The 57,671-nt window shown below is 59.4% G+C and carries 42 protein-coding genes and 2 tRNA genes (2 of these 44 running past the window's edge); 33 read left to right on the top strand and 11 right to left on the bottom strand.

The genetic code is table 11. From position 1 onward, the window contains the following. The 7 genes from HMPREF2528_RS08120 to HMPREF2528_RS08090 form a co-directional block, all read left to right on the top strand. Positions 1-2,646, top strand: the 3' portion of a protein-coding gene (locus tag HMPREF2528_RS08120) for a hypothetical protein (RefSeq protein WP_070543701.1). 180 nt of this gene lie to the left of the window's left edge; only the last 2,646 of its 2,826 coding nucleotides appear in the window; its start codon lies beyond the left edge, outside the window; its stop codon occupies positions 2,644-2,646. A 12-nt stretch (positions 2,647-2,658) separates the two neighbouring features. Further along, positions 2,659-3,144, top strand: a complete 486-nt coding sequence (locus tag HMPREF2528_RS08115; RefSeq protein ID WP_049342093.1) for an NUDIX domain-containing protein — start codon at positions 2,659-2,661, stop codon at positions 3,142-3,144. Between the two features lie 243 nt (positions 3,145-3,387). Beyond that, complete coding sequence (gene rpsP / locus HMPREF2528_RS08110) at positions 3,388-3,810, top strand: 30S ribosomal protein S16 (protein WP_005505689.1); 423 nt, start codon at positions 3,388-3,390, stop codon at positions 3,808-3,810. A 2-nt stretch (positions 3,811-3,812) separates the two neighbouring features. Further along, positions 3,813-4,058, top strand: coding sequence for an RNA-binding protein (locus HMPREF2528_RS08105; protein WP_005505691.1), 246 nt, complete (start codon positions 3,813-3,815; stop codon positions 4,056-4,058). Between the two features lie 193 nt (positions 4,059-4,251). Further along, the gene (gene rimM, locus HMPREF2528_RS08100) at positions 4,252-4,914 is read left to right on the top strand and encodes a ribosome maturation factor RimM (protein WP_005505693.1); all 663 of its coding nucleotides are present in this window, start codon (positions 4,252-4,254) and stop codon (positions 4,912-4,914) included. Between the two features lie 3 nt (positions 4,915-4,917). After that, positions 4,918-5,868 (top strand): tRNA (guanosine(37)-N1)-methyltransferase TrmD, encoded by a 951-nt coding sequence (gene trmD / locus HMPREF2528_RS08095; RefSeq protein ID WP_070543700.1) that lies wholly within the window; start codon positions 4,918-4,920, stop codon positions 5,866-5,868. Between the two features lie 209 nt (positions 5,869-6,077). Beyond that, complete coding sequence (locus HMPREF2528_RS08090; RefSeq protein WP_049349078.1) at positions 6,078-6,365, top strand: antibiotic biosynthesis monooxygenase family protein; 288 nt, start codon at positions 6,078-6,080, stop codon at positions 6,363-6,365. 699 nt (positions 6,366-7,064) lie between these two features. On the opposite strand, the gene HMPREF2528_RS08085 is transcribed toward HMPREF2528_RS08090, so the two are convergent. Continuing rightward, complete coding sequence (locus HMPREF2528_RS08085; protein ID WP_049358458.1) at positions 7,065-7,481, bottom strand: MmcQ/YjbR family DNA-binding protein; 417 nt, start codon at positions 7,479-7,481, stop codon at positions 7,065-7,067. 93 nt (positions 7,482-7,574) lie between these two features. Between HMPREF2528_RS08085 and ettA the strand changes: the two genes are divergently transcribed. Beyond that, complete coding sequence (ettA, locus tag HMPREF2528_RS08080; RefSeq protein WP_005508129.1) at positions 7,575-9,254, top strand: energy-dependent translational throttle protein EttA; 1,680 nt, start codon at positions 7,575-7,577, stop codon at positions 9,252-9,254. Positions 9,255-9,501: 247 nt separating this feature from the next. After that, complete coding sequence (locus HMPREF2528_RS08075) at positions 9,502-10,077, top strand: HdeD family acid-resistance protein (protein WP_246823919.1); 576 nt, start codon at positions 9,502-9,504, stop codon at positions 10,075-10,077. A 135-nt stretch (positions 10,078-10,212) separates the two neighbouring features. Here the strand turns inward: HMPREF2528_RS08075 and HMPREF2528_RS08070 are convergent, their stop codons facing one another. Beyond that, entirely contained in the window at positions 10,213-11,121 is a 909-nt protein-coding gene (locus HMPREF2528_RS08070) for an acyl-CoA thioesterase (protein ID WP_070543698.1), read from the bottom strand. Between the two features lie 206 nt (positions 11,122-11,327). Between HMPREF2528_RS08070 and HMPREF2528_RS08065 the strand changes: the two genes are divergently transcribed. Together HMPREF2528_RS08065 and HMPREF2528_RS08060 are read left to right on the top strand one after the other, a co-directional pair. Further along, on the top strand, positions 11,328-12,176 hold the full coding sequence (locus HMPREF2528_RS08065) for a DUF8185 domain-containing protein (protein WP_049356725.1): 849 nt from the start codon (positions 11,328-11,330) through the stop codon (positions 12,174-12,176). A 276-nt stretch (positions 12,177-12,452) separates the two neighbouring features. Beyond that, on the top strand, positions 12,453-13,058 hold the full coding sequence (locus HMPREF2528_RS08060; RefSeq protein ID WP_005508133.1) for a phosphatase domain-containing protein: 606 nt from the start codon (positions 12,453-12,455) through the stop codon (positions 13,056-13,058). A 143-nt stretch (positions 13,059-13,201) separates the two neighbouring features. Here the strand turns inward: HMPREF2528_RS08060 and HMPREF2528_RS08055 are convergent, their stop codons facing one another. Together HMPREF2528_RS08055 and pepN are read right to left on the bottom strand one after the other, a co-directional pair. Then, positions 13,202-14,359 carry an SGNH/GDSL hydrolase family protein gene (locus tag HMPREF2528_RS08055; protein WP_246823918.1) on the bottom strand — a complete coding sequence of 386 codons (1,158 nt, stop codon included), beginning with the start codon at positions 14,357-14,359 and terminating at the stop codon, positions 13,202-13,204. A 261-nt stretch (positions 14,360-14,620) separates the two neighbouring features. Continuing rightward, positions 14,621-17,170, bottom strand: a complete 2,550-nt coding sequence (gene pepN / locus HMPREF2528_RS08050) for an aminopeptidase N (RefSeq protein WP_070543697.1) — start codon at positions 17,168-17,170, stop codon at positions 14,621-14,623. Positions 17,171-17,543: 373 nt separating this feature from the next. Here pepN and HMPREF2528_RS08045 point away from each other — a divergent pair, with 373 nt between their 5' ends. From HMPREF2528_RS08045 to HMPREF2528_RS08005, 9 genes are all read left to right on the top strand, one after another. Then, positions 17,544-18,035 (top strand): ribose-5-phosphate isomerase, encoded by a 492-nt coding sequence (locus HMPREF2528_RS08045; protein WP_049342085.1) that lies wholly within the window; start codon positions 17,544-17,546, stop codon positions 18,033-18,035. A gap of 118 nt (positions 18,036-18,153) precedes the next feature. After that, a complete protein-coding gene (locus tag HMPREF2528_RS08040) occupies positions 18,154-19,038 on the top strand; it encodes an Fpg/Nei family DNA glycosylase (protein WP_070543696.1) in 885 nt (294 codons plus the stop codon). A gap of 73 nt (positions 19,039-19,111) precedes the next feature. Beyond that, positions 19,112-19,182: transfer RNA gene (locus tag HMPREF2528_RS08035), tRNA-Gly, on the top strand. A gap of 304 nt (positions 19,183-19,486) precedes the next feature. After that, positions 19,487-19,561 (top strand) — tRNA-Pro (locus HMPREF2528_RS08030). A 107-nt stretch (positions 19,562-19,668) separates the two neighbouring features. Further along, positions 19,669-20,970 carry a trigger factor gene (gene tig / locus HMPREF2528_RS08025; RefSeq protein ID WP_049342083.1) on the top strand — a complete coding sequence of 434 codons (1,302 nt, stop codon included), beginning with the start codon at positions 19,669-19,671 and terminating at the stop codon, positions 20,968-20,970. Positions 20,971-21,337: 367 nt separating this feature from the next. Further along, positions 21,338-21,991, top strand: a complete 654-nt coding sequence (locus HMPREF2528_RS08020) for an ATP-dependent Clp protease proteolytic subunit (RefSeq protein ID WP_005505718.1) — start codon at positions 21,338-21,340, stop codon at positions 21,989-21,991. 5 nt (positions 21,992-21,996) lie between these two features. Continuing rightward, positions 21,997-22,686, top strand: coding sequence for an ATP-dependent Clp protease proteolytic subunit (locus HMPREF2528_RS08015; protein WP_012903382.1), 690 nt, complete (start codon positions 21,997-21,999; stop codon positions 22,684-22,686). Positions 22,687-23,192: 506 nt separating this feature from the next. Continuing rightward, positions 23,193-24,515, top strand: a complete 1,323-nt coding sequence (gene clpX / locus HMPREF2528_RS08010) for an ATP-dependent Clp protease ATP-binding subunit ClpX (RefSeq protein ID WP_049363121.1) — start codon at positions 23,193-23,195, stop codon at positions 24,513-24,515. Positions 24,516-24,689: 174 nt separating this feature from the next. After that, positions 24,690-25,331 (top strand): DsbA family oxidoreductase, encoded by a 642-nt coding sequence (locus tag HMPREF2528_RS08005; protein WP_049363076.1) that lies wholly within the window; start codon positions 24,690-24,692, stop codon positions 25,329-25,331. Positions 25,332-25,471: 140 nt separating this feature from the next. Here the strand turns inward: HMPREF2528_RS08005 and HMPREF2528_RS08000 are convergent, their stop codons facing one another. The 4 genes from HMPREF2528_RS08000 to HMPREF2528_RS07985 form a co-directional block, all read right to left on the bottom strand. Continuing rightward, positions 25,472-27,055, bottom strand: coding sequence for an LssY C-terminal domain-containing protein (locus tag HMPREF2528_RS08000; RefSeq protein ID WP_070506107.1), 1,584 nt, complete (start codon positions 27,053-27,055; stop codon positions 25,472-25,474). 181 nt (positions 27,056-27,236) lie between these two features. Continuing rightward, positions 27,237-27,638 carry a hypothetical protein gene (locus tag HMPREF2528_RS09165; RefSeq protein ID WP_141744434.1) on the bottom strand — a complete coding sequence of 134 codons (402 nt, stop codon included), beginning with the start codon at positions 27,636-27,638 and terminating at the stop codon, positions 27,237-27,239. A 557-nt stretch (positions 27,639-28,195) separates the two neighbouring features. Continuing rightward, on the bottom strand, positions 28,196-30,928 hold the full coding sequence (gene valS / locus HMPREF2528_RS07990; protein WP_070506108.1) for a valine--tRNA ligase: 2,733 nt from the start codon (positions 30,926-30,928) through the stop codon (positions 28,196-28,198). A gap of 19 nt (positions 30,929-30,947) precedes the next feature. Beyond that, complete coding sequence (locus tag HMPREF2528_RS07985; protein ID WP_070506110.1) at positions 30,948-31,262, bottom strand: hypothetical protein; 315 nt, start codon at positions 31,260-31,262, stop codon at positions 30,948-30,950. A 205-nt stretch (positions 31,263-31,467) separates the two neighbouring features. Here HMPREF2528_RS07985 and HMPREF2528_RS07980 point away from each other — a divergent pair, with 205 nt between their 5' ends. The 10 genes from HMPREF2528_RS07980 (at position 31,468) to HMPREF2528_RS07930 (ending at position 48,899) form a co-directional block, all read left to right on the top strand. Then, positions 31,468-31,782: a hypothetical protein gene (locus HMPREF2528_RS07980; protein WP_005508144.1), complete on the top strand. Its 315-nt coding sequence runs from the start codon at positions 31,468-31,470 to the stop codon at positions 31,780-31,782. A gap of 135 nt (positions 31,783-31,917) precedes the next feature. Then, positions 31,918-32,718, top strand: a complete 801-nt coding sequence (locus tag HMPREF2528_RS07975; protein WP_049345606.1) for an SDR family oxidoreductase — start codon at positions 31,918-31,920, stop codon at positions 32,716-32,718. Positions 32,719-33,260: 542 nt separating this feature from the next. Further along, entirely contained in the window at positions 33,261-34,964 is a 1,704-nt protein-coding gene (locus HMPREF2528_RS07965) for an LPXTG cell wall anchor domain-containing protein (protein WP_070506111.1), read from the top strand. A 213-nt stretch (positions 34,965-35,177) separates the two neighbouring features. Beyond that, positions 35,178-36,185, top strand: a complete 1,008-nt coding sequence (locus tag HMPREF2528_RS07960) for an NADP-dependent oxidoreductase (RefSeq protein ID WP_070506113.1) — start codon at positions 35,178-35,180, stop codon at positions 36,183-36,185. Positions 36,186-36,734: 549 nt separating this feature from the next. Continuing rightward, on the top strand, positions 36,735-38,720 hold the full coding sequence (locus HMPREF2528_RS07955) for an adhesin (protein ID WP_070506115.1): 1,986 nt from the start codon (positions 36,735-36,737) through the stop codon (positions 38,718-38,720). Between the two features lie 297 nt (positions 38,721-39,017). Beyond that, the gene (locus tag HMPREF2528_RS07950; protein WP_070543694.1) at positions 39,018-40,832 is read left to right on the top strand and encodes a propanediol dehydratase; all 1,815 of its coding nucleotides are present in this window, start codon (positions 39,018-39,020) and stop codon (positions 40,830-40,832) included. 448 nt (positions 40,833-41,280) lie between these two features. Further along, the gene (locus HMPREF2528_RS07945; protein WP_246823917.1) at positions 41,281-43,119 is read left to right on the top strand and encodes a hypothetical protein; all 1,839 of its coding nucleotides are present in this window, start codon (positions 41,281-41,283) and stop codon (positions 43,117-43,119) included. Positions 43,120-43,457: 338 nt separating this feature from the next. Continuing rightward, complete coding sequence (locus HMPREF2528_RS07940; protein ID WP_070543693.1) at positions 43,458-45,089, top strand: enoyl-CoA hydratase; 1,632 nt, start codon at positions 43,458-43,460, stop codon at positions 45,087-45,089. Positions 45,090-45,267: 178 nt separating this feature from the next. Beyond that, positions 45,268-48,075 (top strand): HtaA domain-containing protein, encoded by a 2,808-nt coding sequence (locus HMPREF2528_RS07935; protein WP_070543692.1) that lies wholly within the window; start codon positions 45,268-45,270, stop codon positions 48,073-48,075. Between the two features lie 83 nt (positions 48,076-48,158). Next, positions 48,159-48,899, top strand: a complete 741-nt coding sequence (locus tag HMPREF2528_RS07930) for a sirohydrochlorin chelatase (protein ID WP_246822926.1) — start codon at positions 48,159-48,161, stop codon at positions 48,897-48,899. 102 nt (positions 48,900-49,001) lie between these two features. On the opposite strand, the gene nirD is transcribed toward HMPREF2528_RS07930, so the two are convergent. After that, on the bottom strand, positions 49,002-49,328 hold the full coding sequence (gene nirD, locus HMPREF2528_RS07925; RefSeq protein ID WP_049350096.1) for a nitrite reductase small subunit NirD: 327 nt from the start codon (positions 49,326-49,328) through the stop codon (positions 49,002-49,004). Between the two features lie 545 nt (positions 49,329-49,873). Between nirD and nirB the strand changes: the two genes are divergently transcribed. Together nirB and cobA are read left to right on the top strand one after the other, a co-directional pair. Then, on the top strand, positions 49,874-52,543 hold the full coding sequence (nirB, locus tag HMPREF2528_RS07920; protein WP_070543690.1) for a nitrite reductase large subunit NirB: 2,670 nt from the start codon (positions 49,874-49,876) through the stop codon (positions 52,541-52,543). Between the two features lies 1 nt (position 52,544). Then, positions 52,545-53,456 carry a uroporphyrinogen-III C-methyltransferase gene (gene cobA, locus HMPREF2528_RS07915; protein ID WP_049352392.1) on the top strand — a complete coding sequence of 304 codons (912 nt, stop codon included), beginning with the start codon at positions 52,545-52,547 and terminating at the stop codon, positions 53,454-53,456. Between the two features lie 236 nt (positions 53,457-53,692). Here cobA and HMPREF2528_RS07910 read toward each other — a convergent pair whose 3' ends face one another. Together HMPREF2528_RS07910 and HMPREF2528_RS07905 are read right to left on the bottom strand one after the other, a co-directional pair. Then, positions 53,693-54,652: a DUF6318 family protein gene (locus HMPREF2528_RS07910; protein ID WP_070543689.1), complete on the bottom strand. Its 960-nt coding sequence runs from the start codon at positions 54,650-54,652 to the stop codon at positions 53,693-53,695. 335 nt (positions 54,653-54,987) lie between these two features. Next, positions 54,988-55,944, bottom strand: a complete 957-nt coding sequence (locus tag HMPREF2528_RS07905; protein WP_070543688.1) for a DUF6318 family protein — start codon at positions 55,942-55,944, stop codon at positions 54,988-54,990. Positions 55,945-57,400: 1,456 nt separating this feature from the next. Between HMPREF2528_RS07905 and ileS the strand changes: the two genes are divergently transcribed. Then, positions 57,401-57,671: the 5' portion of an isoleucine--tRNA ligase gene (gene ileS, locus HMPREF2528_RS07900; protein WP_070543687.1), read on the top strand. Its footprint extends 3,071 nt past the window's final position; the window shows 271 of its 3,342 coding nt (coding positions 1-271); its start codon is at positions 57,401-57,403; its stop codon lies off the right edge, out of view.

Genomic DNA, 57,671 nt, shown 5'->3' with positions numbered 1-57,671 from the left:
CTTGAAGACGGCATCGCACATGACTTTGCGGACGGCTTCGACAATGATTCGAGCATCCTTCCCGGGTACACCCCCGTCTGGGCGCGTATCGCCCTCGAGTACGGGGAGCACTCCGCCGAACTGGCGGGCGACCTCGTCTACTCCAGCGAGAGCGACGACCCCGCGGTCGACGATGTTGCCGCAACTATCCTGAACCTCATTCGTGAAGCCCGCAGCATGCACGATGAGGTGAAGGCAGAAGACCCCGATAAGCAGCGCGCCTGGAACGACCGCACGAAGGTTGACCGCCTTGCCGCCGCCCTGGAGAGCGAAGAGTGGACCGTCGATAAGCTCACCGGCATGTGGGACGGTGCCCCCGCGCCCGCCGGAACCGGCGAATCGGATAGCCCCGAATACCTGCGCGCTCAGGATGCGGAGCGCACCGCCGAGAAGCAGCGCAATGAGCGCATCGAGCAGACCATGGAGCTGGAGGAGAAGATTCAGCGCCGCCGCATCATGGCTCGTTCCACCACCGATGAGGAGCTGATTGCCGCCCTCATTGAGGCGACTGCCGCCTCCCCGGAGCTGATTGCTTACGAGATGGGTGAGCATCAGGTACAGCTCTACGTGCTGTGCGCTGTGGATGATGAGGGCTACATGAACGTGCTGGAGGTCGCTGACGGCCACCTGCACGTGGGTACCCCCGTTGAGGATTACGTGGCGCAGCTGGTGGATCAGCTGCCGGTCACCGGTGCCGCCCTGGAGGGCGAGGCGACCGTGTGGGAGGAGCTGCCCGGTGGGCAGGGTGAGCTGGAGTTCCTGGTGGACGGCGACGCCGCCATGCTCGTCGACCTGCCCATTGACATGATTACCGGGCTTCTTTTGGCGTACCTTCCTGCCGGTACTCGGCAGGTTGTTGCCGCGCCGGCGGGGGAGTGGACTCTCATTTCTGCCGACCCGGTGGACCTGATGGCGCTGCTGGGCCTGCTGAACTGCAACGCCCTGATTGCTGAGGGCAACTCGAACCAGCAGCACCTGGTGGTCTATGAAGAGCCCGCCCGCGACCCCTACTCGGATGAGGAGTGGTACCTGGAGGCGTTCGGCGAACCCTACGAGAACATCGTGGAGGAGTTCACCTGGCAGCGTGTGCCTAAGCGCCTGAACCGTGCCCTCAGCCGTGAGGAAGTCGCACGTTTTGGCGGCGTGTTGGAGGATCTGCTGTCGGAGCTTCCCGGTAGCGCCCCGGAGCTTTCGGGTTCGAAGATTTTCGGTTCCGATGAGGAAGAAATCGAGCAGGGCATCGCTAATGTCATGGCGATGTTTGGTGTGGAGGCTGATTCCATTACCGGACGCCGCCTGAACGCGTACCTGCGCGATACGAGCAATATCCTGGCGCTGGAGTCGGTGCTACAGCTACTGGACGTTCCCACCGAGCTGGCGCTGGTTCCGACCACCGGTTTTGATGTGGCTTCGATTAGCACGGCTCGCGTCTTCGGCAACGAGGATGAGGAGCTCGCGCAGCCTGCGGCTGACTCTGCTGAGACTAACTCTGCCGACGCAGCTGATTCGGCTGATGAGGCACAGACTTCTGAAGCCCTGGACGTTACCTTCCCGCTGGAAGACTCGGTCGCCGAGGCTACTTTCTCCGAGAGCACCCCCGTAGAGGATGATTCTTTCGAGGATGACGAGGAGATTGAACCCTACCCGGGTAACTTCCCCTCGCCCATGGAGCGTAGCTACCGACTGGTGGCGACCGGCCGCCGCGTGACCCTCGCCGAGTGGATGGACGCCATCAGCGAAGGCCATATTCCCTTCGAGTACACGCACATGTCTTTCCCGAAAGACGCTCTTGATGAGGAAGAAGACTTCCTGGACTCTGAGCCGTTTGATGACTTCGAGGGTCCCTACGAGCAGGACCGTGATTTCGATAGGGACGACGCGCAGCCTACGGGTGGCAGGAAGTTCACCCCGGAGGAAGAAGAAGCTGTTCTTGCCCATTTGAGGGCTGCCCTCGCACCGTACTCCAGCCAGTCTTCCGCATCGCAGTCCGAGGCGAACCATGCTGAGGACGCGCCTTCTGATGCCGCGGGATCTGATGATGCACCGTCTGAGAACGCATCTGCTGAAGATGTTCCGTCTCAGGCAACGCAGGCATCCCCCTCCGCGTGGTCTGTCTCGAAGAAGCCTGCCTCGAAAAAGCGCCTGACTCCGGAGCAGATTCGTGCGAAGACCCGCCGCGTGGGTCTTGTCCTGGGCGCGGATGTGACGGCTCAGAGCGCTATTGCCCTGACCCTGGCGAATGTGGCGCGCCGCCGCCGCGCGCAGGGTAAGGCGAGCCGTAAGTTCTCGGTGGCTGCCGCGCTCTTTGCGCTGAACGCTACGGTCGAGTCGGCTCTGATTCCGACGGTTCTGCGTTCTTTCGAACAGACTCAGCTGAAGAAGCATGCCCGCCCGGTAGCGGATGCTGAGCTGGTGCATCCTGGCGATGCTACCTCGGAACAACCCTCGACCAAGCGCACTCTGATTGATGATTTGCGTGAGGGCCACTACCGCACGGTGGAGGATGCCGCCCCGTCCACGGAGCAGGCACCCTCTGGACTGCGTGAGCGTGCCCTGGGTATAGTGCGTAGCATCAGGCAGCGCGCTGCGAAGAAAACCGACCGCTAAAGGAAAGAAGCCATGAAGGATTCCTATCTGAGCGATGAAGAGCTGAAGGCTTTTATCGCGACCCTCCCCACGCGCCGTTTGGCGGCGGGCGCGCTGATTCGTAATGAGCGCGGCGAGATGCTGCTGGTGAAGCCGAACTATAAGGACGGCTGGATTCTTCCCGGCGGCACCGTGGAGGCTGGCGAGGCGCCCAAGCCCGGTTGTGAGCGTGAGATTGTGGAGGAGCTGGGCCTGGATGTGAAGCTGGGCCGCATGCTGCTGATTTTCCACGGCTTGTCGCTGGGCGTGTGGGGCGATTCGACCTACTACATGTATGACGGCGGCGTGATTGCGGCGGATACGAAGATTACCCTGCAGGATGCTGAGCTGGTGACCTATGAGTGGGTTGCTCCGGAGAACCTGGAGGGCTATGTGCGTCCGTCGATGGTGGAGCGTCTGCGTGAGTGCTACCGCGCCCTGGAGACGGGGGAGACTCTGGAAATGAGCAACCTCGACTAGCGGCCGGGCTCATCACGGGGCGCAGAACGCTGTTTATAAAGTGATGTTCGGTGCCTTGGGCAATTATTTTTCCGTGTCGCTAGCTTAAAATCTTGGGCTCTGATACCCTAGCTGAGTACCCGGCGACGCGCGACCCCTCTCTTCGCGCGCCGTTGTGTCCATAGAGGCGCCGTGAATGGCCCGCCCCACGGGTGCTGAACCGTGTGCCTCGCACCAAATTATGAAACAGGAGTAACCACTAAAGTGGCTGTTAAGATTCGTCTCAAGCGTATGGGTAAGATCCGCGATCCTCGTTACCGCGTCGTGATCGCTGATTCGCGCGTCAAGCGCGACGGTAAGACCATCGAAGAGATCGGTATTTACCACCCGACCGAGCACCCCTCGCGTATCGAGATCAACTCTGAGCGTGCTCAGTACTGGCTCTCCGTCGGCGCACAGCCGACCGAGCAGGTTCTGGCTCTGCTGAAGCTCTCGGGTGACTGGGCTGCATTCAAGGGCGAGAAGGCAGAGTCCAAGGTTCTGCCCGTCGAGGCTAAGGCTGAGTTCGTTGTTCCCGAAAAGGGTTCCGTGATCCTGCCCGAGGCTATCACCCCCAAGGCTGAGAAGGCTGAAGAGGCTGCTGAGGAAGCAGCACCCGAGGCTGAGGCTGAGGAAGCAGCTGAGTAATTATGTTGGCTGACGCACTCGAACACCTGGTTCGAGGGATTGTCGATCGTCCGGAGGACGTGAAGGTGCGCCTGCGCACTCAGCGTCACCGTGAAACCCTTGAGGTTCGCGTGCATCCGGATGACCTGGGCCGAGTTATCGGCAGGTCTGGTCGTACCGCCAAGAGCATCCGTCTGGTGATGGACGCTATTTCTGATGGCGAGCCGATGCGTATCGACATTATCGACACCGACAAAAAGCGACGCTAGCTCGTAAACGCTTGAAGCCCCCGCTCCCGGAGTTTTTCCGGAAGGCGGGGGCTTTCGCGTACCCCGGTCCCGGTAGCGGTCCCGGTTGTAGCGCGGGCGGCAGAATGCGCCCGTCCTAAGTGCCCGGTAGAATAGTGGGAGCCGTGCACGTGCACGGCGTAGGTTTTTAGCTTGTATCCAGCGGAGGAAAATTATGCAGGTTGTGGTGGCTCGTATCGGTAAGCCTCACGGTATTCGTGGTGAGGTGACGGTTCAGCTCTTTACTGATGCCCCGCAGGAGCGTTTTGCCCGCGGTGAGGTGCTCGGTATCGAGAATTTCAAGCCCGGCTCTGCTGCCGCTTCTGTGGCGCCTACCGGTGAGCTGACGGTTGCCGGTGCCCGCTGGAACAAGAAGATTCTGGTGGTCCGTTTTGATGAGGTGACTACCCGCAACCAGGCTGAGGAGCTGCGCGGTAGCCGCCTGGTTTACGAGGTTCCCGAGGACGAGGGCGATGAAGAGGGCTTCTACGAGCAGGAGCTGGTGAACCTGCCCGTGTACCTGCTGGCGGACGTTCCCGAGGGTGAGAGCCCCGTGGATAACCCGGCTGTGGGCAAGCCGCTGGGTAAGGTGACCGGTCTGCAGACCATGCCGGTTCAGGATTTGCTGCTGATTAAGCTGGCTCGTTCGCCGCGTCTTGCCTCCGGTGCGGGTGAAGAGATCATGATTCCTTTTGTTGAGGAGATTGTGCCCGAGGTGGTTCCCTCGACCGAGGATGAGCCCGGCTTTGTGTTGCTGACCCCTCCGGCGGGTTTGATTGACCTGGTCGAGGACGCTGAGCAGGATTCTGCGCAGGCGACCGAGCAGGCGGGGGAGTAGTCCGTGCGCTACGATGTGGTCACGATTTTCCCCGAGTACCTGGAGCCGCTGAAGCTGTCCCTGCTGGGTAAGGCGCGCGAGAAGGGCCTGGTGGACCTGCACCTGCACGACCTGCGCGATTACACGTTTGACCGTCACCGCACGGTGGATGACACCCCGTACGGTGGTGGCGCTGGCATGGTGATGAAGGCGGAGCCGTGGGGTCTGGCGCTGGACGAGGTGCTTGCCGCCTCCCCGCTGAACGCTTCCGAAGACTCTACTGAGGGTGCCGAGCCTGTCGAACCCGCCGCTGATACCCGCCCGCTGCTGATTGTCCCGTCCCCGGCGGGTGCCGTTTTCGATCAGGCGATGGCGTATGAGCTGGCGGAGGAGAAGCATATTGTCTTCGCTCCGGCGCGCTACGAGGGCATTGACGAGCGTGTGCTGGACTGGGCGCAGGAGAGCTTCCGCGTGATGCCCGTGTCCCTGGGCGATTACGTGCTCTACGGTGGCGAGGTCGCGGTCATGGCGATGATTGAGGCTATCACCCGCCTGATTCCGGGCGCGATGGGTAACCCCGCCTCCCTGGAGGAGGAGTCGCACACGGGCGGTCTGCTGGAGTACCCGGTGTACACGAAGCCCGCCGTGTGGCGTGACCGTGAGGTGCCGGAGGTGCTGCTGTCGGGTAATCACGGTGCGATTGCGCGTTGGCGTCGTGACCGTCAGATTGAGCGCACCCTGGAGCGCCGCCCGGACCTGTTGGAGGCGTACCCGGTGGAGCAGTGGGATAAGAAGGATCGCCGCTTCTTGGCTGAGCGTGGGGTGCATTTTGCGAACCCGGCGAAGGCGGCTCAGAAGAAGGCGAAGAAGAACCCCGCACCGCAGGCTGATAGCGCGGCTCAGGCGGCACAGCCTGATACTGCACAGTCTAATACCGTGCAGCCTAATACCGTGCAGACCCAGCCGGAATCCTAAGCTTCGAACGGGTGCCTGTGGGTGCCTCATAATTCTCTGAATGGGGGTTAGCGTCATATAACTGTTAGTTGGCGCTAACCCCTATTTTTTGTGCCCGCGAACCGTTATTCTGAGGTTAACCTCGCTAAGAACATAGCTCATCTATAGCTGATGCGAGGTTGTAACCCGCTTTCATCGTTGAAAGCATGTACTCAACAGAAGGAGGACACATGTCCGTTGTTAAGGTTCACCGTTTGGCTGTCGTTGGCGACAACCGTGATGAGCTGGAGAAGCGCTTTGCCGCTGCTCGCCACATCGCTGACTCTTTCCCCGGCTTTGAGGGTTTTGAGCTGTGGCGCCCCCTGGATGAGGGCGGCGACTACTTTGTGGTGACCCGCTGGGTTGATGAGGCAAGCCACGATGCGTATGCGGCGGCTCGTCGTGAGCGTGACCCGAATACTGTTGTCTCTCACGCTGATGGCACCATGAGCTTCGAGAAGGTGGAGTTCAGCGAGTAACGGGTCGCGGCGAGTAACCGGTCACTCTGGGGAATTAATAGATAAACCCCGCCGGTAATCGCTCTGAGCAGGGGTTTACCTCATTTTTATCTCAAATAGTGAGGGGCTGCACTAACTTTTCTGAATATTGCTTTAAGTGGGTATTAGCCCATGTGGAGGCGATATAAGGAGGGTTTAGGGCGGCCCCTCCTTGATTTTTCGGGGCTTAAAATCCGCAGGTATTTCGCTGTGATTGGATATGTGGGTTCGGCGCTATAAAACACCTGAAATACGCTCAATGGGAACCGGTGGAATACCTCAACCTAAAAGTGACACCGTGATGCAAAAAGGCTATTATTATTCCCGAGAGCACACATTCGTCCGTGCCGGTAGTTCGGGCGAAGACAGCGATCCCCTCTCAGCTACATCGCATGACGTAGCTGAGTCACTCAAGGGAAATATTCAGTGCACCCAGGTCAGCGCCTCCTCTGCATAGGAAGGTCTGGCAAGGGCGCCGACTCAACTATCACGTATTCACACAAGTGGTGCATGGTGCGGAACCCCGCAATATATGGGATGGGAGCTTGGTGGTTCGAGCGTTCATCGTGGTTGATGACCCTCCCAGCCGCGGATAGGAATGTGCTTTGCAAAGCGGGTGAGCAAGCCGGTGGTCCGGACCGGTGCTCGCCCGCTCCGCTGTTTAAAAGATTCCTTCAGGCCCTAATGCTTTTCGGGCACTGGGCGCTCGCGGAACTCGATGGGTCGCTTCGCCTTGGGTAGCGAGTACATGACGCGCAGATACGCATCCTCCACCAGCTCTTCTAGCACCCGCTCGGTCACGCCCTCGCCGGCTCCCACAGAGATCCAGTGCCGCTTATTCATGTGCCATGCCGGAATAATGCTCGGGTAGATGCGCCGCAGCACCTCCGACTCTTCCGGGTCGGTCTTCAGGTTCACAATGGGGTAGCCGATGCCCTCCGTGTACATGGCGAAGATCTTGCCGCCCACCCGGTACACCGTGTGCTCGGGCCCGAACGGCTGGTCAGAGGTTGCCAGCGGCATGGCGAGCGCGATGCGGTACAGGGTCTGCTCCAGGTCCTCGGGCCGCAGAACTTTGGGGGAGGGGTTTGTGCTCATAGCTTTGAGTCTAGTGCCCCGCACGGTACCCCGCCTAGCACGCAACCAAAAACTCTCGTACTGCCCGGCAAATCCACGCTAAAATAGGTAACTATGGCTGAATTTATTTATCAGATGATCAAGGCCCGCAAGACTGTGGGCGACAAGGTCATCCTTAACGACGTGACGATGTCGTTCTTCCCCGGCGCCAAGATCGGTATGGTTGGCCCGAACGGTGCGGGTAAGTCGACCATCCTGAAGATCATGGCTGGCCTCGACCAGCCCTCCAACGGTGAAGCACGCCTGACCGCAGGCTACACCGTGGGTATCCTCATGCAGGAGCCGCCGCTGAACGAAGAGAAGACCGTTCTGGGCAACGTTGAAGAAGGCGTGGGCGAAATCAAGTCCAAGCTGGACCGCTTCAACGAAATCTCCGCTCTCATGGCTGAGCCCGACGCTGACTTCGACGCCCTCATGGAAGAAATGGGTCAGCTGCAGGAAGCTATCGACGCCGCTAACGCATGGGACCTCGACTCCCAGCTGGAGCAGGCAATGGAGGCGCTGCGCTGCCCGCCCGCTGACATGCCCGTCACCCACCTCTCCGGTGGTGAGCGCCGCCGCGTGGCACTGTGCAAGCTGCTGCTGCAGAAGCCCGACCTGCTGCTGCTCGACGAGCCCACCAACCACCTGGACGCAGAGTCCGTGCTCTGGCTGGAGCAGCACCTGCAGTCCTACGAGGGTGCCGTCATCGCGATTACCCACGACCGTTACTTCCTCGACCACGTTGCCGAGTGGATCGCTGAGGTTGACCGCGGTAACCTGTACCCCTACGAGGGTAACTACTCCACCTACCTGGAGAAGAAGCGCTCCCGCCTCGAAGTTCAGGGCAAGAAGGACGCTAAGCTCGCTAAGCGCCTGAGCGAGGAACTGGACTGGGTCCGCTCCAACGCTAAGGGCCGCCAGGCTAAGTCGAAGGCTCGTCTGGCACGCTACGAGGAGATGGCTGCGGAGGCTGAGAAGACCCGCAAGCTTGACTTCGAAGAGATTCAGATTCCTCCGGGACCCCGCCTGGGTAACGTCGTTATTGAGGCTGAGAACCTGCAGAAGGGCTTCGACGGCCGCTCCCTGATTAACGGCCTGTCCTTCTCCCTGCCCCGTAACGGCATTGTGGGTGTGATTGGTCCTAACGGTGTGGGTAAGTCCACCCTGTTCAAGACCATCGTTGGCCTGGAGCCCCTCGACGGCGGCGAGCTGAAGGTCGGCGAGACCGTGAAGATCTCGTACGTTGACCAGAACCGCGCGAACATCGACCCGGAGAAGAGCCTCTGGGAGGTCGTCTCTGACGGTCTGGACTACATCCAGGTCGGCAACGTTGAAATGCCTTCGCGTGCGTACGTTTCCGCGTTCGGCTTCAAGGGTCCGGACCAGCAGAAGAAGGCGGGTGTGCTCTCCGGTGGTGAGCGTAACCGTCTGAACCTGGCGCTGACCCTCAAGCAGGGCGGTAACCTGCTGCTGCTCGATGAGCCCACTAACGACCTGGACGTTGAGACCCTCGCATCCCTGGAAAATGCGCTGCTGGAATTCCCCGGCTGTGCAGTGGTCGTCTCTCACGACCGTTGGTTCCTGGACCGCGTGGCAACCCACATCCTGGCGTGGGAGGGCACCGATGAGAACCCGGATCAGTGGTACTGGTTCGAGGGTAACTTCGAGTCCTACGAGAAGAACAAGATTGAGCGCCTCGGCCCTGAGGCTGCTAAGCCGCACCGCGTGGTGCACCGCAAGCTGACCCGATAGGGTTTGGTGGTAAGCCCCGCCTCCTGATGCTGTTATGACGCAGGAGGCGGGGCTTCGCTGTGTCTGCTGGGGAAGGGGTATAGTCCTGCTATCTCACGTGTTGTTCCGCTACGTGGTGGGTTATTCGTCGGTAGAAATAGTTCGCTCAGTGGCGACCGATATATCGTGGCGGATTTCATATTCACGGTTTATAATGGGTATGCACGTAAGTGCAACTGACACATGTGATTACGAAGAGAAGAGCATTATGCTTTCAAAATATAACTGGATGTCCTTGGTCACCGGTCTGTTGCTGATTGCAGCGGCAATCTACATGTTCGCCGATCCCGCTACTCCGCTGGTAGTTCTGGGTTATGTGTTCTCCTTTGCGGTGCTGCTCGGTGGCGTGTTTGAAGTGGTGCGTTACTTCGGCACGCCAAAGCAGGCACGTACCGGCTGGGACCTGGTTGACGGCATCTTGACCGTGGTGGCTGGTCTGATTCTGCTGAGCGCTTCGGCTGGTGCGCAGGCGACGTACATTCCGACTATTGTGGGCGTGTGGCTGATTGCGTGGGCACTGATTCGTCTGATGACTGCCCAGGCCATGAAATACCTGAGCTACGCCGCCGGACGCCACCTGCAGTTCTCTGCTATCGGTACCCTGATCCTGGGTTTGCTCGTGCTGCTGTTCCCGATGATCTTCGGCGTGGCGGCAGTATGGATGGCAGCCCTGGGGCTTCTGGTGACCGGTCTGGTGTTCGTGGGTGACTTCTTCGTTTCCCGCCGCACCAAGAGCACCGTGCATATTTCCCCGGACGGTGCGATTGACATCGAAGCTAGATAAGAGCTTCCTAACGGCTTCTAGACCGTACACTAGAACATAGGAGAGACCGTGTGAGACAACCACCTCACACGGTCTTTCTGTATGCTTTGACGCTCCGAGCTGTCGCTGTACCGGAGCCCTAACGGCGCCCGAGCTTTAGCGATATTCGGGCAGGCGGAACATCATTTCCTGCGCCACGGTCGCCACCAGCTCGCCAGAACGATTGAAAATCGAACCCTGCGCGAGCATCCTGCCGCCCTGCGCGCTCGGGGAATCCAGCACGTACAGCAGCCACTCGTCGGCACGCGCCGAACGGTGGAACCACATCGCGTGATCCAGCGAGGCGCTCTTGAGGCCCGGCTCCAGCCAGAACTTGCCGTGATGGCGCAGAGCCGGCTCCAGCGGCAGATAATCCGAAGCATAGGCGATAGCGGCGCGGTGCTCCGCCTCCGAAGCCTCAGAACCATCAGCATGCACCAGGCGGTCAAAGGTCTTGAACCACACACAGGCACGCGGCTCCGTCGAGGAAGAATCCGGCTGAGTGTACAGGGGCGCGTCCACGTGTCGCATATCAATGGGGCGTTCCCACGCGACCGCCTGTGCAATGGGGTGGGGGAGCTGGCCCAGATAATCGCTGACCATCGGCAGTGACTCGGGGTCCGGAACCTCCGGCATGGTCACTGCGGTGTGCTCCGGGCCGCGGCTATCAGACTGGAAAGACATAATCGCCGAGAACATGGGCGCCTCATCCTGGAACACCTGCACGCGGCGGGTCGAGAAGGAGCGGCTATCGTTCAGGCGCTGAGTGGCGAAGAACAGCTCACGCTCAATATCGCCGGGGCGCAGAAAGTAGGCGTGAATCGAGTGGATGTCCTTGCCCTCCACCGTGCGGTCGGCGGCAATAATCGACTGGGCAAGAACCTGACCACCGAAAGTACGCGGCTGTTCGCGGGTGAGCGTCACACCGGTGGACACTTCATCACTACCGAAGGAGGCGGGCGCCGCCTCCACGGGGGAGAGGTCCAGCATCCGCATGAGGTTTTGAGTCACAGTGGGCTTGGTCATGGTTTTATTCTCGCACGTTTTCAATGAGCCGGTTTCTGGCGTAGAGTGGGAGAGCATACTCTGAGACAACCACGACAGGTTGATTCGGAACATTGACTAGGAAATATTGACCCGGATTATCGATCCGGAACATCTATTTCACACACCATCGCATATATCACCCACCAACTTGCCACCGGGCAGGCTAACGCCGAAAAGGAGCAGAAATGACTACGCCGTCTGAAACTACCCCTGATACCGCACAGGACAACGCTCCCGACCAGAACAACGCGCCCGCACCTATCGAGCTCAGGTACAACCCCCACGAAGGCGTGGAGGAACCCTTCCTGATTCTGCCCGGCGGCGCCCAGGGTGCCGCAGTAGTCAAGGATCTTGCCACCTACATTTCTCGCGCCCTGGCGGTGAACCCGGACGCCGCTATCCGCCTGACCGCGCGCGGCCGCGTGGTGGCGGTATTCGCCTGCTCCCTGGAGCCGGAGGACGCCTCCTCGGAAACCCCGGTCATCATGGGTCTGCGTGCCCTGCACCTGCTGGCTGACTCCACCCTGGACATGACCGTACAGGCGCAGGCGCTGCTGGACCGTCTGGCGCGTCTGCAGAAGCAGGCAGAAGAGCAGGTTAACGAAGAGAACCCGCAGCTGGTGCTGTTCATGCCGCCGGTGACCGTCAACGCCAGCTGGGCGGGTAAGTCCGCCCCGCTCAGCGGCTGGTACGAGGTCGGTACCGTCCCGGTTGAAGAGTTCCACCGCGCCACCGCAGAGGGCCTGGAGGCGGTAGAACGCGCCCTGCCCGAGAACCCCGGCGCCGCGGTGCTGTCCACGGTGCGCTCGCGTATTTGGTCCTCCGATATGGTGCTGGAATACCTACCTGAGTTCGATACTGTGCTAGTACCGACCGGCGCGGCATTCGCCCTGCGCGTGTTTGGTTTCATCCCGGAAGGCTTCACGGGCGATCTGCCGTTGTTCGCGGCGCACGTAGGTTCGGAGGAGTGGCTGCGCATTGTGGCGCCCGCCGGTATGGTGCTGGTGCGCCGCGGTTCCGGTTCGCTGCTCTAACTTTCCTCGAGACATTTCTAGACTTTTTACGCTGGTGGTGTGGGCTCTTTGCCTACGCCACCAGCGGTTTTTCTATGCCGTATGACATCAACGGGGTAGTTGTAATAATGACATTCGATAGGGCATTACTTTACGAAAATAGGGTATTCTAGAGAGACTACGCCCTTTCACCGGGGCGTCTTTGACACACCGATTACCAGCCACACCGCACGGGAACTCTTCCGCCGCGCCCTCACCAGGCGCATTCTTCCCGTACGGATCGAAAGTGAGACCTATATGGATCTGATTGCAGTCGACATTGACGGTACCCTTGCCAGCAACCGAGATCAGATGGACAAGTACCTGACCGGTTTCTTCGCAAGCAACCGCCGATTCTTCAAGGCCATCCGCAACGCCACGGTCAATGTTGAAATTGCCGACCGTGTTCGCGAAATCGCGGCAGACACCGGCGCAGAGGTCGTAGTAATTACCGGCCGCGATGGCACCTACATGAAGGAATTGAACCAGTTCATCGCCCGCGCAGGTCTGGAACCCAAGCACGTGTTCGCTAAGCCCGGCAACGACGGCTCCAACAGCCCCGCATGGAAGGACTCCGTCATTGAGTCCCTGATTGCTGACGGCAACCGCATTATCCACGCTTTTGAAGACACCGACCACGAGGTGTACCTGCGCCGCGGCATTCCCGTCACCTGGGTCGCCCCGATTCGCGACTACATTGGCGAATGGCACTACGAGTCGATCGACATTGACCCGGTCGCCTGGGCTGCCGAGCAGCGTGAGAAGGAAGCCGCTCGTGAGCGTCAGAAGCGTCGCCTTGCGGAGGGCGTGCTCGCACACCAGAAGGCCGAGGCGAAGGAACGCCAGGCAAACGTCGCGGCATAAAACCCGCACACCAACTTGAGAGCTGCGGTGGGTAACCCACTCAAACGAATGAGGCGCCGGAAGGATTCAATCCTCCCGGCGCCTCATTCTAATGCTATATGCGTTGATCGAAGCTGATGTACTCGGCTGATTACACAGTTAGTTTACGCGGTGCCGAGCAGTTCACGCAGACGAGTCGCAAAGGGGCCCGCCAGCTTATGGTGCGCCTTCTCCTTCAGATGCACGCCATCAGCCATGTCACCCTCAGCCAGGTAGAGGCTCTGCCAGCCCGAGGTGTCCATGAACAGCACGCCGGTCTCGCGGGCACCCTGCCTTGCCACCTCGTTTGCCACGTGACGCTTATGTGCCACCTGCTTATCCGGTGCAGACGCCTCATCCATAGACACCACACCACCGAACACAATCTTCGACGACGGGTACATACGTCGCAGCTGCTCAATGACCTGAGTCTGGTGAGCGTTCACGTGCTCGCGAGCCTTCGTCTCATCCTCGTGAATGTAAATGTCATTGCCGGAGGCGTCCAGGTAAATCACGCCGGGGTTACCGTTCGGCAGAGCCCAACGGCCACCCATCACACCCTGATAGTAGGAAGGGCACACACCCTCGCGGGCGGTCACAAAACCGATGCCGCCGCAACGGAACAGGTACGGGACGAAACCTGCCTGCTTCAGACCCAAACCAACCCAGGAGGTTGCGGTCACCTGCGAGTCACCAATCACTAGGGCGTCCTTAGGGCCAAGAACATTGGTGTTACGCGGCAGACCGTTCGCCTTATCCCAGTAGAGTTCAGCCTTCTCAAACTTGGTGTACAGAACGCCCTTCTTGGATCGCCAGCTCACCGGCAGACCCTCCCAACCGGCAAAGTCGCTGTACCCGCGCTGCTTCCACCAGTGCTCGTAGACGCCGGATTCCACCGCAACCGGACCGTACTTGGGGGTGTACATGACCACGCCACCCTTGAACTGCTGAACCAGCATGTCGGCGGCATCAGCGGAGGCGGGGAACGGCGCCTGAATCTCACCGGTTGCCTGCGCACCCTCCTTGCCGAAGGCGTTCTGCGCGGTGCGTTCCATCTTCTGCGCCGGGGTGGTCGGTTCCGGAGTCGGCTCGGGGGAGGGGGACTCGCTGGGGCTTTCCTGCGCCGACTGGGTAGGCTCGGCGCCCGTAGCAGCGGTAGCAGCGGTGCTACCGGGTGCGGTGAAGCCTCCTGCGGAGTACACGCCAAAGGAACCGGCGGCAACCACAGCAAGGATTGTGCCGGTCAGAGAAACTTTCGCGATAGGAGACTTGATAGAAGGCATGCACAACAGTATACGATAGGCGCAACCCCAAGTAGAGAGCTTTTGAGGGATATTCAAATGAAAATAACAAAAAATATGCACCGCAGTGACAATATTTTAGACTCGGTATGCAAACCGGTGTGCGACTTGGGGCGCAACTCAAAATAGAACCGGCATACCCCCCATATAGAAACGTCCCCTCCCACCCCGAATCGGGGTAGAAGGGGACGAATAAAAACTTATGAGAGCAGGCAATGAACCCGCCTCAGCTCACAAGCATTGTTAGATGTCAGCCGCCTGAACCTTCAGCGCACGAGCCACGCCGTCGCGTGCCTCCGCAATCTGACGGTACAGAGCCGCAGCATCCTCAGGCAGAGAAGCCAGGTACGCCTCGGTACGCTCCAGCAGCTCAGCGGTCGGCTCGCTCGGGTACATGCCACCAATAATCTGCATGGAAATCTCGTGCGAACGCGAACGCCAAATACCCTCAATCTGCTCGAAGTACGGCTCATCGTACTGGGCAATCAGCTCGGGCTTGCCGGACTTGAAACCGGAAATAGCGTAACGCTGAATCATGTTCGACAGTTCGCCGGTCACCATGATCTTGTTCCAGTACTCAGCCTTAGCCTCCGCGGTCGGAATCGACGCGTATGCCTGAGCGGCGTACTGCTGACCGTTCGCGGTGTTGTCGTTCTCCAGCTCCGCAGCAATCTGCTCGGCGGAGAAACGGCCACCGGTAGCCAGGCGGCACACCAGGTTCCAACGCAGGTCAGCGTCAATATCCAGGCCCTCAAGGGTCAGCTCACCCTCGAAGAGACGCTGCACGTTGTCGTACTGCTCCTCGGTGCGGGTCTGGTTGATGAACGCCTGCAGCAGCTGCAGCTGAGCATCCGAATCGGGCTCTGCAACGCATGCCAGCTCCCAGAGACGGTCAGCGGCACGGTGGCGGGTCTCCTCGCGAGCCTCAGGAGCCACGAAGGAGTGCAGGGTAGCGGACAGGTTGTTAATCTGGGTGCGCAGAGCGGTGGAGTTAGTCTCCTGGCCGATGTTGTTCAGCACCAGGTCAACGTACTTACGCGCCGGCATCTGAGCGTCACGCACAGTATCCCAGAGCGAACCCCAGACCACGCCGCGAGCCACGGACGAATCAATGTCGCCCAGGTGCTTGATAGCGGTCTCGATGGAACGCTCATCCAGGCGAATCTTGGCGTACGCCAGATCCTCATCGTTCAGCAGCAGCAGGTCGGGGCGCTTCTTACCGAGAGCCTCCTCAACCACGGTCAGCTCGCCGTCAATATCCAGCTCGATGCGGTCGGTGCGGGTCAGCTTGCCGTCCACCAGGTTGTAGAAACCAATCACGGCACGGTGCGGGCGCAGAGTCTCGAAGCCCTCAGCGTAGGACTGACGGATACCCAGGTTCGAAATGTTGCCCGCCTCATCATTCTCAACCTCAACGGCGAGAGTGTTCACACCAGCGGTCTCAAGCCACTTAGCGCTCCACGCACGCACGTCACGGCCGGAGGTGCGCTCCAGCTCAACCAGCAGGTCGTCAAGAACGGTGTTGCCCCAGCTGTGCTTATCGAAGTACACCTTCAGGGCAGCCATGAAGTTCTCCTGGCCAACCCACGCCACCATCTGACGCAGCACCGAAGCGCCCTTCGCGTACGTAATGCCGTCGAAGTTCACCTGAACATCGGCAAGGTCACGAATCTCAGCCACAATCGGGTGGGTGGAAGACAGCTGATCCTGACGGTACGCCCAGGTCTTCTCCGACGCGGCGAAGGTAGCCCACGCCTCCTTCGCGTAGCGGGTGTTCTCCGCAGCAGCCAGGGTCGACATGAACTCAGCGAAGGACTCGTTCAGCCACAGGTCGTTCCACCACTTCATGGTGACCAGGTCGCCGAACCACATGTGAGCCAGCTCGTGCAGAACGGTGATAGCGCGGCGCTCACGCAGAGCCTCCGCAACCTTGGAACGGAAGACGTAAGTCTCCAGATAGGTCACGCAGCCAGCGTTCTCCATCGCACCGGCGTTGAACTCGGGCACGAACAGCTGATCGTACTTTTCGAACGGGTACGGGGTCTTGAACTGCTCCTCGTAGAACTCGAAGCCCTGACGGGTCAGCTCAAACATGTCCTCAGCATCCACAAACGGCATGAGGGACTTACGAGCGTACACACCCAGCGGAATCACGCGACCCTCAGAGTTAGTCAGCTCGCTGGTGACCTTCTCGTAGGGGCCAGCCACAATCGCGGTAATGTACGAAGACATGCGCGGGGTCGGCTTGAAGAACCAGGTCTTCGCACGGCCGCAACCGCACTCCTTCTCCTCAACCTTCACCTCGGGCTGGTTAGACACAACCACCCAGTGCGAGGGAACGCGCACAATAAACTCGAATTCAGCCTTCAGGTCGGGCTGCTCAAAGACGGGGAACACGCGGCGGGAGTCCGGCACCTCAAACTGGGAGTACAGGTACACTTCGCCGTCGGCGGGGTCCACGAAACGGTGCAGACCCTCACCGGTGTTGGTGTAGAACATCTCTGCGTCAATGACCAGGGTGTTCTCAGCAGCAAGGTTCGGCAGCTGGATGCGCTCGCCGTCCGCCAGGTCGGTGCTCAGCTCTTCGCCGTTGAGGTTAATGGACTTGACCGAGGAAGTGATGGCGTCAATGAAGGTGGAGGCACCTTCCTGAGCGTCGAAGCGGATTTCAACCTTCGAGGAGAAGACGTCTTTGTCCTTCGGAAGGTCAAGTTCAATACGGTACGAGTGCACGCGCTTAATAATGGATGCGCGTTCGGTTGCCTCATTGCGGGTTAGGTTCAGGCCGGGCATACAGCTCCCTCTCCTTAGATGTGAATAGCGTGCCGTGTTGACACGCCCTGTCATGGTGCGCTGGTTCCCGAGGTGCGCGGCTCCTGCGACGCTGCATACGTAGCGCTGGAGGCGTTCAAGTTTGGGCGCGGCGAATCGGGACACCAAAAAGTGCCATATCCCACAGTCTACCGTATAGGTGGGGGTTTAGAAGGCTTCGCATTACCCGAACCCGCGCGAATTCGATACAGTTAAGATAGAAAAAACCCAAGCGGGGGAGCGTATCCCACCTGATGGATGCGCGGCGCACTCTAGCAACGGCGCTCAGAACTGAGACCCGGCGCCTCCCACGAACGCACAAACGCACGTCACACCAAATCACCAGGAGAGTACCATGCGCGTACACATCGCAACCGACCACGCAGGCCTCGAACTGAGCCACTACCTGATCGAATCCCTCACCGCCGAGGGCTACGAGATGATTGACCACGGCCCCGCCGACTACGACCCGCTGGATGACTACCCCTCGTTCTGCATTAACGCAGCCCTTGGTGTGAAGCGTGACCGCGAGGCCGGCCTGGACTCCCTCGGCATCGTGCTGGGCGGTAGCGGCAACGGCGAACAGATGGCTGCGAACAAGGTTGAGGGTATCCGCGCGGCTCTGGCGTGGAACCACGACACCGCGGCACTGGCTCGCGAGCACAACAACGCACAGGTCGTTGCTGTGGGTGGCCGCCAGCACAGCAAGGAAGAAGCACTGGAAATCATTAAGATCTTCCTGGCTACCCCCTGGACCAACGAGGAGCGTCACGCACGCCGTATCGGCCAGCTGGCTGAGTACGAGCAGACCGGCGACATTGCCGGCAAGCAGATTGACGCTGCCTAAGCTCTAAAATCTGAGGCGCATAGTGCAGGCTATGCGCCTCAGTCGTCTCTGCGCCCCATATAATCCGCACTATTTCTAGCCGCGCTATTTCCAGCCCACAAGTTTTCGAGGAGAACCCGTGCCCGAAGGCCACTCCATCCACCGTATCGCCCGCCAAATCAGCGACGTCTTCACCGGCGAGCGCGTGCAGGTTTCCTCCCCGCAGGGCCGCTACACTGAGGGTGCCGCCCTGCTGGACGGTCACACCATCACCGGGGCATACGCGCACGGTAAGCACCTGTTCGTGACCTTCGAAAACGACCTGACCCTGAACGTGCACCTGGGTATTTACGGTAACTGGAGCTTCGGCGGGGACGAGACGTTCACGGGTGCTTCGAGCATTGGCGCGCCCCGCAAGATTGGTGAGAAGGAATATGCGGCGGGGGAGGAGCAGCCCTACGCCGGTCCTCCCGAACCGAAGAGTACGGTGCGTTGCCGTATTGTTTCGGAGCACGGCTGGGCGGATCTGGTGGGCCCGACTATCTGCCGCACCCTCACCCCGGAGGAGGTGCGCACCGTCCGCTCCAAGCTCGGCCCCGACCCGCTCAACCCGGACGCCGACCCCGAACAGTTCTACCGCGCGGCACGCAAGAGCTCCCGCCCGATTGGTGTGATTTTGATGGGCCAGGCGGCAATCTCCGGCGTGGGCAATATCTTCCGCGCCGAGTCGCTGTACCGCCAGGAAATTGATCCGCTACGCCCCGGCAAGAGCCTCAGTGACGAGGAACTGGAGCGACTCTGGGAAGACAATAAGCACCTGCTGGTCATCGGCGTGCGCGTGGGGCGCATCATCACCACCGAACCCGAAGACCGCCCCGGCATACCCGAAACCGAAGCGTGGCCCGACCACGCCAACTACGTGTACATGCACCACGGCGAGCCCTGCCGCCGCTGCGGAACCACCATCCGCATGGAAGAAATTGCCGGCCGTAAACTCTACTGGTGCCCCGGCTGCCAGGTCTGAAAACAGGTCTAAAAACTACTCAAATATTTGACAGCCCAGATGGAACCTCGCTACTATAGTCAAGTTCCATTCCGGGGATGTAGCTTAATGGTAAAGCCTCAGTCTTCCAAACTGATTACGCGGGTTCGATTCCCGTCATCCCCTCGAGATTTAGGGTCTCGACGCTTTCGCGTCGAGGCCCTTTCTTTTTCCCTCGAGGGGATGACGGGAATCCCTTCCGCATGCGGATTTATTTCCTCGCGCGCTCGGAATCCGCACGCTCCAGCTCGTCATCCCCTCCACCTCGCATCCACACAAAACACCCTACAAAACCAAGGGAGATAGGGGAGTACGCGCTCAGTGGAAATAAACCGCGCACGAGCCGCTGTGTTGGGCATTTAGCGGGAAAACAGGTAAACTAGGGCACTGACTGTGTTAAACACGCAAGTGCGCAACACGGTCGGTTTCACGGGGCGTGGCGTAGCTTGGCTAACGCGCCTGCTTTGGGAGCAGGAGATCGCAGGTTCGAATCCTGTCGCCCCGACGTGAAACGGTTGCCGCGACGCTACAGGGTCGTGGCGCTCTTTCCACTAAGCAACCGCGGCACACACGATTCGTGCCGCACCGAAACTATATGAGGAGATCACGGACGTGAAGACCGCCGTCGAGAAGCTCAACCCGACCCTCGCAAAGATTGAGGTCGAGGTTCCCTTCGCAGAATTCAAGCCCTACCTGGACCGCACCTACAAGAACCTCTCGGGTCAGATCAGCGTTCCCGGCTTCCGCAAGGGTAAGCTGCCCAAGCAGCTCATCGAGCAGCGTGCGGGCTTCGACTACATCGTCGAGGCATCCCTGAACGACGCTCTGAACGACTACTACGCACAGGCACTGGGCGAGAACGAACTCTCCCCCCTGGCACAGCCCGAGCTGGACGTTCAGTCCCAGCCCTCCACTGAGAACCGTGAGGCAGACCTCAAGCTGACCATCACCGTCACCGTCCGCCCCGAAATCGAGCTGCCCAACTACGAGGGCCTCGAGGTTGAGGTTGACGAGGTAGAGGTCACCGCTGAGGACGAGGTTCAGGCACTGGACGCTCTGCGTGAGCGCTTCGGCACCCTGAAGACCGTTGAGCGCCCCGCAGCTGACAAGGACTTCGTGACCATCGACATCGCCGCAGAAATCGACGGCGAGCAGGTAGACGCAGCAAACGACCTGTCCTACCAGATTGGTTCCGGCACCATGCTCGACGGCATCGACGAGGCTCTGACCGGCCTGTCCGCTGGCGAGGACGCAACCTTCGAGACCAAGCTCTCCGGCGGCGAGCACGCAGGCGAGCAGGCTGTCATCAAGGTCAAGCTCTCCGCAGTCAAGGAGCGCGAGCTGCCCGCAGCTGACGACGAGTTCGCACAGCTGGCTTCCGAGTTCGACACCATCGACGAGCTGAAGGAAGACATCAAGAAGCAGGTTGCAGAAGCTAAGGTTGCCGAGCAGGGCACCCAGGCACGCGACAAGGTCCTCGCAAAGCTCGTTGAGCTCGTTGAGATCCCCGTCCCCGAGAAGGTTATCGAGGACCAGCTCGAGCAGCACTTCAACAACCCCAACGCTGAAGCAGGCCACGACACCGAGGAGCACCGCGCCGAGGTTCGCGAGAACACCGAGACCGCATTCAAGAACGAGATGGTTCTCGACGCTGTTGCGGACAAGGAAGAAGTGACCGTTGACCAGGCTGAGATGATCAACTACATCATCACCATGAGCTCCCAGTACGGCATGGACCCCAACCAGTTCGCACAGATGCTGGACGGCTCCGGCCAGGCAGGCGCACTGGTCGGCGAGGTTCGCCGCTCCAAGGCTCTGGCAGCAGTGCTGAAGACCGCAGTGGTCAAGGACACCAAGGGCAACGTTGTTGACCTGTCCAAGTACCTGGGCGAGGGCGAAGAGGCAGCTGCCTAAATCCCGCCACGGTCTGCAAAAAGCCACCCCGCTAGAGGGCGTGCGCTGATTGCTTGAAACGTGTAGCCTCAGCGGGCATCCACCGAATTACCGGTTGGGTGCCCGCTGAGGCTCTTTTTCACCCCAAGTTACTTCGCCCGCAATTCCTCCCCGCAACACCCCGAATGCGCATGCAGGCTCGTCAGTACCGCATATGCTGGGCGCTGTGCTTCACGCTGTGCTTCACCCCCTGGCGAACGAACAACCCGAAGGGAAGCGGGGGAGAGCAACTATCGGTAAGGTAGTAGCAACGAAACTTTTCGCGTGCGCTCCGGCGCGTAAATCGCGCAAAGATGCAGCGAAGACCCATTAGAGAAGAAGAGGAAGAATGTCCAGCTACATGCCTCTGCCCATCGGCGCCTCCCAGGCAGCCGGCGTGGCGCCCGCGCCGTCTATGGCAACCCCCATCGTTGGTGCCCAGGAAGATTACGTCTACAACAGCCTCCTGAAGGAGCGCATTATCTGGCTCGGCTCCGAGGTGCGCGACTCCAACGCTAACCTCATCTGCTCCCAGATGCTGTTGCTCTCGGCTGAAGACCCCGAGGCAGACATCTACCTGTACATCAACTCGCCCGGCGGCTCCGTGACCGCTGGTATGGCAATCTACGACACCATGCAGCTCATCCCGAACGACGTGGTGACCGTGGTGACCGGTATGGCAGCATCCATGGGTCAGTTCCTGCTCACCGCAGGCACCATCGGCAAGCGCTACGCAACCCCGAACGCCCGCATCCTCATGCACCAGCCCCTCGGTGGTATTGGCGGTACCGCATCGGATATCCGCACCCAGGCTGAGCTGATTCTGGACATGAAGAAGCGCCTGGCAGAGATTACCGCTGAGCGCACCGGCAAGAGCCTGGAAACCATCCTGAAGGATAACGACCGCGACAACTGGTTCAACGCGGAAGAGGGCCTGGAGTACGGCTTCTTCGACCACATTGCGACCACCGCCGGTAAGCTGCCCGAATCGAAGAACGCATAAGGGAGATGCACATGAACTACCTGCCGAACGATATCACCACCTCGGCGCCGGCTATGCCGAGCAACCGCTACGTGCTCCCCAGCTTCGAGGAGCGCACCCCCTACGGTTACAAGCGTCAGGACCCGTACGCAAAGCTGTTCGAGGACCGCATCATCTTCCTGGGCACCCAGGTGGACGACGCATCCGCTGACGACATCATGGCTCAGCTGCTGGTGCTGGAGGCACAGGACCCCGAGCGTGACATCACCCTGTACATCAACTCGCCCGGCGGCTCCTTCACCGCAATGACCGCTATCTACGACACCATGCAGTTCATCCGCCCCGAGATCCAGACCGTGTGCCTGGGTCAGGCGGCATCCGCTGCGGCGGTTCTGCTGGCTGCCGGTACCCCCGGCAAGCGTCTGGCACTGCCGAACGCTCGCGTGCTGATTCACCAGCCCGCTCTGAGCGGCCAGCAGGGCGGTCAGGCATCTGACATTGAGATTCACGCGAACGAGGTTATGCGTATGCGTGAGTGGACTGCACAGACCCTGGCGCTGCACTCGGGCAAGACCTACGAGGAAGTTGACCGCTCCATTGAGCGTGACAACATTCTGACTGCGGCTGCTGCTCTGGAGTACGGCCTGGTCGATAAGGTGCTGGAGTCTCGTAAGTTGCGTAAGCCTGCGACCAACACCGCTATTTCCCACACCTAAACTTTAGTTTTGAGGAATATCCCCGAGTATTTTTCGGGGGAGGGGCGGCATTGCCCCGTGTGCGAGCCTTCGGGCTGGTGCGCGGTGCGGTGCCGCTTCTTTTTGTGCACCGTGGGTGTATTTGGTGGGTCTCCGTGTGGTGCTTCAGTAGGTGACTCTGACCTGCACTTTACCCTTGTGAATCACCGTCATATCGGGGTGTGGAAGTTCCTGCCGCCGTCATAAAAGACGCGCTTTGTCATATGCCCGGTAAGTCCGTTCATTTGCGGTGCGTAATTCTTGGTTCCGGGGTGAACTCCGGTAGCCTTAGAAAAGGAGAAAATTCGAGTATTTCATACCGTTTTCTCACTCAAACTAGGGCGCCCACCACCCGCCGGTGCTCCTCCTGAGAAATCACCGCAGACATCAGGTCACTGACCCTTCTGCGCCGATTTCACCACGCCGATCGAAAGGGAATTTTCGTGGCCACAGACGTCATTGTGCCTCCCGAACAGCCCAACGCCAGCATGCGATGCTCCTTCTGCAAGAAGACTCGCGCGCAGGTTTTTAAGATTGTGCTCGGCCCGAATGTTTCTATCTGCGACGAATGCGTGGAGCTGTGCGAAGAGATCCTCGCTGAAGAGCGTCTGAAGGTGAAGGCCCCCGCCGCTGCGCCCGCGCCTCAGCTGGCTACTCCGCGCGAAATTTACAGCTACCTCAACGACTACGTCATCGGTCAGGACGCGGCGAAGCGCACCCTGGCGGTGGCGGTGTACAACCACTACAAGCGCATCCACGATATTGATAACCCGGTGTTGACCTCCCGCATTCTTTCGGCGACCGCGGGGGAGCAGGTGGAGCTGGGCAAGTCAAATATTCTGATGCTCGGACCGACCGGTTGCGGTAAAACCTACCTGGCGGCAACCCTGGCGAAGAAGCTGGATGTGCCCTTCGCCCTGGTCGACGCAACCACCCTCACCGAGGCGGGCTACGTGGGTGACGACGTGGAGAACATTCTGCTGCGCCTCATCAACGCCGCTGACGGCGATATTGCCAAGGCTCAGCGCGGCATCATCTACATTGACGAGATCGACAAGATTGCCCGTAAGGGTGGCGAGAACCTCTCCATCACCCGTGACGTGTCCGGTGAGGGCGTGCAGCAGGCGCTGCTGAAGATTATTGAGGGTACCGTGGCGACCGTACCCCCGGAGGGCGGCCGCAAGCACCCGGCGCACGCGAACATTGAGATTGATACCTCGAACATTCTCTTCATCGTGGCTGGAGCCTTCGACAATATTGACGACCGCATCGCAGCCCGAGTGGGCGCCGGCGGCATCGGTTTCGGTGCTGAACTGGGTGGCTCCGTGAAGAACCCGCTGGACCAGATCATGCCCGAGGACCTGGCGCACTACGGCATTATCCCCGAGCTGATTGGCCGCCTGCCGGTCATCTCGACCCTGAGTGAGCTCAACGAGGAAGAGCTGGCTCGCGTGCTGACGGAACCGAAGAACGCACTGCTCAAACAGTACCGTCACCTCTTCGCCCTGGATGGCGTGGACCTGGTCATCGACGACGCAGCGATTGCGGCTATTGCCCGTCTCGCCGCCGAACGCGGCACCGGTGCCCGCGGCCTGCGCGCCATGATGGAGCAGATTCTGCAGCCGATTATGTTCGACATCCCGGACCGCACCGATGTGGTGTCCATCGTCATCGGTGAGGACACCGTGCTCAACGGCACGGAACCCCGCTACGTGCTGCAGGCACCCGACCCCGAAACCGAGACCACCCGCACCGTGAAGGGGGAGGCGAAGGCTGCCTCCCTGAAGGAAGCGGACCGTCAGGCGGCATAACCGAATACTTCCAGCCGATAGGCTAGGGAATAAAGAAGCCGTCGCCCCGGTTATACGGGGTGACGGCTCACTAGCAGGTACTGCTCTCGCTGGCGTGTCCTGATGAGTGTGTACCGAAGAATAAGCGCCGGCTCATAGAAGCGGCTGGCACAACCGTATGAGAGAGGAACACTCATGGCTGAGAACGCACCCGCACAGATTGATTTCTGGTTCGACCCGATCTGCCCCTGGTGCTGGATTACCTCCCGCTGGATTGGCGAGGTGCAGAAGGTCCGCAACGTTGAGGTGACCTGGCGCCCCTTCTCGCTGTCCATGCACAACCAGGGCCGCGACCTGCCCGCCGACTACCAGGCAATGATGGACCAGTCCTGGGCGCCGACCCGCCTCATCACCGCTGTGCGCGAGCTGCACGGTAACGAGGTTATTAAGCCCCTCTACGACGCTCTGGGCGAGCAGATTCACCACAACAGCAACAAGGCCGATTCCTACCGCGATGCAATCGTCAAGGCGCTGGAGGAGGTCAATCTGCCCGCAGAGCTGGCGGACGTAGCCTTCACCGATCAGTACGATGAGCAGATGCGCGCCTCCCTGGACCTCGCACTGGAGACCGTGGGCGGCACCGATGTGGGTGTTCCGCTGATTTCCATTAACGGCACCGCTTTCTTCGGCCCGGTCATCTCCCCGAGCCCCGCCGGTGAAGAGGCAGGTAAGCTCTTCGACGGCGCCCTGGCGCTGGCTTCCTACCCCGGCTTCTTTGAGCTCAAGCGCCCCCGTAACGTGGGCCCGATTTTCCACGGCGAAAAGGGTGAAGCCTAAGAAGCCTGCAATGTGCTGAGATTCCTGCAATGCGCGCAGGCCCGGTAGAGTCTGCGGCTGCAGAGCAAAAAAGTACCGCCCGATCATGTACTGACCGGGCGGTACTTTTCTATTCACTATGTTGCGCTGAAACGTGCAATCTACGCGCGGTGAGCGTTGCTTGCAGAGGTAGCTTTGCGTGCCTTCTGCGCATTGTGCGTCTTCTGCGCTTTCTGGGCTTTCTGAGCCTTGCGCTGTGCCCTGTGCTCGAGAACCTTCGGGTGCGTTGCGCGCTGCACGATCTTCGTATCGCGCATGTGGAAGGTGCGGGTTGCCGTGTACTGGACCGCCGCATCCGAGGTGAACGCCAGCATCGCAAACACCGCAACACCCAGCTGGAAGAAAATCGTGGACAGCGGCAGGGACTGGTGGCCCCACAGCACACCGCCGGTAATCGCTGCGAAGTTCAACGCAGTCAACAGCAGAGCCAGGCGACGAGCCTTCGACGAGCCGCGCAACGTGCTCCACAGCAGGAACAGGTGCACCGCCGAATAAATTGCTACAAAACCCACCAGCACGGTGCCGGTAATGGTGAGCAGCACGTTGCTATCCACCTGATCGAAGAGGTCCAGCAGCTCAATGTCGTTGCCGGAGCCTTCCTCCAGCAGCTTGGCGCGAAGTGCCGGGCGGCTGAGCGCCAAAATGACGCTGTTGACAATGTCGGCGAGGGTCACAGCGATGAGCATACCCGAACCAACCAGCAGGCTCAGCGGCATGCGGTACGCCAGGTCGTGCGCACTGGAGAGGTGAATTTCTTCCTGCTCCTGCGGCTCCAGTCCCTCATTGTTTAGCACGATGACCGGGAGCGCGCCGTCCGTGCGGATCGCGTCACCGCCGCCGTTACGGGCGTGGTAGCCGGAGGAAAAATCGTGCAGAATCTCAACGTGAGTTTCCGGGTGAGCGTACTGAATGGACTCCACAATGTAGTCGCGTTCAAAGTCGGTTTCAGCGTCAATGCGGTGCGTGACCTGCAGAGTGAAGAAACTGAAACCCACACCAGAGTCGTACGTGCCCGCCGCCAACCAATCCACCTGGTGACCGCCCGGCAGAAGCCAGCCGTCCGGGGTTTTCCAGAAGCGCACGTGGTGGCGCTTCTCGGGGTTGCCGTCCACTTCCTTCTGGTAGGCGAAAGCCTGCGTCTTACCAAAAATTTTCAGCGGGGAGACGGGTGCCTCCGCGTAGGAACGGCGGGTGATGGTGGAAAGAATAATCTTCCAGGAAGAGACGAGGGTGACGTCATCAGCGCGGGTCCAGCCGGCGTCCTGCATGACCTGGTGAATCTGCTCCTCGGTACCAATCAGACCGATATTGACCGGGTCACCGAGCAGACCGTCCGGGGTGCGGGTGCGCCCAATAAAGTAGTCGGGCACGTAGATGCGGGTCATGATCGCGTGAAAACGCGGTAGCGTCAGGTACGCGGTGACCGCCCAGAAAATGAAGGCGATGGGGAAACCCCAGAAAGAATGGCCGACCGTATTCGCCAGAATCATGAAGGTCAGCACGAGGGCGGCGACGCCGGCGAAGATAAAGAAGAGAGTGTCCCAGAAATCAACCCAGAAGCTACGCGGCACGAGGTCTTGCGCCGCACCGCGCGTGTCAATATCGCCACGGTAAACCGGTGGCGAGGTGACTGGGGGAGCAACATCGCTACGTATAGGCCGCAGGACGCGTTTTTGGTGGGACATTCCCGCCCTTTCTGCAACATAGTTAGGGTCTTTGAATATCCATAACTATAGCAAGGGGCAGGTTATGTGAAGTACGCATTCCGGGCAGGGCTTAATCGCTTGGCTCGATAGCCCCGCCGCAGAAAAACGCGGTACAACGCGGAGTGCTGGCGTTGCCGCGCGAAAGAAATAAAGGGTGACCCTACTCGGGGAGGGGCTTAGCCTCAACCGCAGCACGTGCGGCGGCAATGGAGCTTTCGTGGTGCAGCATATCGCGGCTTTCACGCATGAGGCGCACCCACTTGCGGGTCAGTTCCTCAAGTTGCTGAGCGGTCAACGAACCGGAGGCGATGCTCGCCTCATCGGTGGCGGCGCTGGTGGAAATGTGCTGATGCCACAGGTCGTACACTTCGTTGGTGTAGCTGGCACGCAGCGCCTGGGCATGTTCACGTGCCTGGCTGATGTACTCGTTCAGGCTCGTGTGATAGTGCTGAAGCTGATCGGGGGAAATGTTGGCTTGTGCTCCTGGCGGCGTGCTCGGGGTTGAGCTCTGCCTCGCCTGGGGTTTGTTCGGTAATCCGGAAGAGGATGAGTATGAATTCATGAGGATATGGGGTGCGCCTACTTTGGCGCGGGTCAGAGTCAGGACGCATCGCTGCGCCTGACGGGTGGTTTATTGTCGTGCGGTTGGTCGGGGTATGTCTTGCTCGTACCGGTGATTTGTCTGTTGCTGAAGTTGAATAGAGGGTTGTTCCCGATGGTAAAACCCTCGCATCAACAATCATACATAAAGTGACAGTCAATCTCATAAGGTTGATTATGCTCTTTGCACATTGATGAACAGAAAAAGGGATTGAAAATCCCACATAATCCCTACAGAACAGCAGACTAAAACCCACATTATTGGGGGAGGAGGTTGTGAAGGTGCTAGGGATGGGTACGGGCACCCGCGGGTACCGAATGTGTAAAGCCTCTAGTCAGAGTCGTAAAAGCGCCATACAAAGCACCGCCCGCAGTCGAGCATCACGCTCTCCGGGTACCTTGCCTGCAGAAACCAACGAACCGCAGACACAGAAAACGGGGCGGTACCGTCAATCGGTACCGCCCCGTCCTCAACACCAACTCGGTGTTATGTCACTAAGCAATGAACGTTAGATTCGATTACTCAGCTGCTTCTTCCACAACGAGTACAACGTCGCGAACCTCCAGCTCGCCCTCAGCTGCCACCAGGGACAGCTCACGAGCGTTACCGGCAGCCTTCAGGTCAGCCAAGCCAGCGGCAATGCGATCCAGCTGAGCCTGAGGAGCCGCAATAGTAGCGGACTCAACCTCGGTGCGCTGCTTGACCTTCGCGTCGCTCTTAGCCTTACGCAGACCACCCAGAGCCTCAGCAACATCCGGCAGGATCTGCTTGAGCGACTCAATCTGAGCCGGGTCAGCGTCCGCCAGGACCCACTGAGCAGAAATGCCAGCAGTCGGGTTCTGTGCGGAGTACTCAGCCAGCAGGGTGCCCTCCAGGATGGGCAGTGCCTGCGGCCACTCGGCGCGGTGCACGCTACCCGCACGCCACCAGGACCAAATCTCTTCGGTCACGAAGGGCAGGAAGGGCGCGAACAGGCGCAGCAGAGCGTCCAGGGTGGTGGCCAGAGCGGCCAGAACCGAAGCCTGCTCCTCCTCGCCGCGAGCACCGTAGGCACGGTCCTTAATCAGCTCGACGAAGTCGTCGGTGAAGGACCAGAAGAAGCTCTCGCAAATCTGCAGGGCACGAGCGTACTCGTACTTCTCAAATGCTGCGGTTGCCTCTTCAACCAGGTACGCCAGGCGAGCCAGCAGGGAGCGATCCAGGGCGTTGATGAGCACGCGACCCTGAGCCTGCGAGGTGATGACGGACTTCTCGGTTGCACCCAGGTTCAGCACGAACTTGGATGCGTTGAGCAGCTTGATGGCCAGGCGGCGGCCAATCTTCATCTGACCCTCGTCGTAGGCGGTGTCGGCACCCAGGCGAGCGGAAGCAGCCCAGTAGCGCACAGCGTCCGAACCGTACTTCTCCAGAACCTCGTTCGGGACCACAACATTGCCCTTGGACTTGGACATCTTCTTGCGGTCCGGGTCGAGAATCCAGCCGGAGAGCGCGGTGTTGTACCACGGCACGGAGGACGCCAGGGTCTCCGCGCGAACAGCGGTGGAGAACAGCCAGGTACGGATAATGTCGTGACCCTGCGGGCGCAGATCCATGGGGAAGGTCTTCGCGTGCAGGTCCGGGTTCACACCCCAGCCGGTCGCAATCTGCGGGGTCAGAGAGGAGGTAGCCCAGGTGTCCAGAACGTCCGGGTCAGCGATGAAGCCGCCCGCTACGCCGCGCTGATCCTCGGTGTAACCGGGAGCAGCCTGAGATGCGGGGTCAACCGGCAGCATCTCTTCGGTGGGCAGAATCGGGTTCTCGTAGTCCGGCTCGCCCTCAGCGTCCAGCGGGTACCAGACGGGGAAGGGAACGCCGAAGAAGCGCTGGCGAGAAATCAGCCAGTCGCCATTCAGACCCTCAACCCAGTTCTCGTAGCGGCTACGCATGAAGGAGGGGTACCAGTTCATCTCACGGCCGCGCTCGATGAGCTTCTCGCGGCGTGCAGCGTCACGGCCACCGTTGCGGATGTACCACTGACGGGAAGCAACGATTTCGAGGGGCTTGTCACCCTTCTCGTAGAACTTCACGGGGTGGGTAATCGGCTTGGGGTCGCCGTCCATTTCGCCAGCCTCAACCAGCATTTCCACGACGGTCTTCTGTGCGGTGAAGACGGTGGTGCCAGCCATACGCTCGTAGCGCTCGCGGCCCTCAGCGGAGGTGATCCACTCGGGGGTTTCGCGGGAGAAACGGCCGTCGCGACCGATGAGGGCGCGGGTGTCCAGCTGCAGTTCACGCCACCAGGTGACGTCGGTGGTGTCACCGAAGGTACAGATCATGGCGATACCGGCACCCTTGTCGGGCTGTGCCAGCGGGTGCGCCTTAATTTCGACCTCAACGCCGAACAGCGGGGAGGTGACGGTGGTGCCGAACAGCGGCTTGTAACGCTCGTCGTCCGGGTGCGCCACGAGAGCCACACAGGAGGGCAACAGCTCGGGGCGGGTGGTCTCAATCCAGACCTTCTCGCCGTTGGGGCGGTGGAAGCTGATGCGGTGGTACGCGCCGGGGCGTTCCTTGTCTTCCAGCTCAGCCTGTGCCACTGCGGTGCGGAAAGTGACGTCCCACATGGTCGGTGCTTCAGCCATGTAGGCGTTGCCTGCTTCCAGGTCCTTCAGGAAGGCGAGCTGGGAGACCTTGCGGGAGTGCGCGTCGATGGTGCGGTAGGTGCGCGACCAGTCAACGGACAGACCCAGGGTGGTGAAGAGGTTTTCGAAGACCTTCTCGTCTTCAACCGCGAGCTCTTCACAGAGTTCAATGAAGTTGTTGCGGGAGATACGCGGCCACTTTGCCTGGCTGCGGTCGGGCTTGGGGGTGCCGTCTGCCTTCCAGGTGATCAGGTCACGGAAGGAGTCGTTGTCTGCCACGGAGGGGTCGCAGAGAACGCCGTAGTAGTTCTGAACGCGGCGTTCGGTGGGCAGGCCGTTGTCATCCCAGCCGAGGGGGTAGAACACGTTCTTGCCGGTCATGCGCTGGTAGCGTGCAATGACGTCGGTCTGGGTGTAGGAGAACATGTGACCCACGTGCAGGGAGCCGGATGCGGTCGGCGGCGGGGTGTCAATGGAGTAGACCTGTTCGCGAGTGGTGTTCTCGTCGAATGCGTAGGTCTTCTCGTCGGCCCAGCGCTGCGAGAGCTTCTCTTCGAGGCCTTCGAGGGCGGGGCGGTCGGGAACGTTAATCTGTACGGGCGAGTCTGAGCCCAAAATGTTTTCAGCCATAACGGCTATTTTCTCATATTCACGGCATTCTCTCAGCTCCAGGGGAATTCTGCGCCGCACCGTGCTGTTCGTACCGCTCGATGGCGGCTTCTAGGCGCGCCAGGAGGTGCCGGTACCGGCTCACAAATTGTGCCCTGCGCACTGCGGCGCGTACCCCGCCGGAGGCGGTGAGATCCTGCCAGCTGGCGGGGTCGAGGTAGCTCTGCCCGAGCAGTAGGTGAACTTCGGAACTGTAGGGGAGTCCGGTGGTGGCACGGATGCTGCGCGCCCGCTGCTGGAGGGTGCGGCGCTGCTCTTTAAGGTCGGTGATGTGCTGGTGCGGTGTTGCTGTCATGTGGAGGCTCCCTATATGAGGAGTAATTGGCGATTCAGTGACAAACTCGGTGGAAACGGTAATGGGGGAGAGACCCCCTAATATTGCTGCCCCTGATTACCTGCAGTGTAGGCGCGAAAATCCGCAGTATCAACAGTCGGCGAATCCTTCTCAGGGGCGCGGGCACGGCGTAGACTGAAAGTACACGACCTTTGAGGAGTTGCCAATGAGTTCTCTGAGTATTTTTGGTTTGGGCACGTCTGAAACTGTTCTGCTGATACTGCACCTGGTGCTGGTTGCGTTGTGCGTCTGGCATTTGACGGTGCGTAGCGGCTATGGTGAGGCGCGTATGCGTTTCGTGCTACCGCTGATTATGTTCATGCCCGGCGCTGCGGTTCTTTATCTGCTGTCTGCGCGTGAAGGTACGGTCCCTCCGGACACGATTAAGACCGGCAGTAGCTCGCCCGTGTACTTTGAGCATCGCCTCGGATTCCGTGACGGCGGCAGGAGCCGCTGGGGTCTGCCGCGCCGCCGCAAGTAGCACGGGTGATGGTGTCTGTATCGTTTGTTCTGAACGGCGGCGGGTACCTATCTCACTATCGAAAATTTCAAAATATATGCCCGCGAGTCTGCTCGAACTGAGCACCCGCGGGCATCACTCTACTAGGATTAAAGTATGACTGAGAACACCCACATTCCTGCATCTCCTTTCCTGCCCCATACCGGTGACGGCAAAGTGGCCGTGGTGACCGGCGCATCCAGCGGTATTGGCCGAGCCACCGTACAGCAGCTAGTAGCAAGTGGCTGGACCGTCTACGCCCTGGCTCGTCGTACCGACCGTCTTTACACCCTTTATGCGGAAACCGGCGCTCACCCGGTGACCTGCGATGTGACCGATGAGCAGTCCGTTCAGTTCGTAGCCGAGCAGATCCTGGAGGAGCAGGGCACCATTGACGCCCTGGTCAATATTGCCGGTGGTGCTATTGGCGTGGATAAGGTTGCCGACGGCAAGCCTACCGATTATTTGAAGATGTACCAGATGAATGTTCTCGGTATTCTGCACATGGTGCGTGCCTTCGCGGAGGCGTTGCGCCTGAACGGTCACGGCACGATCCTGAACCTGACCTCCACCGCTGCCGAGCACGGCTACGAGGGCGGCGCCGGATACAACGCGGCGAAGTTCGGCGCTCGCGGCCTGACCGAGGCGCTCCGCCTGGAAGAAGCGGAACATAACGTTCGCGTGATTGAGATTTGCCCGGGCATGGTGCACACCGAGGAGTTCTCCCTAAATCGTCTGGGTTCTAAGGAAGCTGCAGAGCGCGTCTACGCGGGCGTTGAGAAGCCGCTAACCGCCGAGGATGTAGCGCAGACCGTGACCTTTGCGTTGAACGTTCCGCACCACGTGAACCTTGACCGCATTACGATTCGCCCGGTGGCGCAGCCGAGCCAGTTCAAGGTGATTCGCAAGGAGAGCTAAGCTTTGTGCTCTTGCGTCCGCTGATGCGGGGTTTTGTGTTTGCCTCGCCTGCATTCCTGATTCTTGGGATGCGGGCGAGGCTTTTTGTTTGTACGCGGGGAGGTCTGTGGCTTGTGTGGAGCTTTGATCCGGGTGCCAAGCGGGGCGGGAATAGGTGGGGGAGAGGTATCAAGGAGTACTTGATGGAACTATAAAGTGGTACGTGAGACTTTAAGGTTCACCATGGTGAAATAGTTGGGGTGAAATCATCTATGGAAAGTATTATATTTTCTTCAAATGCAATCAAAATGTAGGGTTACCGGTGTTCACATGTCAGTATATGACCACAAAACACCATAATTGGTCTGTAATAACCCTCAACTTGAGGGGTGGTTTTATAACGATTTCATTACAGTTACTTAAAGCGGGCATTAAGAGGGCAGAAGACTCAGAGTTGGGTGTTAGCCTTTTAGCAGTCACACCCATGTGTGAATCTGCGCGCCCCTCAAAGACGGAGGCACACCGCGTAGGTTCACCACCGATAATTCAGAGATCGAGGAAAAATGTCGAAGACTACCCGTCGCGTTTACAAGATCGCAGCTGCGGCAGCTTTTACCGCTGGTTCTGTGGCAGCAATCCCGGCAACCTTTGCGGCAGAAGCACCCGCCGATCAGCAGCAGCAGGTTGTTGATCAGAAGGCATCTTCTCAGACTTCTTCCCTGCCCGGCGGCAACGCAACCGAGACTCCCAAGGCTGAGGCTCCCAAGACTGAAGCTCCTAAGGCTGAGGCAACTGAAGCACCTAAGGCTGAGGCTCCCAAGGCTGAGGCAACCGAAGCTCCTAAGGCTGAAGCACCTAAGGCTGAGGCTCCTAAGGCTGAGGCAACCGAAGCTCCTAAGGCTGAAACCCCTAAGGCTGAGACTCCTAAGGCTGAGACCCCTGCTCCCGCAACCCCCGAGCCCACCACTCCCTCCACCCCGGCTCCCGAGGTGAAGCAGGCTAACCCCTTCGTCTCCATCGAGAACGCACGCTTCTCCGGTGATGCGCAGTTTAACACCGTGAGCGTTGTTGGTACCGGCTTCTACGGCGAGAAGGTCGGCCCCGGCGTTCAGGTCAGCATCTACGCGCTGGATGAGAACCAGCAGATTACCGGCGACGTCATTACCACCGTGTCCGTGTCTGCGGACCAGATTCAGGATGGCTCCTTCAAGACTTCCTTCACTGTCGAGGCAAGCAAGCTGCCCGCCGGCGCTTCCTACGCTCTGGTTGCTGTGAGCAACCCTCAGGCTGCTCAGGCTGACCAGAAGCTCGTGGCTCTCTCCTCCTTCAAGGTCACCGAGTCCACCTCTCCCGAGGCACCCAAGAACAAAGAGACCCCCGCTCCCGTGACCCCGGCACCGGAGACCCCCAAGGCTGACGAGACCCCGGCACCCGAGGCTCCCAAGACTGAGGCTCCCAAGGAAGAAACTCCTGCTCCGGAAGCACCCAAGGCTGAAACCCCGGCACCCGAGCAGACCGAGACCCCCGCTCCTGAGGCTCCCGCAGCACCTGAGAACGCAACCCTCACCACCGAGGATGCATCCCTGAATCCGAACGACCAGTACAACGTCCTGACCTTCAATGGCTCCGGCTTCACCCACGAGTCTGTCGCTAACGGTGTGCAGATTGCTATCTTCCGCCTGGATGCAAACGGCAACATCACCGGTGATGCTCTGGCAACCCACGATGTGCCTGCTTCTGAAATCGTGAACGGCACCTTCCGCGTCAAGGTCAGCGTTCTTGCTGAACTGCTGCAGCCCGGTTACGCATACGCAATGGTGGCAACCAGTGACCCCAACGGCCTGGTACACCAGGTGGCAGTCACCACCGCTACCGTGAGCGATGCGAACAACCCCGCACCGACCCTGCCGGCAGCTACCGAGGATGAGAGCACCACCGTTCGCGATAACGGCGACGGCACCACCAGCGTCTTCACCGCTGAGATGCGCGAAGATGGTTCGGTTGTCGTAACCGAGACCCGCATGCCTTCTTCTCAGGCACCCAAGGCTAAGGTTGGCAACGCTTCTGCTGCTACCTCCTCTAGCTCCAAGGGTCACACTGTAGGTGTCTCCGGCACCAAGGGTTCGACTTCGACCTCTTCTTCGGCTTCCTCGAAGCCGCAGCTGGCTAACACCGGTGCTGAGGGTGTTGCAGGTATTGCAGGCGTTGGCGCCGCAGCTCTGATTGCTGGTGCCGCACTGATGCTCCTGCGCCGCCGCAGCCTCTAAGGTTTATCCTTTCGTATAGAGTCTTATGAAACGCCCTCGCGGTCTCTTTGGGAATAAAATATTCCTAGGAGACCGCGAGGGCGTTTAGGCGGTATTTTGCGGAATGTAATAACCGCATGAGACGGGCAAACCGGTGCAGATTTGTTTGTTGCGGGTTTCCTGAGTCTGTGAGTTTTGGAGTCCCGAATTGGGAAGAGAGAGGAATGAGAAACGATGAGTGTACAGGCAGTACAGTACGACCACTTTGGGCCCGTGGAGAATCTGAAGTTCGTGAGTGTACCGGAGGAGATTCCGGGGGAGGGGCAGGTAAAGATTGCGGTGCATGCGGTCGGCCTGAACCCTGTGGACTATAAGATCTTTGAGGGCGCTCCGCAGCTCAGGATGCTCTCGCGCGTCATGAAAATCAGGAACCCCCGCCGTTGGTTTGAATCAAAGAAATCGCAGTTCCCTCGTGGAGTAGGGCGTGATTTCTCCGGCACGGTGCTCGAGGTGGGGCCCGGCGTATCGGGTTACCATGTGGGTGACGAGGTCTTCGGAACCATTGTTAGTGCCCCCGGTCTGGGTACCAAGAGGGGGTCTCTAGCTACGGAAATTTGTGTGAATACCGGTGATATTGCGCTTAAGCCCGCCTCCATTGATTTTGACCATGCCGCTGCAATGGGTGTCGCGGCCTTGACCGTGGGAGGCGCCTTCCGCCATATTGGCGTGGGTGCGGGCGATACTGTGGTCATTTCTGCAGCCTCGGGCGGAATTGGGTCCACCGCTGTGCAGTATGCGGTGGCTCGTGGCGCACGGGTCGTCGGAATCGCGGGGGCTGCGAATGCCGAATTTGTTAGGTCGCTGGGTGCTGTTCCGGTTGCCTACGGTGAGGGCGTTAGGGAGCGTGTGCTCAAAGCTGCTGAGGGCCGCGTGACGAAGTTCCTGGACTGCTATGGTGGCGACTACGTCAGCTTGGCATTCTCGCTGGGTCTGAAGGGTAAAGACATTGGAACTCTCGTTCCTTCGCCCAAGGTCATGATCCGGGGAGCGCAGTTTACCGGCCCCCGCCACTCGGAACACGGGGATTTTGAAGCCCTAGCCGAGCTGGTTACTGAGGGAAAAGTGTCAATTCGGCTGGATCGCGTGTACGGGTTCACGATTGAGGACGTCCGTGCAGCCTACCGCGATTTGAAGGCTGGCCATACGCGTGGCAAGAGAGTCGTTCGTATTACCGATTCATAGGGAGTTTATTACTGAGGGTGCTGGGGTGGGGTGGCGGAATCATTTTGCTGGGTTATTTTGTGCGTGGTTATTGGTACGCACGCTTTTAATCAATGTGCGGGAAAAGCGCTGTGACCTGCAATTTTTTCACTTAAAAGAAATAAATTAAATGCATGGATGTGCAGAATATTTTTATCTCAAATCCATTAAAACTGCATATGCATGCAATAAAACCTTGAGCCTCAAGGGAGAGTTGAAAAATTTCGCCTAGTCCATGCAATTTGAGTACTCTTGATACTGTTCCGGAGAGTAAAAAATATTCCATGTGGGTTATTGCACAAGAAAATAGTCAGGACGTAAAGCGTATTTACAGCAATAACCTAAAAAGTATTGTTAGTGTGGAATTACCGATAAATAGAGCGATTCCCTTCGCGGTAACTTCCACCATTACAGGAATGTTATGACTAGTCCGTGCGTTATAGCGGTCAATCCCGAAGAGACACCCGTCCAGCTTCGATCCGTGGCACCCTCCGGAGGGTATCGTTCACACTCACAGAAAAGGTGTGTTCCATGCCCGAACCCGCTCACTCAAAAACCCGAGCAACAGCCGCTATTGCTGCATCCGTCCTGTCCGTTACCGGTGTTGGTGCTGCGCACGCAGATGTGCAGGTGCAAAATACTGGCGGAATTGCTTCATCGACTGCGGTAGAACCCGACAATCCCCCCTCCGCAACAAACGCAACCCCCATCGAAAACGTTGCCACCCAAACCTCCCCGCAGGTGTACGTCGAGCAGGGCGTCGTCATTAACCCGGCACGTTCCCAGAGCATTACCGTCACCGGTGAAGGCTTCACCGGCGGTGCCGTTGAACGTTACGGTGTGGCGGTGTACGTGAGCGAATACCGCCAGTACCCCCTCTACGCACTGGGTCGCGGCTCCGCAGTGACGATGACCCTCGTACCCGAACTCGATGTGGACGGTGGCCGCTTCAGCACCCAGTTGACCCTGCCCGCAGGTACCCTCGACCCCAACCAGCAGTACGTCGTCGCAACTGCTGTGGTCGACCCCGGTAAGGGCTACGCAACCGAGGACCCCTCCTACAACTCCTCCGCACCGCTGGAAGTGCTGCCCGCCGACACCCAGGATGAGCCGCTCAATGCTCGGATTCTTTCGGGGCAGCTGGAAATCCCGCAGGATAAGAACCTTGTCGTCTACAAAGTCACCGGTCTGGGTGAGGCGCAGGCTTTCGAAGTCATGACCTACGCCTACGCCCTGGATAGCCAGGGTAACCGCATCCTGCTCGCTGCCTCTCCCGCGCGCGCCGACGTTATGAACGGCACCCTCCTGGACGGCATTGAAGTGCCCGGATCCAGGCTGGAAGAAGTGCAGGCTGTTCACGAAGACCTGCGCTACGTGCTGAGCGTTGAGGTTGCGCCCTCTGCCGCTAATGGTTACACCGCCCAGGAAGTTGAGGTTCCCTTCATGAATGGTTGGAATGTACAGAATGGCTCCGCTCCGGTTGCGACCGCTGAGCGTGCAATGGCGGAGCAGGCACAGTTTGAGAAGAAGCAGTCTGCAGAGGAGGCGCAGCCCGCGCAGAACGCCCAGGCTGATTCTGAGCAGGTAGTTGCCGTGAGCCCCGTCGAGAAGTTCGACCACGTATTGCCCGAGGATGACCCGCGCCGCCACTACAGCCTGCCGCGCGACACTCGCTTTGACCGCGTCCACGACACCACTGAAGAACAGAACAACACCTCTAACCCCGTGATGACCGCCCGCCTGCACGTAGAAGAAACCGTAGTTCCCGAAAACGATTCCGCAAAGACCCTGACCCTGCGTGGAGAGGGCTTCACCGGCGTCAGCTCGGTGCACCTGATGGTTAGCGCTATCGATGAATACGGAGTAGCTACCGGCGGCGTGATTGCGTCGGCTGACGTCTCTGAGATTGACGACTCCGGTGCTTTCACTGCACAGGTACAGATTCCCGGCTCGGAGCTCAAGCCCGGTGCCACCTACCGTGTGAGCGCCGTGGCGGAGGATGAGCAGGGTACTGTGCGCATGGTCAATGGCGGCTTTACCGTCGAGCGCGATAGCGTGGATAGCTTGCCCGCGGCCCCCGAGCAGGATGCGCCCACTGTCGAGGCTCCCGTAGCCGACGCTCCCGCTGTCGAGACTCCCGCGGTCGATGCTTCGGTGCCTACTGAGCCTGCGGCTGATCAGGCTTCTGTTACCGAGCAGAAGGCGGGGGAGAGCGGTTCTGAGCAGAAGAAGGACGCTCCGGCTGGTGTTCAGGGTGCTCCCGCGCAGAATGTTTCTGCACAGAATACCTCTGTGCAGAAGACTGAAGCGCAGAAGGGCAACGCGCAGAAGGTCGAAGCACAGGCATCTGGCTCCCAGAAGGTTGCCTCCGGTGCCCAGCAGAAGCGTGAGCAGCTGGCGGCTACTGGCGCCTCCAATATGTTGGTCATTAGTGCCGCTGGATCGCTGTCACTGCTTGCCGGTATGCGTTTGAGCCGCCGTCGCCGTAGTGAGATGCAGCTCAGTTCTCGCCGCTAAAACGGGTCAATTATTGCCCCACTAGGCAAAATATGCATATAGATGTAGGGATGTCCGAAATGCAAGATTCGGGCGTCCCTACATCTTTAACTTTTTCTAAGGTTATACCTATAATTTAGAGTGCTGTCATAGACGGTACTATCACTCTTTACCACCTCGTTCACCCGAGGTGAGGAGTCGCTGTGAAGCGCCTCCGGTCACCGATATCAGAGAACCGTTATTCTGTGCCTACTTCCGACCTTTGGGCGCAGGAGTCACACGACGATTCATCACACTCACTCACGAAAATAGGTGACCATGTTTTCCACGCAGCGAACTGCTCGCGGCGCGGCGCTAGTAGCGTCTGCCGCCCTCGGTTTGGGCGGCTCCGTCGCGCCTGCAACTCTGGCCCCTGCCACCTTTGCCTCTGCCGCTCACGCGCAGACTCAGCAGACCCCGAAGCCTGAACTTCCCATCGCCGTTGCCACCGATGTGGTTAGCCACGACATTACCCTGGACCTGGTTGCTCAGAGCAATGACTACACCCTGCTGTCGTTGACCGGTGTAACCTCTTTGGAGAATCTGAGGGTTCGCCTGGTCGCTATTTCCGTTGACGATGGTATCATGGCGGCGATGACCGTGCCTGCCTCCCAGATGACTGCCTCTCTGAACGATGAGGGTGCGCTAGAGGTCAGTATTCACCAGCGCCTGAACGTTGAGCAGCCGTACATGGTTGAGGTGCAGAACCTGAGCACCAAGGATGCTATTTCGGTTGAGTTCATGCCTGAACAGGGCGCGACCGTTGACGAGATTCTGGCGAGCCGCCAGAACATTTTCTTCCCTGACACCCCAGGCGTTCCCCGTGCTAACCGCGTGGAGGCGAATCCCACCCCCGAGGTGTCCCTGAGCCCCAGTGCATCCCCGAGCGCCGCGAAGGATAGCCCGCGCCCGACGGTCGCCCCGGTACCTTCTGAAGCGCCGTCTGCATCGCAGAAAGTTTCGGCTCGTCCTTCTGCGAGTGCATCTGCTAGCGCCTCGGTGAGTGCGTCTGCCAGTGCTTCTGCTTCGGTGAGTTCTTCTACCGATGATGCGGCACCCGCTGAGGTGACCGAGGATCGTCTGCTGGTGCACTCCCGCTCCGATCGGGCTCCCGCGGAGACCCGTGAGGCGACCCTGGAAATTTCTACCGCAGAGCTGCGCGGATCGGATGAGCTGCAGCCGATTAGCGTGCGCGCTAGGAACGTGGCGGAGAGCGGCCTGGGCTATGACGTGATGGTCTTTGAAATGCCTGCTGACGGCGGTGCCGTGGGTTCACCGCTGGCGACCACGCATGTGAGCCCTCAGCAGGTGACTGATGCTTCTTTCTCTGCTGATTTGAAGGTTCCCGGTACCTCTTTGCATGCGGGTAAGCGCTACCGTGTGGTTGTGGTGGGTGGTAACTCCACTGAGGAGCTGCAGCTCATGGCGACCAGTGCTTTTGGTGTGAGCGTGATTCAGCGTGCGGTTCCTGTTGATCCGGCTCCGAAGCCTACGAATACTGTTGTTCACCCGCAGGTCCCGATGATTTCTGATGCGAATCAGCGTGTGAGCCCTTCGGCCCCTTCGGGTCGCGTGAGCACTGTGGATTCTTCAGGTGCCTCTGCGGATGCTCAAGATTTGGTGACTGATTCTGTTGCTAAGATCCCGTCGGTGGATAGCGCTCTGGGCTATATTGTGCAGGCGCAGCAGTCGGCGCGTGCGATTACCGCGCAGGCTCGTAATTCTGTGGCTGAGACTGCGGTGGTTCCTTCGACGATGGTGATGTCTGGTTATGCGGTGATGTTGCCGGGGCGTACCGTGGTGAACCTGTTGGGTTACCAGTCTGCTGAGGGTGAGACGGTGACTGTTGCTTCGCCTCAGGAGAATGTGGGTGCTGCAGGTTCGGGTAGTTTCTATACGCGTAGCTCGAAGTCGCGCGGTGATTCTGCCGGTTCGAAGCTGGAGGCGAGCGCTCAGGATAATGGCCCGCTGCCGGAGGGTACCTTGCCGCTGAGTATTGCTCTGCTGGGTTCGGTTGCCTTTGTGGGTACTGCTGTTGCGGTTAATGTGTATCGTCGCCGCCTTGAGGGTGCTGAGGAACTGGGTGCTGAGTAGTTCAGCTATTTGCCGCTTAGCGCTGTGAGGCGTGGCTCTCTGTAGGGGAGTTGTTGAGTGGGAGGCGCTCTGTCGGGTGCGTGCCGTGTGGGTGCGTGTTCGGTGGGGCGCCTTCTGCGTGCCCGGATGTTTGACTCTATTGCGCGGTGGTCTGGTGCGCCTTGGGGCGGTGTAATAATCTCTTTTTGGTGCACTCTGGAGAATATATTTTGACATTCGAATTTTGCGTTATTTATATCTCAGTAAAGTAATTAATTCCCTTTTATTTCGGTAATTATTGCGACATAAAGTTTTAGCACATGAATGCAATGCAACATTAAGTGCAATATCCGTGTTAGGCTAGGGTGTAACCGACGTACTGGTGCGCAAATACTTGGATAGAAACACCGGCTTGTGGTGAGCCTTCCCTAGTCCACGCTTTGCGCCTACATCGATCGAAATGGCGCACATGACTATCACTCGACTTCCGAAACGCATTCATGCTCTTTCGCTTGCCGCCGCTTTAGGTGCAAGCGCTTTTGTGCTTCCTGGCGCCTCCGCAGTAGAGGCTGAAGCAATTAACGTGAATGATTGCCTGGCGGCTTTGGTTAATAGCGAATTTAATTCAAGCTGCCCCTACGAAGACCTCGAAATTGAGGTCGATACCATTGAGATTCAGATTCAGTCCATCAAGGACGGTCAGGCAACCATTAAGCTCGCCCCCCTCTATGAGGGCGGCTACGTGGGCGATGCCTCTAGGGTGTACCTGGTAATGCAGTACTACGGCACCACCGGCACGGTGCTCGGATCTGATACCTACGAGCCGTCCGCACTGCAGGTTGAGCGTGCTGACGACGGCTCCATGCTGGTCACCTTTGAGATGCCGCAGATGCCCCAGGAAGGCTACTACTCCATGAGTGTCATGGACCTGGTGACCTCCGATGCGGGCTACGGCGAATTCATGATCTCTGAGGGCTCTCTCGTGCCGCATACTATCCCGGTAGAGGACGACTCTGACGAGGTAATGGTGGATAAGAAGGAAACTGCCCACCAGGTGCCGACCATTGACGAGCTGAAGACGATGGAAAAGCTCCGTGAAGAGGAGCAGAAGAACCAGCAGGCTGCAGATCAGAAGGGTAGCAGGGATAAGGTTAAGACTGAGGCGCCTTCCGAGTCTGCTGAAAACCCGAACTCCGAAACCCACACGCAGAAGCTGGAGCAGATCCCCGGCGGATCGACCTCTTCTCGCGATATTCAGACCCTGAGCGCTACGGAACTGAAGGTTGCGTATGCTGAGGTTCGCTCCGATAAGGAAACCAAGCCGGTGACTATCAGTGCAGCGCGTCTGGCTGCGAATGCGGCTGGCTACGACCTGATTGTGGTTGAAACCGACATGAGTGGCAACCATAAGGGTGATGCGCTGTCCATTACGCACATCAGCTCTGATCGCATTGTGAATGGCGCGTTCAAAGAAGAGATTGGCATGCCCGGCTCTCTGCTGAAGACCGGCTCGGTGTACACCGCCTACCTGGTGCGTGCGGACGATACTGAGTATGCGGAAGAAGTTGTCTCGGTGCGATTCAAGGTCAGTGGCGAGGCGACCGGCAACTCAACCTCCTTGACGAAAGATGAGTCGCCTCGCCAGGATGCAAGCGCATCGCTCACGCCCAGCGCCAATGCGGCCGAGGCGACCGGTGCCACTCAGGGTAGCCCCTCGGCTGCTACTAGCGCCGTCTCCAATAACGCCGTCTCGACTCGTTCTGACGCAACCCAGTCGGGCTCGGGTCAGTCTGCCGCGAGCGCGCCCCGCTCCACCCTGGATGCGGTGAGCGCCATGTCCAAGGCTAAGGAAGCGAAGGCTGAGCGTCAGCGTCAGGCTCTGCAGACTTTGGCTCAGGCGCGCACGATGAGCCCGCGTTCGGCTTTTGAACCGACCCGCACTAACCAGATTTCGGCGTATAGCTCGGGTTCTGACCCGGCGTCTATTGCTGTTGCCGCAAACCTGGACGCTCTGACCGATGAAGAAAAGGCGGCTTCGTCGAAATCCGGTAATGGTAATAAGGGTTTTACTCCCGTCATTCACTCGGAGCCTAACACTCGTTCCGCTGCGGTGCACTCGAACACCACCCAGGTGTACTCGAACGCTGACCGTCAGGACGGCGTGAAGGCTGCGGTTTCCACTGCGGCTCCTGCGAGTGAAGAGGTTGCTCAGCACGGTGTTGCCTTCTGGGCTCTTGGTGGCGTTGGTTTGGCGCTCGTGGTTGGTGCCGCCTGGATGGCTCACCGCCGCGGTTTCTTGGGCGGCTAATGCGCTAGTCAGGCGTTTTCTGCCGGCCCTGTATAGTATGTTTTTCGTTTCATGAGGAATGCTCGCCCCCGCTATCTGTAGGTGCAGATAGCGGGGGCGAGTCGCGTGTTCAGGGTGTTCAAAAAAACTCTACCCTCGCGTGAATAAACCTTAAGGTTCGTGATAGGGTTGAAATAACCGATAAATAGATGCGAGCTATTGTCAGGTCTTCACCACCTGAAATACGAAGCGGAGCATGGTACGACGAATCCGGGTACATGACGCGCCCGAAGGGCTCCACGCGGCACGTGAAGAACAAGCAATAGTGCGCACATTTCCACCACGAAAAGACGCATTGCATGAGTATTTATTCAGCGAAGCACCGTATTGTCACCGCAACCATTTTGGCTGCGGGGCTTCAGTGCGGGCTTGTTGTACCCTCTGTCGCGGCGGAGGCACCCGTCACGACGCACTCTGCCGTGCAAAAAACCGCCACCCTGACCGCAACCCCGAACCAGGCTGAAGACAATCAGCAGGTGCAGGGCGCAGCCTCCACAATCACCATGAAGGCGCAGCTCAAGGACGGCAGCTACCTCCTGCGCTGGACGGGCTTCCCTGAGGGGCTGGAGGCTTCCAGCGTGCTGGTTGACGTGAACTTCTACACCCCTTCCGGTGAGTACGGTGGCTCCGTCCTGGAGAGCCCGACCCTAACTGAGGGAACCAAGGAGGGGGAGTTCCGCCTCCTGATGAGCCCGGCGACGGACTCGAACGTCGTGTACGTGATCGTTCTGGAGGATACCGCGCACGGTGTCTCCTACGAATTCTTTGTGACCGAGCAGGGCAACCGCCTGGTCCAGACCGCTGACCCGCGCAACGGCAAAGCAAAGCCCACCGAACCGCCGGTCGATATTGAGCGTGAAGAAGCAGAAACCGGCGAGGCGACTGCTCAGCCGACCCCCGAAGCGGTGAACCTGCCGTCGCCCACCGCTACGTCATCCACCGATACGAGCGATGACACGGTTCGCCGTACTGTAGATAACCCGCAGAACCATGATTCTGGGCAGTACGTTATCTCCGAAGACAACAGCGTGTACGATCCGATGAACCAGAGGGATGGCAAAGCGCACCTATCCATTCAGGATTCGCAGGGCGACTCTCAGGATGACACGAAGCCCGTCACGGTCCGCGCCACGAACTTCCCCCGGAATGACAAGGGCTACGACCTGATTGTCATGGAAATCGACACCAACGGCAACACTGTTGGTGATGCGCTCGCCATTGTTCATGTTGGCCCGGAATCCATTTCTGCGGGCGCTTTCGAGGCTGTGATTGGCGTGCCCGGTGCGTCCCTGCAGATCGGTAAGACCTACCTGGTGGCGGCTTTCGACGCAGGCGATGATGGCAACCTTCAGCTCAATACGGTGCGTTTTACGGTGACCCAGGCGTCTGCCGAGAATGGTGGCTCGTCATCTAATTCTTCCTCTAAGGACGAGGGTAACCCAGCTGTGGAGTCTTCCGCCTCTCCTTCGACTGCCTCTGAGACTGCGAACGCATCCGGCGCGAAGGCACCCGCTGCGGGTTCTACGTCTAAGACCCGCGGTATTCAGGCTGATACCGCTATGGCTCCGGGTACTAATGACGCCACGATTTCTGTTCCGCGCCCCTCGGGTGGTTCCGCTACCGAGTCTTCCTCGGCTCTTGGGTACCGCACCGGGGAGGCGCAGCCTGTTGAGGTGGCGACCCCCGATTCTAACCTACCTTCGGGTACTGATTCGGCGGCGCAGTCTCGCCGTGCCGCGATTCTGAACGGTTCTTCCTCTCAGGTTCGTACTGATCCCGGATCGCCGAATGGTGTGAAGGCAACGGAGGCGCAGATTACCCACAACATGGATAAGAGCTCGCCGCTTCTGCCGATTTTGGTGACCCTGGGTGGCGGTCTGATTCTTGGTGCTCTGGGCATGTCACGCATGCATACCTCGAAGAAGGATTAGTCGCGTAGGGGGTGGGGGAGTAGCGGCCCCTGTTGCCTGTTGAGGGGGTATTGCCCTGTCGGTGTGCTGTGGGATGGTTTGTCACAAAACGGTTTCTTGGAACCTGATGTTGAGAAATACTCACGCTATCGATATAGTAAGCCTGTCCTAACAGTGTCGATAGTATGGATACACACCAATGAAGATTTTCACATCTGGCACCCGCCTCTCCAAGGGAGCCTGCGCCCTCGCTGTCGCTGGCGCTGTCGCCCTGCCCCTGGCACCCGTTCTCGCCGAGAACATTAATATCGCTGCCCAGAACGTTGCCGCACAGAACGTCGCTGCAGGCGACCAGGCAACTGCAGGCGCGTCCTTCGGCTGGGGCGTGCGCGCCTCCTTCCTGTCCTACAACGGTATGCCCCGCGAAATGACCGACGGCGCAGCCTGGGACGCAACTGCAAAGCAGTTCACCTTCACCCCGACCTCCACCACCGTCTCTGAAGACGGCAAGCAGGTCACCCTGCAGGCTGCCGGCCGCCTCTGGTTCACCGGCCACTGCGCCGAAGGTCAAGACCCCGAAACTGGTTGCGCCCTGAACCTCACCTTCTCCAACCCCCGCGTGGAACTGAACCTTGCTGACGGCACCGGCTCCCTCTACATGACCGTGCGCACCAAAAACTACGCCTCCGGCAAGTTCGAGGGCCCCATGGAAGTCAAGATGGCGACCCTGAGCACCGGCACCGCCAAGCAGAGCGAGAAGGACGGTGTGGTCAGCATCAGCGGCATCTCCGCGAACCTGACCGCCGACGGTAACCACGCCTTCTCCGACTTCTACAACGAAGGCGCTAGCCTCGACCCGCTGAGCATCTCCTACAACGGTAGCGCAGCTAACACCCCCAAGAGCGCCTACAGCGTCGCCGAGTCTTACAACACCGGCGCGGGCGTGAACCTGCCCCAGAACACCGCACGTCTGGGCCAGAACCACATCGTGCACGTGGCACCCCCGAGCTTCGGCGGCGACACCACCTACACCGTGCTGACCAGCTCCAACCTGAAGATGACCGACACCGGCGTCCTGAAGGCCAACAAGGGCGTTTTCGCGGTGGATGCTGACGGCAACCGCATGCTCGTCATCAACAGTGAGACCAACAAGCCCGAGCTGTACACCGTAACCGCCGAAGGTAAGCTCGTCTCCTCCGGCACCTACTCCGACGCAGACCTCGGCACCACCACCGTCAAGGCAATCGGCTACAACCCCGCCAACAACACCTGGGGCATCGTCAGCATTGACGGCCAGGGCGGCGGCAAGCTGACCATCATTGATGCATCCGGCAAGGCAACCTCGCAGGCTCTGCCGAAGCCCGACTCTATCGACCCGCAGGTTGTGAACGCATACTCGCTCGACGAGTACTACGGCGACTCGTTCTCCAACAACACCGTGACCCTCGCACCGCTGCCCGACGGCAGCTTCGTGTACGCGCCGTCGACTTCCATCTACGATGCGGCCGGCGAAAAGGCGGTTCAGAAGGGTCACCTGCTGCACATGAGCAGCAACGGCGTGTCCCTGGTGCCGAACTCTTCACCCGCAGGCTACGACACCGCCCTGCCCTCGACCCTGGTCAGCCCCAAGGGCTACATTTACCGTTGGAACAACTGGTACGGCGGTAAGGTGCAGATCCTCAAGTACGAGAACGGCACTTTCAGCGTGGTCCGTGAGTCCGCAACTCTTGAGGGCTTCGAGAAGACCGAGGTTGCCACCATGTTCCTGACCCGTGCGGGCAACGTGGTTGTGGTGGACGCATCCGGCTCCCGCCTGGTGTTCATGGATGAGACCCTGAACAAGGTGAACGAGGTGGTGCTCTCCTCGATGCGCAAGACCGACAAGAGCGGCGGCTACAACGCTCTCGAGCTGCCCAACGGCGATATTATCTACCCGACCAGCTTCGAGAACCCGAACACCTACGAGGATCAGCTGTGGCTGAACCGCCTGGCAGCGAACTCGGCACCGACCCCGGCACCCGAGCCGACCAAGGCACCTGAGCCGACCGTTGCTCCCACCGTAGCTCCGACCGTGGCACCGACTGCTGAGCCGACTGCCGCGCCTTCTGCTGAGCCTACCGTCACTGCGGAGCCGACTGTTGCTCCGACCGAGGCACCGACCGCAGAGCCCACTAAGTCTGCTGAGCCGACTGTCGCGCCCACCGTGGCACCGACTGCAGAGCCTAGCAAGACTGCAGAACCGACCGTGGCACCGACCGAGGTTCCCTCTGCAACTGCTGAGCCGACCGTCGAGCCCTCGGCAACTGCAGAGCCTAGCGTGACCGCAGAACCTTCTGCAGAGCCGACTATGGAGCCTTCCGCAACCGCTGAGCCCACCAAGACTGCAGAACCCACCGCAGTGCCTTCGGAGGAGCCCACCTCGCCGTCTCTGCCGACCGCATCCGTGGCACCTTCTGTAGCACCTTCTGCAACTCCGAGCGCATCGGTGAGCGCTTCCCCGACCGCGGTTCCGAGCATTCCCGCCGTGACCCCCTCGGTGAGCGCGTCTGCATCGGCGTCCGCTAGCGCGTCTGCTTCTTCGAGCGCTTCTGCGAGTGCATCGAGCTCCGCAAGCAGCTCCAGTAGCGCTTCGGTGACCGCATCGGCTAGCGAGTCTGCATCTGCGAGTGCATCCGCGTCCGCGAGTGCTTCCGCGAGCGAGTCTGCATCCGCGAGCGCTTCTGCTTCTGAGAGCAGCACCGCCGACCAGAACGCAGCCGGCCACAAGGGCGGCTCCAACGGCGGTTCTGACGCAGGTTCCGGCACCTCCGACAACTTGGGTGTGAGCGGCTCCAATGGCGGCTCCTCTAACGGTGGTTCTTCCGCAGGTGGTTCCTCGACCTCCGGTAGCTCCTCCTCGAAGCTGGCACAGACCGGCGCATCCGGCGCTATGTTCGCCGCAGCAGCTGGTGCTATCACCCTGGCTGCGGGTACCGCACTGGTCGTGGCTCGCCGCCGCAAGAGCTAAAATTTAGCCTTCGTGCAACACCCCGCTTCGCCACTCGTGTTCATGAGTGGGGGAGCGGGGTGTTCCTTTCATACAATGGAAATATGACTATTCTGAATGTAATCGCAACTTCGCACGGCACTGACTCGGTCGCCGGTCGTGAAGCTATCACGCTGATTCGTGAGCAGATCAAGTTCCTGCTTGCCCAGCGTAATGACGGCGTGGAGTACCGTGTCCACGCCGCATATGTGGATGTGGAATCTCCCAGCGTTGATGATGCCGCAGCTTCCCTGCCCAATGATGAGCCCTGCGTGATCGTGCCGATTCTGCTGTCGACCGGCTTCCACACTCAGGTGGATTTGCGCCGTGCCGCACGCAATAGCGGTATTGAGCGTATTAGCATTGGTGAGTCGCTGGGCCCGGATGCGCGCCTTGCCGCTCTGACTCGCGCTCGCCTGGAGGAAATTGGCTGGACTCCCGGCGATGGCCCTGTGGTTCAGGGTGCTGCGGGTTCTTCTCGTGCAGATGGTCGCGCGGATATGAGCCGTGCGGCTGAGCTGCTGGCTGAGGAGTTGCACGTTCCGGTGCATCACGGCTTCGTTGCCGCGATTGATCCGAAGTTCCACGAGGTTGTTGCCGAGCATCAGCCTAAATTTGCTGCGACCTACCTGCTGGCGGAGGGTTTCTTCTCCGGTAAGATGCGCCGTGACGCTGAGTCGACCGGTGTGCCGGTGAAGGTTGCCGCGCCGCTGGTGAACGCGCAGGGTGGTGCTTCTGCTGCCGTGGTGGCGGAGTGCTTTATTGACCGCATGGATGCGGCTATTGCGCAGCTGGACGCCGCCTAGCTGTTCGCCCAATTTAGTTTGGGGCTTCTAAAAGCACATACAAAAAACCTCGGGAGGTGATTCTCCCGAGGTTTTTTGTATGTAGCTGAAGTAGCTGAGTGCTTAGGCAGTCTTGAGGTAGACGTCGCCGTCGCGGACCTCTACGGGGTAGACCTTGATGGAGTAGGAGGGGTCGGAGACGCACTCGCCGGTGGTCAGGTCGTAGACCTCCTTGTAGAGGGGGGAGGTGATGGTGGGGTTGCCGTTCTTCTCGCCGACGATGCCGCGTGCGAGGACCAGTGCCTGGCTGTGCGGGTCGAGGTGGTCGCTGGCGAAGATGCCGTGCTTGGTCTTGTAAATCGCGTACTGGTAGCCGTCGACCAGGGCGACTTCACCCCAGTTTTCTTCGAGGTCAGATTCGGCGCAGATGCGTACCCAGTTCTCAGCCATGGGGGTTTCCTTTCGAAGCGGTGGTCTGCGCCGCGCGGGTGCAGGACACAATAACGGTTCGTGTGTTCTTTGTTTGGAGTTTACCTTATGAAACCCACATTTGGAAATGGGGCACGCGGAGGGTGCTAAAGGTTATTTTTACCCTAAAAAGACAATCTCAAATTTCATAGATTAGCCTTACCTAAATTAAGTTTAGGTAAGGTAAGAATACCCTATTTCAGCCCGGTATTCCGCGGATTTTTTGGAAAATTTTCCCAAAAAATACGGATTTTCGATGCTTCGAGCCCGCGCTAGAGTGTACGATAAAAGTCGTAGTTAAAAACGCCTTTTGACTGCCTGGAAAAAACAACATAATCCCACACAAAAATGTTTCGTAATTTTCAGATGCATTCTAAAGAAGCGGGCGCTCCAACTACTCGGTACGCATCAGGTACGAGCCCAACGGTACGGAAACTAGGAGTTCCAATGCGGGGCACGATCCAGTCGCACACTGAGGGTAGATAAGTGCCATGAACTACCTGCATTACAACTAGGAAGGAAAATCCATGTCGCACACCCCCCGCAACATTCTCGTTGTCGGCGCAGGCCCCGCTGCGTGGCGTTTTGTACGCGCGTACCACGAAGGCGCTGAAGCTGCCGGTCGCGCAGCGGACACCATCACCGTCCTCAACGATGAGCCCTACATCCCCTACGACCGCGTTGCTATCGAGAAGATTTTCAAGGACACCGAGAAGGACCTGACCCTCGGTGACCCCGAACTGTGGAATGCAGAGAACATCAACCTGGTCAACAACTGCCACGCAGAGAAGCTTGACCGCACCCGCCGCGTCGTCACCGACACCGAGGGCAACGAGTACCCCTACGACGTGCTGGTCTTCGCGACCGGTTCCCGCGCGGTTCGTATCCCCATTCTTAACTCGGACGCCGCACACGTCTTCCGCACCATTGACGACGTGAAGAACATGGTCTCCGAGGTCAACCGTCTGCAGTCCACCCTGGGCCGCGCACCCCGCGGTATCGTCGTCGGTGGCGGTCTGCTCGGCCTCGAAGCAGCTGAGGGTCTGAAGGACCTGGGCGCAGAGCCCACCATTCTGGATGTGGCTCCCTGGCTGCTTTCCGTTGAGGTGGACCAGGGCGGCGGTTACGCCGTGAACGCCCAGATCAAGGCAACCGGCATTGATATTGAGACCGGCGTGTTCATCTCCGGCATCAACAAGGATGCCGACGGTAACGTCGTCTCCGTCTCCATCGCAGACTCTCCCTCCGAGGACGCAAACATCCGCACCCTGCCCGCCGACATGGTGGTCTTCGGTGCCGGTATTCGCCCCAACGACGAGCTGGCACGCGACGCCGACCTGGCACTGGGCGAGCGCGGCGGTATTCTCGTCAACGACGCATGCCACTCCTCCGACGAGCACATTTGGGCTATCGGTGAGGTCGCCTGCGTACTGGGCCGCACCTGGGGTCTGGTCGCACCGGCTAACGCTATGGCTGACGCTGTGGCAGCTAACCTGCTCAACGACAACGAAGAAGCTCAGGTTGAAGAGTTCGACATCGCAACCAAGTTGAAGTTCTCCGGCGTTCAGGTCGCTGGCTTCGGTGACCGCCGCGGCACCACCGAGGGTTGCCTCGAGGTTCTGTTCGCAGACCCCGCACGCGGCATGTACCAGAAGATCGTGACTAGCGGCGACGCAAAGACCCTGCTCGGTGGCGTGTTCGTCGGTGACACCGCTCCCTTCGACTCCCTTAAGCCCCTGCTCGGCCGCGAACTGCCCGCTGAACCGAACGTTTACCTGACCGCAGCTGGCGGCGGCGACGGCATCCCCGACACCGAACTGCCCGACGACGCAATCCTGTGTTCCTGCAACAACATCAGCTTCGGTGCTGTCCGCGAGGCTATCGTTGACGGCAACCACGATGTTGCATCCCTGAAGTCCTGCACCACCGCGGGTACCCAGTGTGGTTCCTGTGTTCCGATGCTGCAGAAGACTCTGGAACAGCAGATGAAGAAGATGGGTCTGACCGTCTCCAAGGCACTGTGTGAGCACTTCGACTTCTCCCGTGCAGAGCTGGCTGAGGCTGTACGCCTGACCAGCCTGGATGACTTCGACTCCGTGCTGGCACGCTTCGGCCGCGGCGGCGACGGCTGTGCAATCTGTAAGCCGACCGTTGCGTCGATTCTCTCCTCCTTCCGCAACTCCTACGTCCTGGACGCAGGCCGCGGTGGTATTCAGGAGACCAACGACCGTGCGCTGGCGAACATGCAGAAGAACGGTACCTACTCCGTCGTTCCGCGTATTCCCGCAGGTGAGATTCCCGCTAAGAAGCTGGGCGTCATCGCAGAGGTCGCTGAAGAGTTCGGTCTGTACGTGAAGATCACCGGTGCACAGCGTATCGGTATGTTCGGTGCTCGCCTGGAGCAGCTGCCCTACATTTGGGAGCGCCTGGTGGACGCTGGCTTCGAGTCCGGTCAGGCATACGGTAAGTCCCTGCGTAACGTGAAGTCCTGCATGGGTTCGACCTGGTGCCGCTTCGGTGTTCAGGACTCTACCGGCATGGCAGTCCAGCTGGAGAACCGTTACCGCGGTCTGCGTTCCCCGCACAAGTTCAAGTTCGGTGTTTCCGGTTGTAACCGTGAATGTGCCGAGGCACAGGGCAAGGACGTTGGTCTGATTGCAACCACCAACGGCTGGAACCTGTACCTGGGCGGTAACGGTGGTGCGAACCCCGCTCACGGTCGCCTCTTCGTCAAGGATGCTTCCAGCGAGGACATCATCCGCTACATTGACCGCTACCTGATGTACTACATCCGTACCGCAGACAAGCTGCAGCGTACCGCTCGCTGGCTTGAGGATCTGGATGAGGAGCACGGCGACGGTCTGGCACACCTGCAGTCCGTCCTCATTGAGGACTCCCTGGGCGTGTGCGAGGACCTGGAGCGCGACATGCAGCGTCACGTTGACTCCTACGAGGACGAGTGGGCAGCAACCCTGCGCGACGAGCGCCGCCTGCGCCGCTTCCGTGCCTTCATCAACGAGCCCAACGGCAGCGACGAAGGTTCGCACCTGTACGTGCTGGAGCGCGAGCAGATTCGCCCCGCAACCCCCGAGGAGATTGCGGCGGCAGAAGCTGGCGAGTCCGACACTGTCCTGCTGACCGGTGCCAAGATTCCCGTGGGTAAGCCCAGTGACCTCAACCCGGTCCCGGCAGCATAGTATGTGCCCGAAGATTCCTCCGTTCCCGCCCCGCGAGTTCGCCACGATTGACGAGGTGCTCGCGGGCGGGGCGCCCGGGCACAGCCTGGACGATAGCGTGACGGAACGCGGCATTCTTCTGCCCGGCGAGCCTGCTGAGAACCCCGGCAAGGTCTACATTGTGGGTGGTGGCCCCGGTGCCGCTGACCTGCTGACCCTGCGTGCGGCGCGTGCCCTGAGCGAGGCGGACGTGGTTCTTCTGGATCACCTCGCCCCGCAGGAGTACGGCGAGTACGCACCGAACGCCCTCATCGTTGATGTGGGCAAGGTTCCCGGTAAGCACGCTGTTCCGCAGTCCCGCATTCAGCAGCTCATGATTGATTACGCGCTCTCGGGTAAGACCGTGGTGCGTTTGAAGGGCGGCGACCCGTACGTGTACGGTCGCGGCGCTGAAGAGCTGGATGCGTGCATCGCCGCCGGCCTGGAGGCTGAGGTTATCCCCGGCATTACCAGCGCCATTGCGGTTCCTGCGCGTGCTGCGATTCCGGTGACCCTGCGTAAGGTATCCTCGATTTTCACCGTCATTTCTGGTCACTCCGGCCTGTCGGAGACCGAAGTGTCGGCGGTTGAGGCGACCCTGCGTGCCCAGGGCACCGTGGTGCTGCTGATGGGCGTTCGTACCCTGCCCGATACGGTGGCGTCTCTGCTCTCTCGTGGGATTGAGGCTGACACGCCGCTGGCAACCATTGAGAACGGTTTCTCTGAGAAGGAGCGCGTGACTGTCACGACCCTTGAGAACGCTCAGGTAGATTGCGCATCGGTTAAGGCGCCGGCTATTACCGTCATCGGTGAGGTCGTGCATTATGCTCGCGATAATCAGAACCGCTTTGTGAGCGAGGTTCACGAGCGTCTGCGTGAGCGTTCCACCTCCTAGAGGCGGTGCGCCAGATAGTATTGCACGGCCCCGCATCCTTGGTTTTCCTAGTTGCCAAGGGGCGGGGCTGTTGCTGTGCCTGCTGTTATTGCTGCGCGTAGATGCTAGATGTTGGGCGACTGAGGCGCGCACAGGCGCAGTGGCGCCGGGAGCGCCGCGGCACAAAAACATACGAAAGCGGGGCGGGTATCAACTGATACCCGCCCCGCTTTCGTCAGGGGTGTTGCTCTCAGCGCCTAGATCTTGAAGTCGTTGCTGCTGCCGGAACTGCCGGAGCTACCGGAGCCACTGGACTTGCTTGCAGAAGAAGATGCAGAGGGACCCTCAAAGACCTTGCGGAATCGGTCGCTGTACTCCGACACGAAGTACTCGCGGCTAGTCACGCGCCACTTGCCCTCGGCGTACACCACGTAAATCACGACATCCAGGGTGCTTGCCTTCTGAACCTCACCGGTACCCTTCTGGTAGATGGTGTATTCCTTCACAACATCCCGGCAGGGGAACGCCACAACAGCCAAATCGGAAGAGGCAAGAGCCTTCGCATTTAGATCGTCACGGATGCTCAGCTTGCTCTCGTAGTCCTTAGTCCAACCGCCCGCGGCGTAGAGCCTAGCAATAGCCTTCAGGTTGTTGACCAGACCGCTGTCAGCGCCGTGGACCAGACCCTTGAGGTACTGCAGATCGCCGCTGTACATCGCGGCAATGTACGCGCTCTGGTAAGCAGCCAGGGTCTTGTAGGCGCCCTCGAGGGAGACGGTACGCTGAGCCACCGTATCAATGACCGGGATTGGGACGTTTTTCGCGGGGGAGGTGTCGGTCGGCTCAACATAGTGTGCAATGGCGGGCTTGTACTCGTACTTGACGTCGCCAATGTACTTCTTATAGTCCTTCAAGAACTCGTCGGGCGGAATAATCTTCGCGGTGGTACGGCTGGACGAGGACGAAGACGAAGCGGATGCCGAAGCCGAGGCAGACTCAGAAGGCGACGCAGAAGCCGAAGCCGAGGGGGAGGCGGAAGCGCTCGGGGAACCGGAGAAAGTATCACCGGTACCGGTGGGGCGAATATCCTTGTTGAAAGCGCATCCTGCCAGGGCGAAAGCGCCGGCGGTCAGACCGCCCAAGAGCGCGGCGCGGCGGGTCAACATGTTTCGGTCGTTAGCAGAGGGGCTGGTGTGTGCACTCGGCCGGAAGGACATGGTATCTCCTGAAAGTGGTTGATCGAGGTAACTCGCAACGCTGCGATGCGTACGAGAGACTCTTCCTCATCGTTTTGTATGGTGCGCGGTACAGGGGGGGTACCGGGATACGGGTGTGCCGGAGCGTGAACTGCGGCGGTATGAAGTATCCACTTCTTACTATAGAAGACTGGTTTTAAAACTTCGTCAAAAAACCCTGGACATTGTCTTTAAGGCACAATAACCCAAAGTCGGTGAGGTGCAGGGGGAACTGTGCCTCAACGACTTTGGGCTAGCGCGTATGAAATTGGTGAGATGGGGCGGCTCTCGACCGGGGGTATTAGACCCCTGCGGATTTAGACCTTAGTGGAGCCGCGACCCGAAGAACCGCTAGAACCAGCGGAACCGGAACCTCCGGAACTAGAAGAGTCGGAAGAATCGGAAGAGCCCTTGCCGCCATTCAGACGCTCGTTCAGATAGTCGTTGCCGATTCGCCACCACTTACCCTCGGTGTAGAGCATCACGTGCGGAATGGCTACCTGAGTAATCGCCGGTATCTTGCGTTCGGAGCCGTCCGGTTGATGGATGGCGGTGGCAGAATACTTGGCGTCCATCATGATTTCTACGTAGCCGTCACCGTTCTTCAGGGCAGTTCGCGGCTCCGTATTCCGCATGGAAATAGTGCACGTGAAGTCCATGTACCAGCCGTTCTGCTCATACAGTTCCTTGACCGCCTTGACCTCATCAATGGCGCTCTTGTCTGCCGGGTAGGTCAGCTCAATCGCCTGATCCGCGTAGCGGCCATCCTTGAGCGTGGTGATCTGGGCGCTGTAGTAGGCGCGCAACGTCTCGTAGGCGCCCTGGAAGGTCGGGTCCTCACGGTGCGGAACGGTCTTGAGAGGCTTGGGTACGTTCTTCGCAGGGGAAGAATCCGTTGCGGGCTGGTACTCGCCCATGTATTCGCCGGTCAGCTTCAGGGGTCCGGGGTACTTCTGCCAGCCCTCGACCAGCGCATCCTCGGAGACGGGTACGCGTGCCGCACTGGACGAGCTGCTCTTAGCGCTTGCTGAAGCGCTCGCAGAGGACGTAGCGGTAGCAGACTGTGAAGCAGCTGGTGAACTAGATGCAGAAGCGGTCGCGCTCGCGGACGGGGTGGGGGAGCCTACCTTAGCTTTTGCTTCTTCGCTCAGCGGGCGAATATCGGAGGCGCAACCAGCCATGAGGGAAACCGCGCCACCGAGTAGCAGGGTGCGGCGGCTTAAGAGGCGGGAAGTAGCGGAACGGGTACTCGAAGAGCGGTCGGGTGAGAGCATCGGTGAACTCCTTGATTTTTTCCGAGGCAGGCTCGGGGCACCCGGCGGCGGGCGCGTGGTTGTATGGCGTGTTGGATGAGGTCGTGAAAGGGGTGAAAACTTCGGGCAAATGCCGCGGTTTCAGACCCTGTCCGGAAGTGACCTCGGGTGTACCTCACGCCGTGGGCTAGAGGTACTGGTGAACTCATCTTTGAGACTGCTGTGGTCGCGCCCCGGTGAGAGGGTAGATGTTATCGAATCATCATTGATGTGTTACACGATTCATTTTAGACTATTTTGAGCTCAAAATGCACGAAAAAGCACCTTAGTAATCCCTGAGAGCCTATGGGGCATTCAAGATATCAATCACTGTAAAGTATTACGGCTGCCCCCTGCTGGTGAGGAGTTATGTGATGGAGGCGACTACTTGGCGAGGGGGTTGCGCGCATGTCGAGCTAAGTGATTTCGGTCATATTTATGACTTGAAAAATAAAAGAGCTGCGCCTCAGTATTTCCAAAAGGCGGGGGAGAGGAGGGTGTTTAGTTTAATCTTCTGACCGTAAGGAAGTCTTCAATAGTCCAGAAGAAATACCCGATTCAATAAGGGGAAACCCGCTCGGCAATCCCCAAATATGCACTCTATTCACCCGCTATGCATTGCTGAACCATCCGGAAAAACCGGTTCCCACACGGAATACTGAGGGGATGAAAACTTGCAGAGGTGAATATCTAGTGGAATTACATCGGTGTTCACCCCATATCTTGTGGTTGTACCGACACTAATCCCGCAGGCTCCCTTGAAAAAATTGAAACCCACTTAAAGCAACACGCAAGGAATGTAAAAACATACATCCTTAAACACGCCCGAGTGCGGGGTGGGGCAAGACCCCTTAAGCCCCCTACTCGCTCTAGATATCGCCGAACGAAGAACCATTCTGTTTTGCGCCTCCAGTATCGGTGCATTAGAAAAGTGCTGTTCAAACCCACACCCCGCGGGGTTGCATACAGACACAAAAGCCACATAAACTATTAGTGTTTGCAACGACCCGGCCATCCCCGGCGAGCAATTCGGAAGAACGGACCGCACCTGCGGACACCCGCCAATCGCTGCGGCGAGGGTGTCTTAGCGGAAGAGATGTAGTCCCAGTAGAACCGGACGGTTAAGCCCGATATAGCTGTAATAAGCGACTGATACCCGCCCAACGCGCCGCTCTTCCGGTGGCTAGGTATCGCGGACATACACCGCGGCACCCCGTAGCCCCGGGAGGGTTCGGTGCGTTGAGCTGTTAAATCAGTAAGCAAGGTGGTACCGCGCCGCATCCTGCCCCCGGCACAGCCCGGATCAGTCAGTGATGCCCAGGCGTCCTTGCACCCGTCATGTCAATCCTCACCCGCTGAAACGGCGCGGACGACGAGTGCTACGTACCCTGTCGCCCCAGCCTCTCAGCGTTGAGAACAACAGATAAGGGCGCACCCAATGTCTAACGTATACCCCAAGGCGAGTGCCTTCGAAGCCGCAGGAAGCGGCGTCACCGCATCGCCTAAGTTCCCCGCGCTGGAAGAAGCAGTCCTCGACTACTGGAAGAAGGACAACACCTTCGCTGCATCCGTCGAGAACCGCCCCGCAGGCGAAAACGGCGAAAACGAATTCGTCTTCTACGACGGCCCTCCCTTCGCTAACGGCCTACCCCACTACGGTCACCTGCTCACCGGTTACGCCAAGGACCTCGTCGCGCGCTACCAGACCC

Origin of the sequence: Rothia sp. HMSC078H08 (assembly GCF_001808955.1) — a bacterium.
In the GTDB taxonomy this organism is placed as follows: Bacteria; Actinomycetota; Actinomycetes; order Actinomycetales; family Micrococcaceae; genus Rothia.
This window is presented reverse-complemented; position numbering and strand designations above follow the sequence as displayed.

What these genes read in the sequence shown, in the direction of transcription:
- HMPREF2528_RS08115 (WP_049342093.1), top strand. Translation starts at nt 2,659, where the DNA reads ATGAAGGATTCCTATCTGAGCGATGAAGAGCTGAAGGCTTTTATCGCG.
- HMPREF2528_RS08105 (WP_005505691.1), top strand. Translation starts at nt 3,813, where the DNA reads ATGTTGGCTGACGCACTCGAACACCTGGTTCGAGGGATTGTCGATCGT.
- rimM (WP_005505693.1), top strand. Translation starts at nt 4,252, where the DNA reads ATGCAGGTTGTGGTGGCTCGTATCGGTAAGCCTCACGGTATTCGTGGT.
- HMPREF2528_RS08090 (WP_049349078.1), top strand. Translation starts at nt 6,078, where the DNA reads ATGTCCGTTGTTAAGGTTCACCGTTTGGCTGTCGTTGGCGACAACCGT.
- HMPREF2528_RS08085 (WP_049358458.1), bottom strand. Translation starts at nt 7,481, where the DNA reads ATGAGCACAAACCCCTCCCCCAAAGTTCTGCGGCCCGAGGACCTGGAG.
- ettA (WP_005508129.1), top strand. Translation starts at nt 7,575, where the DNA reads ATGGCTGAATTTATTTATCAGATGATCAAGGCCCGCAAGACTGTGGGC.
- HMPREF2528_RS08075 (WP_246823919.1), top strand. Translation starts at nt 9,502, where the DNA reads ATGCTTTCAAAATATAACTGGATGTCCTTGGTCACCGGTCTGTTGCTG.
- HMPREF2528_RS08070 (WP_070543698.1), bottom strand. Translation starts at nt 11,121, where the DNA reads ATGACCAAGCCCACTGTGACTCAAAACCTCATGCGGATGCTGGACCTC.
- HMPREF2528_RS08065 (WP_049356725.1), top strand. Translation starts at nt 11,328, where the DNA reads ATGACTACGCCGTCTGAAACTACCCCTGATACCGCACAGGACAACGCT.
- HMPREF2528_RS08060 (WP_005508133.1), top strand. Translation starts at nt 12,453, where the DNA reads ATGGATCTGATTGCAGTCGACATTGACGGTACCCTTGCCAGCAACCGA.
- HMPREF2528_RS08055 (WP_246823918.1), bottom strand. Translation starts at nt 14,359, where the DNA reads ATGCCTTCTATCAAGTCTCCTATCGCGAAAGTTTCTCTGACCGGCACA.
- pepN (WP_070543697.1), bottom strand. Translation starts at nt 17,170, where the DNA reads ATGCCCGGCCTGAACCTAACCCGCAATGAGGCAACCGAACGCGCATCC.
- HMPREF2528_RS08045 (WP_049342085.1), top strand. Translation starts at nt 17,544, where the DNA reads ATGCGCGTACACATCGCAACCGACCACGCAGGCCTCGAACTGAGCCAC.
- HMPREF2528_RS08020 (WP_005505718.1), top strand. Translation starts at nt 21,338, where the DNA reads ATGTCCAGCTACATGCCTCTGCCCATCGGCGCCTCCCAGGCAGCCGGC.
- HMPREF2528_RS08015 (WP_012903382.1), top strand. Translation starts at nt 21,997, where the DNA reads ATGCACATGAACTACCTGCCGAACGATATCACCACCTCGGCGCCGGCT.
- clpX (WP_049363121.1), top strand. Translation starts at nt 23,193, where the DNA reads ATGCGATGCTCCTTCTGCAAGAAGACTCGCGCGCAGGTTTTTAAGATT.
- HMPREF2528_RS08005 (WP_049363076.1), top strand. Translation starts at nt 24,690, where the DNA reads ATGGCTGAGAACGCACCCGCACAGATTGATTTCTGGTTCGACCCGATC.
- HMPREF2528_RS08000 (WP_070506107.1), bottom strand. Translation starts at nt 27,055, where the DNA reads ATGTCCCACCAAAAACGCGTCCTGCGGCCTATACGTAGCGATGTTGCT.
- HMPREF2528_RS09165 (WP_141744434.1), bottom strand. Translation starts at nt 27,638, where the DNA reads ATGAATTCATACTCATCCTCTTCCGGATTACCGAACAAACCCCAGGCG.
- valS (WP_070506108.1), bottom strand. Translation starts at nt 30,928, where the DNA reads ATGGCTGAAAACATTTTGGGCTCAGACTCGCCCGTACAGATTAACGTT.
- HMPREF2528_RS07985 (WP_070506110.1), bottom strand. Translation starts at nt 31,262, where the DNA reads ATGACAGCAACACCGCACCAGCACATCACCGACCTTAAAGAGCAGCGC.
- HMPREF2528_RS07980 (WP_005508144.1), top strand. Translation starts at nt 31,468, where the DNA reads ATGAGTTCTCTGAGTATTTTTGGTTTGGGCACGTCTGAAACTGTTCTG.
- HMPREF2528_RS07975 (WP_049345606.1), top strand. Translation starts at nt 31,918, where the DNA reads ATGACTGAGAACACCCACATTCCTGCATCTCCTTTCCTGCCCCATACC.
- HMPREF2528_RS07965 (WP_070506111.1), top strand. Translation starts at nt 33,261, where the DNA reads ATGTCGAAGACTACCCGTCGCGTTTACAAGATCGCAGCTGCGGCAGCT.
- HMPREF2528_RS07960 (WP_070506113.1), top strand. Translation starts at nt 35,178, where the DNA reads ATGAGTGTACAGGCAGTACAGTACGACCACTTTGGGCCCGTGGAGAAT.
- HMPREF2528_RS07955 (WP_070506115.1), top strand. Translation starts at nt 36,735, where the DNA reads ATGCCCGAACCCGCTCACTCAAAAACCCGAGCAACAGCCGCTATTGCT.
- HMPREF2528_RS07950 (WP_070543694.1), top strand. Translation starts at nt 39,018, where the DNA reads ATGTTTTCCACGCAGCGAACTGCTCGCGGCGCGGCGCTAGTAGCGTCT.
- HMPREF2528_RS07945 (WP_246823917.1), top strand. Translation starts at nt 41,281, where the DNA reads ATGACTATCACTCGACTTCCGAAACGCATTCATGCTCTTTCGCTTGCC.
- HMPREF2528_RS07940 (WP_070543693.1), top strand. Translation starts at nt 43,458, where the DNA reads ATGAGTATTTATTCAGCGAAGCACCGTATTGTCACCGCAACCATTTTG.
- HMPREF2528_RS07935 (WP_070543692.1), top strand. Translation starts at nt 45,268, where the DNA reads ATGAAGATTTTCACATCTGGCACCCGCCTCTCCAAGGGAGCCTGCGCC.
- HMPREF2528_RS07930 (WP_246822926.1), top strand. Translation starts at nt 48,159, where the DNA reads ATGACTATTCTGAATGTAATCGCAACTTCGCACGGCACTGACTCGGTC.
- nirD (WP_049350096.1), bottom strand. Translation starts at nt 49,328, where the DNA reads ATGGCTGAGAACTGGGTACGCATCTGCGCCGAATCTGACCTCGAAGAA.
- nirB (WP_070543690.1), top strand. Translation starts at nt 49,874, where the DNA reads ATGTCGCACACCCCCCGCAACATTCTCGTTGTCGGCGCAGGCCCCGCT.
- cobA (WP_049352392.1), top strand. Translation starts at nt 52,545, where the DNA reads ATGTGCCCGAAGATTCCTCCGTTCCCGCCCCGCGAGTTCGCCACGATT.
- HMPREF2528_RS07910 (WP_070543689.1), bottom strand. Translation starts at nt 54,652, where the DNA reads ATGTCCTTCCGGCCGAGTGCACACACCAGCCCCTCTGCTAACGACCGA.
- HMPREF2528_RS07905 (WP_070543688.1), bottom strand. Translation starts at nt 55,944, where the DNA reads ATGCTCTCACCCGACCGCTCTTCGAGTACCCGTTCCGCTACTTCCCGC.